Genomic DNA, 57671 nt, shown 5'->3' with positions numbered 1-57671 from the left:
CCGTGATGACGGCGAGGCCTTAACCCTAACCAACCCTCCCCTGAGCCGTATTGGCGTATCACTGCTACTACTGGCGTTTATTATCTTCAGCGTAACCGCCTGTTATGTGGTTTACGGTATACAGTCCATGATCAGCTATATGCTGTTAATACCATTAGTCTTTTCTTCCATGGTTCTGGTTCTGCTCTTTATCGCCCTGACCTTTGGCACCCGCTCGAGCACCGCGACCCGGCACCAGCTGAATACCTCCTTTAAAGTCTTCGGCCTCACCTTGCATCGCCAGACTCTCCGCACCTCAGAGATTCTTTCTCTGGAAATCCACCGCGGCTACGGCATGAACAGTAAAAAATACTTTCAGCTGCTGGCACTTCCCCGCACAGGAAAAAACCTTGTATTGATTGCTGCCGACATTCCCAGTCAGCAACAGGCTGAGACCCTGAAAGGGAATGTGGAAAAGCAACTGGCCTGATGAGCATTGACAAAAAACGGCAATCCGCCAGTATCAAGGACACACTGGAGAGGAGCCGCACTATGCCAAAAACTGTGCCAAAAACCATACTGATAACCGGAGCCAACCGGGGGCTTGGGCTGGAATTAACCCGCCAATACCTGAACGACCAAAACCGGGTTATTGCAACCGCCCGCACACCTGCAAATGCAGAAAACCTGCAGCAACTACAGCAGAGCTTTCCGGATCAGCTAACGGTTTATCCTCTTGATGTGACAAAGCAAGAGAGCATCCATTCATTGTCTGCAAGCCTGCAAGGCCAACCTCTGGATATGCTGATTAACAATGCGGGTATCTATGGCCCACGGGAGATGACAGTCTCACCGGATAATCTGGATATGGCGACCTGGCAGGAGGTGCTGACCACCAACACCATCTCCCCTCTGCTGATCAGTGCTGCACTGCTCCCGAGCCTTAAAGCCGGTCAGGGTAAGACCATTATTTTCATCAGCAGCTTCTATGGCAGTATCGCATCCAACACCGCCACGACTGGCAGTTATTACTACGCAAGCTCCAAAGCTGCGATGAATATGACCGTAAAGAAGCTAAGCGATGAGCTGGCCAGTGAAGGTTTTATCTGCACCAGCATCAGTCCGGGATGGGTTCAAACCGATATGGGTGGGCCGGAAGCGGATCTGACCGTAGAGGAGTCCATTACCCGGGTCAGGTCTGTCATTGAAAAATTAAAATCCGCCGATAATGGCGGGTTTCTGAACAGTCTGGGTGAAACACTACCCTGGTAGTGTTTCACCCAGACTGATTTTACTATCAGGCTGCAGTCTGCTCGGCAGGAACATCAGTACGGATCAGGTAATCAAAAGCACTCAAAGCCGCAGTCGCGCCTGCACCCATGGCGATAATAATCTGCTTGTATGGTGAAGTGGTTACATCACCGGCTGCAAATACGCCAGGGATAGAGGTCTGACCGCGCTCATCGATAATGATCTCACCACGAGGGGTCAGATCCAGAGTACCTTTCAGCCATTCGGTGTTAGGTACCAGACCGATCTGAACAAAGATACCTTCCAACTCAACGGTATGGGCTTCATCTGTCGCACGATCTTTATAAACCAGACCGTTCACCTTCTCACCATTGCCGGTGACTTCAGTAGTCAGGGCATTCATGATGATTTCAACGTTTGGCAGTGAGCGCAGTTTGCGCTGCAGCACTTCGTCGGCACGCAGTTTGGTATCAAACTCAAACAGGGTCACATGAGCAACAATACCGGCCAGATCGATTGCAGCTTCCACACCGGAGTTACCGCCACCGATAACCGCCACACGCTTGCCTTTGAACAGAGGACCATCACAGTGAGGGCAGTAAGCCACACCACGGCCACGGTATTCCTGCTCTCCCGGTACATTCATCTCTCTCCAGCGGGCACCGGTGGAGATGACTACGGAACGGCTGGCCAGAGTCGCGCCATTTTCCAGCTCAATTTCCACCAGACCACCCGGCACAGATGGTGCTTTCAGTGACTTGGCTTTCTGGCCAGTCATCAGATCCACATCGTAATCACGAACGTGCTGTTCAAGGTTGGCAACCAGCTTCGGACCTTCGGTCTCTTTCACAGAGATAAAGTTCTCGATCGCCATGGTGTCCATAACCTGACCACCAAAACGCTCCGCAGCAATACCTGTACGAATACCTTTACGGGCAGCATAGATCGCGGCTGCAGCGCCGGAAGGACCACCACCAATCACCAGCGTATCGAAAGCTTCTTTCTTGGCGATCGCTTCGGCTTCACGGGCACCGGCATTCACATCCACTTTCTTGATGATATCTTTCAGGCTGATACGGCCCTGGGCAAAGCTTTCACCGTTCAGGAATACCGATGGCACCGCCATCACCTTGCGCTCATCCACTTCACTCTGGAACAGGGCACCATCGATCATGCTGTGGGAGACACGCGGGTTCAGCACCGCCATCAGGTTCAGAGCCTGAACAACTTCCGGGCAGTTCTGGCAAGACAGAGAGATATAAGTCTCGAACTTCAGCTCACCATCAATACCTTTGATCTGATCAATCAGTTCCTGCTCAATCTTAGGATCATGACCACCGGCTTGCAGCAACGCCAGAATGAGAGAGGTGAACTCGTGGCCCATTGGAATACCGGCAAAACGAACGCCAGCTTCAGAGCCCTGCCCACGAATGGCAATAGACGGCACACGCTCATTAGCGACATCACCGGCAATAGTGGTGATCTGACCACTAATTTCAGCCAGCTCAGCAGCCAGAGTGCCCAACTCTTTCGCTTTGGCAGAATCATCCAGGAAAGTAATGATTTCTACAGGCTTCTTGATGTTCTGAAAGTGAGCAGACAACTGTTTTTTGATATTTGCATCCAGCATGGGACTTTTACCTTTAATCTAAATTTCGAGCACTAAAAACCTGTGGCCGGATCAACAGCGATCCGCCGGAAACATCATCAATTGATTAAAATCTAACTGTCTTCTAAAAAGACCGTTTGAAAAACCGGTTAACAACACCAACCTTTCAATCGATCTCTTACTGCCTTGCCGTTACTCATAAAAAGCCTGCTGAGTAAGAGCGGGATGCAGAAGCAGAGCAGCTTCTGCATCCCTGTCGATCAATTAGATCTTACCGACCAGATCCAGAGAAGGAGCCAGAGTCTCTTCACCTGGCTGCCACGCTGCCGGGCAAACTTCGCCATCGTGCTCGGCAACGTACTGGGCAGCCTGGATCTTACGGATCAGTTCCTTGGCGGAACGACCGATACCCAGATCGTTGGTTTCTACAACCTTGATGATACCTTCAGGGTTCATTACGAAGGTGCCACGCAGAGCCAGACCATCTTCTTCGATCATAACTTCAAAGTTGCGGGTAATCTGGCCGGTTGGATCGCCGATCATTGGGAAGTTGATCTTGCCAATGGTTTCGGAAGAATCGTGCCACGCCTTGTGGGTGAAGTGGGTGTCGGTGGAAACGGAGTACACCTCAACGCCCATCTTCTGCAGCTGCTCGTAGTGATCAGCCAGATCGCCCAGCTCGGTAGGACATACGAAGGTGAAGTCCGCTGGGTAGAAGAAAACCACAGACCACTTACCCTTCAGGTCCTGCTCGGTCACAGGGACGAAATCACCCTTGTGGAACGCGGTAGCGGTAAATGGCTTGATTTCCTGGTTAACTAAAGACATTGCTTTTTCCTCTGTATCGACTGCGTTGCTTGCTGTTTACGAAGCAAATAATAATGCTCAAACCATCAATTCACAAAACAAATTAAATCTATTTAATTGATAGCCTATATCTATATTTGCATTATTTTTGGCCTTATACGTAAATCACGAAACCAGTGCATTATCCCACTCACGGCAGGCGAGATGACGGCACAAAAGCGAATAAATAATGATCGCTCAATGCCTCATATCCTCTGGGGCTCAGACCCAAAAAAAGGGCACCCGCTTAAGCGAATGCCCTTCCAAACAACCCTGCGGGTGCTGCAGGTTGCTTAAAGCCCGATCGATTAGATCTTGCCAACCAGGTCCAGGGAAGGAGCCAGAGTCTCTTCACCTGGCTGCCATGCTGCTGGGCAAACTTCGCCATCGTGCTCGGCAACGTACTGAGCCGCCTGGATCTTGCGAATCAGTTCCTTGGCGGAACGACCAATGCCCAGATCGTTGGTTTCAACAACCTTGATAACACCTTCCGGGTTCATTACGAAGGTACCACGCAGAGCCAGACCTTCTTCCTCGATCATCACTTCAAAGTTGCGGGTGATCTGGCCAGTTGGATCGCCGATCATTGGGAACTTGATCTTGCCGATGGTTTCGGAAGAATCGTGCCATGCTTTGTGAGTGAAGTGGGTATCAGTGGAAACAGCGTAAACTTCAACGCCCATTTCCTGCAGCTGTGCGTAATGGTCAGCCAGGTCGCCCAGTTCAGTAGGACATACAAACGTGAAGTCCGCTGGGTAGAAGAAGACAACAGACCACTTACCTTTCAGGTCCTGCTCAGTTACGGGTACGAAGTCACCGTTGTGAAAAGCAGTCGCGGAGAAAGGTTTGATTTCCTGATTTACCAGAGACATTGTTCTTCCTTATCAAATAGGAGTGCTGGGCAATTCAACGGCAATCTCAAAAACTGCAGAGATGCTGTACTTCATAAAAGCTGTGCCGTTCGTTAATGGCATGCAGTGTACCTACAACTTTTGACTCCCCGAAATAAATTAACTGTATTTGCTAAATAGATTTTCTTAATTATGAAAAAAGGCGCCCGAAGACGCCTTTTCATTCTCACTATAACCAGATGACCACGATATTACATCTGTGCGACAGTGGCTCCACAACGATTCTCAACCGGCAGAGAAGCACCTACGCTGGTCAACAGGGAACCGGTGCTCTGCAGCAGACGGTAATTATTGAACAGCAAATCAAAGCGGGCATTCAATTCACTCTGACGTGCCGAGAAGTATTCATTCTGGCTGTCCAGCAGATCCAGCAGAGTACGGTTACCAATCATAAACTGCTTGTTGTACAGCTCACGGGACAGGTCAGCCTGCTTCACATGCTCCGCCAGCGGGCGCAGACGCTTCTCACCATACTCCACAGCAATCCAGGCAAAACGAACCTCTTCTTCCACCTGGCGCAAAGCACGGTTACGCACTTCCACGGCCTCATTGATCAGGCGGCTGGTCTGGCTCTTACGGGCACTATCAGCACCACCGCTATACAGGTTATAGGTCATGTTGACCTTGGCAGTATGAGTGTAGGTGTCGTCTTTGCCACCGTTAGCGTCGGAGTTCCAGTCAGCCCCCACTTCCAGCTCAAAACGTGGCAGGAAGGAACTCTTGCTGGCTTCATACTGGGCTTCCGCCGCCTGAATATCAGCAGCCGCCAGCTTTAATACTGGGTGGTTGTCGATGGCCTGAGCCAGAGCTGCATCCAGACTAATCGGTGCACCCGCTGGCGCTGAAGGCAAGGTCAGAGACTGGGGCAGGTTACCCACAATGCGCTGATACTGCGTGCGCACATCTCGCAACACAGATTCAGCACTGATCAGGTTGGCCTGGGCAAGAACCATACGGCTCTCGGCCTGGGCAATATCCGCATCATTACTGCGCCCTTTGGCGCCCTGCTTGCGAATCAGTTCAACCAGACGCTCGTGCTCATCAACATTTTCGCGGGTCAGATCAACGAACGCCTGCTGACGCAGAATATTCAGATAGGCTTCGGTTGCAGAAAGAGCAACAGTTTCTGCAGCCGTGCACAGGTCCTGAGCAGCAGAAGACAGACGCGCCTTCTGGCGATCCACTTCACTCTCAACCGCACTGCCATCCCACAGCATCTGACGGGCAACGATAGATGCATCACGACGGGTGCGGTTTAGATCCTGATCAGATTCTTCACCCGCATTATAAAAGCCAATGGTCGTGCTATTACGGCTGTTCTCATAGCCGATACCAGCACGCAGATCGACAGATGGCAGATAACCTGCCTTGGCACCACGCACTTCAAAACGACGGGCGTCGACTTCTGAACTCCGGATTAAAATTTCCGGGTTAGTGGACAGCGCCTCGTTAACAGAATCCAGCAGTGTGCCAGCATAAGCAGTACTAGCAGAAGACGCCGTGATGGCCGCGAGTAATGAGACTTTGAGTGACTTCTTGAACATCCTGTTATTTCCTGTTTCTGATAATTGTTTTTAGAGTCTTTTTCGTTTGGTAATCGGGATAACGATCAGATAATGATCTGACCGTTATCAATCAATTGCTTAAGGACTTCTTCCGGGCTGACCACATCGTTGTCATTCAGGTCTGTCCACGCCACGTTCTCCAGAACGATCTCCAGATCCTGAGTGGCAGGGTTGTTATCCTGGAAGAGCAGCACAGTATCAGTGGAACCGTCGCCCACGGTTTTCACGGTGAAACCGTTATCCAGCAGCGTATCAACGCTGAGCTCTTCAGAACCCTGCAAGGCAATCAGCTTGGAAAGATCCAGAATATCTGCATTGCTGCCAGTGACATCGGCGTTACCCAGCTCGAAATCGGTGATGGTATCCAGCTGTACGGTTTGGCTTACCAGAAGATCGTCCGCTGAAAATACAAACGTATCCTGACCAGAGCCACCGCTAAGGGTGTCACTGCCAGATTCCCCCCAGAGCTCATCCTGCCCAAAACCACCATTCAGACTGTCGTTATCGGTACCACCAAAGAGGATGTCGCTCCCTAGACCACCATTTACCGCGTCGGCCCCAGCATCACCAAACAGCAGATCATTACCACCATTGCCATTAATCGTGTCATCACCATCATGGCCACGAACAAAGTCACGATCGGTATTACTGCCGTTATGGGTATCGGAGGCGTCTTCGACAATTACATTATCAACGCCCGTCGCTACAAACTGCTTGCTGGTGCGATACACACCATCTTCAGACGTTGCGATAACGTTAAAGACAAAGCTGTCGGCTTCACCCGCCGGAAGGGTGACAGATAGACGTGCCAGCTGAGCAGAAGTCAGACTGCTGATATCAACACGACCATCAGCACCAACGACCAGAGGACTAGACAGACCTTCGGCGGTGATCTCGGTACCCTGGGCAAGCCCCGTCAGTTCCAACTTGATATTGGACTTATCGGAATCATCAGTAGAGGCTGCGATATTCAGAAGAATGGATTCGCCATCCAGCTCTACAAAGTTGTATCCTGCCGTCTTCTGGCTGGCGTAAATGGAAGCGGCTTCAGCATCAGTCAGGACTTTATCGTAGATCTGGATATCATCGAGCTGGGCATCAAGATATCTGTGTCCATCAGTGGCCTCGACTCCATTCTCCCAACCAAATGTAATACCAATACCCGCAAGCTGATCAGATGCAATATACCCGTCCTCCATCTGTGATGAAGCCAGAATCACACCTTCTGCATCAAGAACACCATCAATGTAAACTTTTACACGACTGCTTCCCGCTGGGACTTCCACCGTAGCATCTTCATCTGAAACCACTTCACGTGTTACAACAACATGGTGCCACTGGTCATCATTAATCGCTGTATCACTTACAACACCAGTTTCATTCGCAATCCCTAGGCCGACCTTGCCATTTGAATCCAGCACCCCCCATTGAATGTCATCACCACCACCAAAGTTTTCGGTACCCAATACAGAGGGGTTATTCCAGTTCTTTGTCGTTGTATTACCGGAATCATTACCTGTTGCTGTCGTTTTAATCCAGTAGCTGAGCGTTGTCGTTGTTCCTGAACTCAACTGCGCGGTTGTTTCAGGATCAATACGAACTACACCTTTCCCGGTCGAAAAGTCCAGTGCGCTATCATCCTCAGCACCACTCTGACCGGCAACCCAACCAGGAATAGGATCACTATCAAGGCTGTCGAGATTACCAGGCTTATTCTCGTACTCGTTAGAAGTGCTGTTACCCTCACCCTCATCAAACGACCACTGCTCAATAGGCTTGGCAGAAAGGGTTGGCCAACCAGTTGTATCGTACGTAGAGATCTGGCCATCAAAACCCTGACCATCGGTGTACTCAACCGTGACCCGATACAAACTTCCCTCGGCAGCATCATCCGGAATGGTGTATTGCTGGCCTGTAGCGCCGCTCACCGTGGTCCAGTTAAGACCATCGGTAGAGACTTCCCAGAGATAACTCACATCGTCGGCAGTCGCAGGCTGACCATCAGGGTCAGTGATAACAGCTGTTAGCTGGGAACCAGTATTCAAACCATCGGAAGCATCCAGAATAACGCCAATACCATCATCAAACGGCGTTACGGTAATAGTGGTGTATGCCGGGTCACTCTTGTTTGCCCCATCATTGAGAACGACTTCAAACACACGATCATCGGTGCTGACATCATCTCTCAGATTGGTAAAGGTGACCGCACCAATAGCATCACGATACTCATCTATCGTGGAAAAACCTTTCAGAATCACAACATTATCTTTGATTTCTGCTGTAATACCGTCAGGAAGAGTACCAACCTCCAACAAATCACCACGCTTGGCATTGGTCAGGGTGATAACAACTTCACTCAATGTGGCACTGCCACCAATTTCCAAATCGGTATCAGCGAGAGAGACGCGAGGAGAATCGGCTTTATTGTCGACCTCAACGAAGTTGGCCTGATAACTCGTACCTTCTTCGTCCTTATCCAGATCCAGTGTTGGTTTGGAATTGTCGAAATTAACAGTCTGGGAATCTGTTGCTTTAACAGCATCCGCGCTATCTACAATACGAACCTGATAATCAACACTGCTACCATCGCTATGACCGGTTTTATCAACATAGGTCCACTGACCATCAGATATATTCCCGACTGGGATATCAATCCAGTTACCATCTCCCAGGTTAATCTGAAGCTTATCACCAGCCCCAAGATTCACCGTTCCGGAGATCTCCAAATCATCTAAATCTGAGGTGCGGAAGTCATCAGGAATCGCAGTGTCTTCAGAGATACCAGTAATCGCAACGCCATTCATCACAATAGTAGAAGCATCTGAAGCCGTGGCATTTTCACTGCCACCATCATTAACGGTCCAGGTGAGAGTACGATCATTGCTGTCATAATTGGTATCTGTTGTTGTAAATACCAGAGCAGCTAAGGCTGCTTCAAACATCTCCTTGGTTATGGTGTTGGAAACGTCTGCGGACAACACAAAGGTTCCAGACGGCCCCTCAGAGAGAGTCATGCCCTCAGGATCGTCTCCGGAAAAGGCTATTTCGTCACCACTGTTGTAATTGCCGGTAATCTCAATGGTGACACTATCAATATATCGACTATCGATATCGCTAATATCAACAGCTGGGGTCAGACTCTGAGCACCACTATTAACGACATAGGAGATTTCATCATTCTGGACATTGATGACCGGGGCATCATTGTTACCAGTAATTTCAATAGCGATCGTCGCAGGCTGTGAAAGCGCACTCCCATCCGTTACCTGATAGGAAACCGATCCACTGGCTACTGCACCTTCCGGAAGTGCATCGAGACTCTTCTGATCAATGGTGTAGCTGCCATCAGCATTGACGGTCAGCTGAACATTGACGATCTGAGTACGACCTTCAGCATCGGTATAAGTCAGTGGGACCGTAATTGCGTTGCCAACATTGCCTGCAAGACCGTTTACAGCGCCGATCGTCAAAGAGCTGTTGGCAGTTTCTGAATCTGTAGCTGTTGTTAACAGTGAGCCTGCACCGCCAGACAAATTACTGCCTTCAAGGCCGTTTTCGGTTCCTTCAATCAGCCCATTAGAAGTCTCGGGGGCAGTGTTTGTGTTATCGAAGGTAAGAGTAAGCTCATTACTTCCACCCTGATTACCGACGACATCTGTATAAACCTGACCGGACTGCTTGCTTACAGAAATAGTCGGAGTATCAGCCCCTTCCTGCGTGAAGGTCGCAGTCCACGTATCACCATCAACCTTGGTGAAGTTGCTGAGGCGACCACCTTTGACAGCGACGTCAGCAACGGTGAAGCCTCGTACTTCCTCACTGAATTGGAAGGTGATGGTGGTGCTTTCTCCGGCGCTCAGGCTGGTATCGACTGCGCTGATCTCAACAGTCGGGGCCGTGATGTCGGCGGTCAGGTCCAGGCTATCGCCACTGCCATCGTTACCGGCCAGATCGGTGTAGCTGTCATCAGCAATCGTGACACGCGGTGCGTCCGTCCCTTCCTGGGTAAAGGTCGCGGTCCAGGTATTGCCGTCCACTTTGGTGAAGTTGCTCAGGCTACCACCGGCGACGGTCACATCCACTTCCACAAAGTCCGCCACATCTTCGCTGAACTCAAAGGTGATGGTGGTGCTTTCTCCGGCGCTCAGGTGGGTATCGACTGCGCGGATCTCGACAGTCGGGGCCGTGATGTCGGCGGTCAGGTCCAGGCTATCGCCACTGCCATCGTTACCGGCCAGATCGGTGTAGCTGTCATCAGCAATCGTGACACGCGGTGCGTCCGTCCCTTCCTGGGTAAAGGTCGCAGTCCAGGTCTTGCCGTCCACTTTGATGAAGTTGCTCAGGCTACCACCGGCGACGGTCACATCCCCTTCCACAAAGTCCGCCACATCTTCGCTGAACTCAAAGGTGATGGTGGTGCTTTCTCCGGCGCTCAGGCTGGTATCGACTGCACTGATCTCGACAGTCGGGGCCGTGATGTCGGCGGTCAGGTCCAGGCTATCGCCGCTGCCATCATTACCGGCCAGATCGGTGTAGCTGTCATCAGCAATTGTGACACGCGGTGCGTCCGTCCCTTCCTGGGTAAAGGTCGCGGTCCAGGTCTTGCCGTCCACTTTGATGAAGTTGCTCAGGCTACCACCGGCGACGGTCACATCCCCTTCCACAAAGTCCGCCACATCTTCGCTGAACTCAAAGGTGATGGTGGTGCTTTCTCCGGCGCTCAGGCGGGTATCGACTGCGCTGATCTCGACAGTCGGGGCCGTGATGTCGGCGGTCAGGTCCAGGCTATCGCCGCTGCCATCATTACCGGCCAGATCGGTGTAGCTGTCATCAGCAATTGTGACACGCGGTGCGTCCGTCCCTTCCTGGGTAAAGGTCGCGGTCCAGGTCTTGCCGTCCACTTTGATGAAGTTGCTCAGGCTACCACCGGCGACCGTCACATCCCCTTCCACAAAGTCCGCAACATCTTCGCTGAACTCAAAGGTGATGGTGGTGCTTTCTCCGGCGCTCAGGCGGGTATCGACTGCGCTGATCTCAACAGTCGGGGCCGTGATGTCGGCGGTCAGGTCCAGGCTATCGCCACTGCCATCGTTACCGGCCAGATCGGTGTAGCTGTCATCAGCAATCGTGACACGCGGTGCGTCCGTCCCTTCCTGGGTAAAGGTCGCGGTCCAGGTATTGCCGTCCACTTTGATGAAGTTGCTCAGGCTACCACCGGCGACGGTCACATCCCCTTCCACAAAGTCCGCCACATCTTCGCTGAACTCAAAGGTGATGGTGGTGCTTTCTCCGGCGCTCAGGTGGGTATCGACTGCGCGGATCTCGACAGTCGGGGCCGTGATGTCGGCGGTCAGGTCCAGGCTATCGCCACTGCCATCGTTACCGGCCAGATCGGTGTAGCTGTCATCAGCAATCGTGACACGCGGTGCGTCCGTCCCTTCCTGGGTAAAGGTCGCGGTCCAGGTATTGCCGTCCACTTTGGTGAAGTTGCTCAGGCTACCACCGGCGACGGTCACATCCCCTTCCACAAAGTCCGCAACATCTTCGCTGAACTCAAAGGTGATGGTGGTGCTTTCTCCGGCGCTCAGGCGGGTATCGACTGCACTGATCTCGACAGTCGGCTTGCCAGTTGCAAGCGTCACATTATCAGATGTTAATTTTGTGTTACCTGCCTCATCGGTAACTTCCGCACTGATACTAACATTACCATCCACCAGGACGCTAAGATCCGAATCAGATACCCAGCTTCCATCAGACTGTTTAGTCGCTTCAGCCGTTACTTTATTACCATCTTTATCAGTGAACGTAACATTAACGGTTGCAACATCTTCATCAACGCCACCCAGGGTCAGACCGACACTCAAAGCTTCTTTCGCATTGATAGTTTTGTCGCTGCCCACAACTCTAATGCCAAAGTTATTATCACTATCCGCCGTAGTATCAAGATCCAGGGTATCGGTCACGGTCTTGGTATTATCGGCATCATCCGTCACTTCGGCACTAATCGTGACATCACCATCCACTAAACCACTCAGATCAGCATCAGGCACCGTCCAGCTTCCATTTGGCAACTGGGTGGCATCAGTCGTAACAGTCTTTCCATCCTTATCGGTAAACGTAACCTTTACAGTGACAGCATCCTCATCAACGCCATTCAGAGTCAGAGAAACATTCGGTGCCTCAGCGGCATTGGTAATCTTGTCACTGGCGGCAACGGTTACACCAAAGTTGTTGTCACTATCAGCCGTAGTATCAAGATCCAGAGTATCGGTCACGGTCTTGGTATTACCGGCATCATCCGTCACTTCAGCACTGACCGTGACATCACCATCTACCAGATCACTCAGATCGGTATCCGACACCGTCCAGCTACCATCTTGCAGAGTGGCTTCTGTAGTAACCGTGTTGCCGTCTTTGTCCGTGAAAGTCACATCGACACGTTCAGCGTCCTCATCGACACCATTCAGGGTCAGAGAAACATCCGGTGCCTCGGCGGCATTAGTGACCTTATCGCTGGCCACCACATTCAGGCCAAAGTTGTTATCGCTATCTGCAGTGGTATCTAGATCCAGAGTATCCGTCACAGTCTTGGTATTACCGGCATCATCCGTCACTTCGGCACTGACCGTGACATCACCATCCACCAGATCACTCAGATCGGTATCCGAGACGGTCCAGCTGCCATCTGGCTGCCGTGTGGCTTCCGCGGTAACTGTGTTGCCGTCTTTATCTGTGAAAGTCACATCGACACGTTCGGCATCGGCATCGACACCATTCAGGGTCAGAGAAACATCCGGTGCCTCGGCGGCATTGGTGACCTTATCGCTGGCCACCACATTCAGACCAAAGTTGTTATCGCTGTCTGCGGTGGTATCAAGATCCAGAGTATCCGTCACGGTCTTGGTATTGCCGGCGTCGTCCGTCACTTCGGCACTAACCGTGACATCACCATCCACAAGATCACTCAGATCGGTATCCGAGACTGTCCAGCTGCCATCCGGCTGCTGGGTAGCTTCTGCTGTAACGGTATTGCCATTCTGATCAATAAAAGTCACTTCAACACTGGCAGCATCGGTATCGACACCACTTAAAGTCAGGGTGACATCAGCAGCTTCTTCTGCATTAGTTACCTTGTCACTGGCCGCAACTGTGATGCCAAAGTTGTTGTCGGCATCTGCGGTCGTATCAAGGGTGAACGACAGAGATGTGGATTCAGAAGTATTACCGGCCGTATCGGTCTGCCTTACAAAAACAGTGTTGTCGCCCTCAACTGGAGAGAACGTTGTTGTCCAGTTAGTACCATCAGTGCTGTATTCAACTGTGGCACCTTCTTCAACACCGGACACGGAAAGAAAGCCGCTATTTGTCAGGCGATCACTGCCACTGTTACCCGAGTCACTGACCAAAGTGACAACAGGGCTGGCGGGAGGAACCGTATCGACAAACGGGATACCGCCGGAGGGAATAGCTTGAAGGCCGACCACTTCCTGCTCATCAGCCTGCTGAGTTCCGGTAGCGAATCCGGCCTCAGGGTTTCCACGCAGACCACTCAAAGCGGATATTTCCTGTCCAGAGAAGCCGGTATTTTGCAGTGGTGCTGCTGGGCTTATACCCGCTGCCGGTGGTGGCAATTCTTCCGGAACCACATCACCAGCACCATTTTCACTACTTTGCTCACCGGCCGCGTCATTATCACTTGCTTCCTTAACGGCAAGCTGAATAGCCTCAATATCGAGTGCAGGGTTAGCGCCCGCTTCAACAGCTCCGCCATCATCGGGAATCACAAACTGTTCATTGGCGGCCAGCTCAACAATCTGGCCAGAGGCGAATTCAATACGGACACTGCTATTATCTCCCGCAACAATGATGTCTCCTGGTCGGGCTACATCGCCATTCCCTAATGGCTGCTTATTGCCATTTGGAGATTCGATTGTTGCCTGACCGATCAGTGAAGCTACCTTAGTGTCCATATTGTCCCACCCTCTCATTTCCTTCTGGTTCACCCCATATTGCAGAGGTGCCGTTGGAAGTCCGTGTTTTTGTTTTTAAGTGTTAAAAATCAGCGTTCTGAAAAGGCCAACTGCTTGGCCCGCAATACCGGTTTCATCAGGTATTGCATCAATGTCTTTTTCCCGGTGAGGATATCGACGGTCGTAACCATGCCGGCAATAATCGGCCGGCTGCCTTCGTTATCACCGAGATAACTGGTATCTGTTTTTATACGGGCAAGGTAAAAACTCTCGCCCTCTTCATCCTGAATGGTGTCTGCACTGAGATGAACCAGCTCACCTTTCATGCCGCCATAGACCGTAAAGTCATAAGCGGTAAAACGAACCGTGGCCTTTTGGCCAGGGTGCAAAAAAGCCACATCCTCCGGACGAATCCTCACCTCGACATCGAGAGTGTCGTCCACCGGAATCAGCTCCATCATCTTCATACCCGGCTGAACCACGCCGCCCTCGGTATTGACCAGAATCTGTTTCACCACGCCTTTCAAAGGCGCCCGCACCCGGGTTCGATCGACCTGATCTTCCACCGCCAGTTCTTTCGCCATCAGTTCGTCCAGCTGGGCTAGCACTTCGTTCATCTCCGCGCGGGCTTTATTGGTAAAGGCCAGCTCCGCCTCACGAATGCGCTGCTTCATCTCCTGCTGTTCGGCCTGGATACGCTCAATACCTTCCTGAGCGACCTGCCGCTCCCCACGAGTGTCACTCACCTGTCGTTCAAGCCGAAGGACCTCAACCCGGGAAACTGCGCCTTCGGCAGCCAGTTCGCTGGATAACTTGAACTCTTCCTCCAAAAGCACCAGACGACGCTGTAACAGTTGTTCCTGTGCCTGTGACTCTTCCAGTTGTTGAGTACGCTGCAAAAGCTGCTGCTGAATCACGCCCAATCTGCTGGCGAGCTCCTGCTGACGACTCTCAAAAAGTTCCAGCTCACGTTTTGCCAGTTCCGGAACACTTTTTGTCACTTCATCGCTCATGACCGGCACTGCACTTGTATCAGCACCTGCACCTTCAACTTCCGCCGTTAATCTCGACAGCTTTGCCTGCAGTGCAAACCGGTTAGCCTGCTGACCATCCCGGGTGGTTGAGAAACGGGTATCATCCATCACCATTAAGACCTGTCCCTGCTCAACAAGCTCGCCTTCCCTGACCAGAATTTCTCGAACAATGCCACCTTCCAGGTTCTGCACATCCTGTATCTGGCTGGAAGGTACAACCTTGCCCTCACCGCGGGTGATTTCATCTACCTCAGCCCAACTGGCCCAAACGATAAAGAGAACCAGCGTCAGCAGAACCACAAGTATCAGTGGACGACCGCCCTTGCTGATCCCGTTAATTTCCTCTTCGGTAGCACCATGCCAATGGCTGGAGACTTTTGCCTGTTCACTCATCAGTTCACTGCCTCCTCAACCGCTGGCTGCGATCGGCCAGCAGAAGACATCTGACTCATAATATCTCTGGCACTGCCCTGTACTTTGATTGCGCCTTGATCGAGCACGACGATCTTGTCCATGGCACCCAGCAGTGACATTTTGTGGGTAACAACAACGACAGTGACATCATCCAGTTCACCCAACAGCTGAATAAACCGGGCTTCAGCATGGCTATCCATGGCACTGGTCGGTTCATCCAGAAGCAAAGCTTTCGGACGTGTAACCAATGCTCGAGCCAGGCTCACCGCCTGCGCCTGACCACCTGACAGATGACGCCCATTCTCTCCGACCTGAAAATCCAGCCCTGCACTTCCGGTTTGCACAATTCCTGCCAAGCCCGACTTCTCCAATGCCCATAGAACATCATTGTCGTCCAGTTCAGCACGCCCCATGGTGATATTTTCGCGAAGGGTTGTGTTAAACAGTTCACTCTTTTGCGGAACATAGCCAACATACGATCTCAACCATGAAGGCTCAATCTGTCGCATATCCAGATAGTTCAGAGAAATATTTCCCGACACCGGCTCCCACAAACCGGAAAGAAGTTGCAGCAAAGTGGTTTTGCCTGACCCTATACGGCCAAGAACCGCCACTTTTTGTCCATGTTCGATTGTCAGGTTGATATTGCTTAGGGAAGGTGAACTGTCCGGATAATTGAATGACACCTGATTGATCTGCCAATGCCCCTGAAACACTTCAGGCTTCAGCAACTGGCGATCATCAGGAGATTCCTGGGGAAGATTCATAATATTGCCGGCATGCTCCAGAGCATGAACGGCCTTCTCATATTGATTCAACAAACCAATAACTTGAGCAACCGGTGCAGCACACCGACCGGAGATCATCATCATGGCAATCAATCCACCCATGGAGAGATCACCAGAACTGATCAAATAAACACCAACAACCACCAGTAAAACGGTATTCAACTGCATAAACAGAGTCGTGCTCTGAGACGAAATCATCTGCAGAGCGCGAATCTTTAAACCAAGATCAGCGGTTGTTTGATTCAACTCACTCCACTTCACCTGGTTCTGCTGCTGAGTATTGCTGGTTTTGACGGATACCAGCGAGAACAGCATCTCCATCAGATAGTTTTGGCGTTGTGCCGAGGCATCCTGCTGCTCAAAAATGACTTTCTGCATGGGCGTATTCAGCACCCAGGCCACCAGCAGCGACAACACAATACAGCCAAGAGGGATCAAGACCATCCAGCCACCAACCCAGAGAATCAGGGCAAGAAAGAGCAGAACAAACGGAAGATCAATAATCGCCAGAACAGAGGACGAGGTTATAAAACTGCGAATACTGTCGAACTCCGCCACACTGTTCATCAGTGTTCCGGTGCCGCCAGGGCGTGAAGAAAGCTTCAAGCCCAGCAGTCGATCAATCAAACGGGAAGAGAGGGTGAGATCAATCTGCCGGCCTGCCAGATCTGTGTATCGGGTACGCATCAGCCGGATTACAAATTCCAGCACAAAGGCCAGAATCACACCGGCCGTCAGCATCCAGAGGGTCTCAAACGCCTGATTAGGAACCACACGGTCGTAGACATTCATAACAAACAATGGAGAGACAAGCGCGAAGATGTTGATCAGCAGACTGGCCAACAATACATCACGATAGACCCGCCAATAGGGCTTTACTGCCTCCCAGAACCAGGAGAATTTTTGTTTTTCCTGCCCTTGCACTACAGCTCCCCAACAATCACACCACTGACTTTTGAAGATGTGACCCTGTTGTCATTTTTAGTTATTCACGACACACATCGTGCAATGTAAGATTTAGATGCGTGTCGTCTATATTAAAATAACAGCAGCTCAATGGGAAAAACTGACGAATACTGACGTCTAGTGTTTTTGTTGTGTCGTATAGATCGATATTAATGCATAACTACATAAAGATGCTTTTTGTGATCAAACCTGCTCCACAGGCACCAGAAGCTGATAGCCAATTCCCCTTGCAGCCTTGATCACCTCCATCTCAGGGTAACTCTCACGCAACTTTTTCCGCAGCCGGCTGATAATAGCTTCAAGCCTGCGCTCATCATAATGCATATAATCCTGCCCCAGCGCCTCTGAGATGCTTCTGCGGCTGACCGTTTCCATGCCGTACCCAGACAGAACCTTAATTACCACACCTTCGGAACGAGTCAGTGATACCGTATTACCATCGGGTAAAAACAGTCTACGTCCAGAGCTGTCGATAGAGAACTGATCCGCGACTCCGGCCGGCTGGTTGACTCCACGCTCAACCCGAACACGGCGGGTGACACTTTCAATCACCGCAATCAGCTCCATCACATTTACAGGCTTGGTCAGATAGGCATCAGCACCACTCTCCAATCCATCCACCCGATCTTTCAAATGACCGCGGGCAGTAAGCATAATCACTACCATCCCGGGAATGCCTTTAATTTTTCTGGCCACCGATAAGCCATCTTCATCCGGGAGTCCAAGATCCAGCAATACCACATCAATACCACCATCAGCAGCATTAAGGCACCGATAGAAGTCAGCGGCCGTTGAAACAGCAGTGACCGTATAACCGGAATGTGTGAGCAGATATTCCAGCTCAGTTCTCAAATCTGGGTTATCTTCAACAATCGCAATATGCATTACCCCTCCCCTGCTTTAAACGCGCACCGAAAGCAGGCTCCACCCCAGCGGGACGCCATCAGCTCCACCCGACCACCATGCCGCTCAATAATCTGTCTGGCGATATATAATCCCAATCCCAGACCCGGCTTTCCGGTGACTTCAGACGCGCGATAGAACTTCTCGAATATTTGTTTTCTTTGACTTTGCGGTACACCAGGTCCGCGATCCTCTACCTGCCAGAAGACCTCACCCTGCTCGCGACCGACGGTAATCAATACCGGATCATCATGACTTGAGTATTTCAGGGCATTTTCCAGCAAATTAAAAAAGACCATTTTCAATGCTGCGGTATTCCCCACGATCGGTAGAAGGTCATCTGGCAGATTCGATTGAATACGTACCTGCTCATCAGCCGGCATTTCACTGACGACCGTGTCGCTGATTTCATCCAGATACACGACATCATCAGGCTGCCAGATCTCTGAGCTGAAACCATCTTTCTTAAGCCCAAGTTCTAACAGCGTAGCCATGCGCTGCACAGAGCTTTGAATACGGCTATAACGCTGGGAACGGAATACCTCAGGCTCCCGCTCATAAACCTTGAGCGACTGAATAGCCATATCAATCACAGCCAGTGGCGTTCTTATCTCATGGGTGATCATACTGAGAAAACGACTCTGCTCTTCCCTGATCTTCCTTTCCCTGGCGACCTCTTCGGAAACCCGCCGGGCTTCCGCAACAGCGTTATTGCGTTCATCCAGAAGATCACGCATACGAAATAACAGCGCAATCTGGATCAGAACAATCTGGAGCAAACCACCCTGGGTTTGCCCAAACACTGTTAGCGGACTGGGCTCCAGCCACCCTCCGACATAGAGCTGATTGATCCCTAAAAAGAAGGCCATGGGAAAAAAGGAACCACCCTGAAAACGCTCCCCACCACTGCGGCCATAACGGAGCTTGCGCCAGGAAGGAATCAATGTCAGCAGACAAACGACAATACCAACCGGGGGAATCCACTCTGCAATATAGCTGTAGGCCATACCGCCCATGAGCCCACAGAACGCAGCCATTAGCGCCAGAGTAAACAGCAGATAGTAAAACGGATAAATCCAGCGATCTTTTTCCCTGTCCAGCAGCAGGTTCATAAAGAACAGAAAACCAAACAGCCAGCTGAACCCAACCCCTACACTCAAAACCCTCACGGTTTCCGGGTAACTGTCCACCAGCAAAAATCGGCTTAACATGCCGGAACCATCAAGCAGCGAAATCAACCCAAACCCAACATAACCGGCAAAGTAACCATACAAATTAATTTGCGTACTCAGCCAGAAGCCAAAATTAACGATAAACAACAGCAGCAGAATACCGCCAACAATCCCCATCTTCAGAACATTAGCCTGACTGATTTGCGCAAAAGCTTCTGGCGGATAGAGCACAGGCATAGCCGCCAGCGTTGTTCCGGTCTGGATGCGCATATAGAGCCAGAACCGTCCCTCAGGAAGAGTCAGCGTGGTCTGCAAAAGTGGCTCATGGGATTGGCGGCTAAGATCTTTATCAAATCGCCCAATGGGTTCGCCGGATACAATCCGGCCATCCTGAACAATCCAGACATGGAAATGCTCCAGATAGCTGGGTGTCACACTGATCACCCAATCATCCGGCACACTTTCATCACGGGCAAGAGGGATGCGCAGCCACAGACTGTCCCGGGTAAACCCCTGCGCAAGAAAGCGATGACTCTCTTCAAAGCCGGGATCTTTCGCCAGAATATCCTGCAGAGTTATACGACCGGTCGGGTCAGTATAAAACGCCAGTTTTTTATCGAGAGGAATAGGATTTCCGGGTAAAACAGGCAGAACATCAGCCTTGGCCAAAGGCACAAACAGCAGGATAAACATTATCCCAATCAGCAATTTCAGGGGAGTACGCCCCATAACAACCCTGTAAGTTATTAATATTATTGCGCCTACGTTTAACACAACGCAGGCTTTTTGACGAGGGACTTTACCTTATGCTCAACATTGATCAGTGCTCAAGCTTGATCCAGGCAAGCGCTGTGGTAATGGCATCACCACGGGCCGTATGCCGCTCTAGAATGGGAATATCCAAGTCTCGACAGAGTGTATCAAAGCGCAGATCACCCACCTTGTCCGGCTGAGTATTCAACTTACGACGATAATAGCGCTGGGATAATTCCAGCACCCGATTAGGCAGAGGAAACCCCAGATACTGCTGACAGTAGCGGCTGAGGATCAGCTGATCGAAACGGATGTTGTAGCCAATAATCGGTCTGCGCCCTACAAACGTCAGCAGCTCGATAATCGCTTCCAGTGGAGCCACTCCCTGCTCAAGATCCTTCTCACGAATCTGATGCACAGGGACAGAGTCCGGGTGTAGCTGCCCTGTGGGTTTTACTTTCAGGATCAAAGCTTCGCCGGGATAGACTTTATTGCCGCGCACAGGAACCGCAGCAATCTCCAAAATTTCTGCCGTCTTTGTATCCAGACTGCTGGTTTCCAGATCCAGACTTATATATTCCCCAGCAGGCGCAGGAGGAAAGTAACGGCCGAATTGCTCCCCCTTTCTGCGTTCCAGCCAACGGTACTTCAGGCCGTCCAGCCACTGCTCTCCAATCATTGACGTCTAACCCACATGAAAATGACGCTGCAGAAACTGATGAAACTTTTTCACCGTATGCAGGCAATGGCGCAGCATATCCCGGCGGCGGTAGTCCAGAGCGTCAAGATCCAAAGCATTGCCATCGCAGACACCCGAGACCTGCTGCTCCAGACGCAACCGATTCAATACCAGAAAGGCCTCTTCAAGCTTGGAAGCCAGTTCTGCATCAATCTTGCCCTTCGCTTTCAAAGCAGAGAGCCGCTCTACGGTAGATAACTCCCGTAGCCGATGCTCTAAAGCCAACGTCCGCACACCATGAACCACCGGGAAGATTCCGGCTTTCTTGATATCCATGCGATGATCCTTGCCGGCCTTGATACGACCAAAGAAGGTTAAGCGGGTATCGAAGCCCAGCGCCGGGGCGACAAACGTGGATAAAAACGCTTCACGACGTCCAAGACTCTCATCAAGTACACGATGAAAATCATCCAGCAACTCTGCATTGCCCGCCACGCACCGCGCATCGACCATCATCGCCATTTCCATCATCGCCTGCGGGGTTGATTGATCCATCCAGCGTTGAATACGACCGTGCCAGCCTGACTGCGACTGAACCCAGTGTGGATTACACACCATCACCTCACCCTCACAGCGAGGCCAGCCACACTGGATCAACAACTGGGTAAAACTATCCAGCAGACTTTGCGGAGGTAGTGAACTGCCGTCTTTCACAATCAGAGCGTTGTCCTGATCTGTTTTAATAACCTGCTCACCACGGCCTTCACTACCCAGGGCCAGCAGACAGAGCTGGGCGTGCCACTCTTTTGGAAAGTGCAGCTCGAACAGTCGGCGCAACAGTTTGTCATTCAATGTCGAAACCAGCTTCATCACAAAGCCGGTACGCACGCCATTTTCAAACAGAGAGCGTGCCTGCTTTTCGATATCCGGTGAAAGTGCAATCAACTCCGGTAGAGTCTCTGCCCGGGCAATACGCATCGCCAGCAAGTGTGAGTGACTGGAAGCCAGTGACAGAATACGGTTCAGGCTCAACAAGCCCACCAATTCACCTGATGATGGTTTATAAATCACCACCCGTTCGATATGGCGCTCTGTCATTGTTAACAGGGCATCAAACAGATAATCCCCCTGATTCATATGAATCAAGGGCTTGACCGCAATAAGCCCAACGCCAGTATTCAGCGGCATTTGCTCCAGCGCGACAGCCCGCAGCAAATCAGTGCGGGTCACCATCCCAAGGCCGGATATATCGCCATCATCCAACCCCTCAACCAGCAAAGCATCAAGGTTTTGGTTTTCCAGCATTCGTGCCGCATCCGTCAGGCCGGTATGGGCGGGAATGATATGGACAGGATCACAATGCTCTGGACCAATGACACCCAACATAAATTCCGCCATGGCAGGACGCAGCGAACCGTCTCCCACTCCGAGATTGTCGTACTTCTCCCCAAGACCGGCTTTTAGCCCCTGCTCAAACTGTGGATTGTCCTGGCAGAAAACACGAAACAGCTCTGCGGGAATCTCCTGAATCAGCGCCTCTTCCAAACAGATATATTCGTGCCTGGCCTGCTGTTCCAAAACCCCACGCACATCAAACAGATCATCCTCGGCATAGTGGGCATAGATGGCTTGATGATTAGCCGCATCCCGCTCCTCGATCACTCCACGCTGAACCACCATCAACGACAATGGCTCACTGCCGGCCTGAATCAGCTTTTCACCGGGACGGTACCAGCACAGGCTGGTGCGACGGATCAGCTGGCGACGCTGGTCTTCAGTCAGTCGATCAAAGGGCGGCTGATGAAACCTGGCTTCATAATCCGTGCTTCGGGTTTCTGTTGCTATCATCACCATCATCCATGCGTTTGCACAAACAAACCGTAAAAAAGGGCTCCGAAGAGCCCTTTCTAGTCATTCCACATCTGTGAGATGCCTATCAGGAGGCGTTGGCGGTTTGGCCACCCGCGACTTCAACACTGGCTCCAGCGGCACCAGCACTGCTAGGCACACGAATATCTTCCACCAGATCCTGAATCTCCTGCGGAGGAGGCGCAGTCAGCTGGCATACAACAAACGACACCGCAAAGTTCAGCAGCATACCTAGGGTACCGATACCTTCCGGTGATACACCGAAGAACCAGTTATCTGCCGTGTTGGCACCTGGATTAATGAACTTGAAGTACACGATGTAGCTGAAGGTAAATACCAGACCAACAATCATGCCGGTCACCGCGCCTTCCTTGTTCATGCGCTTGTAGAAGATACCCATCAGAATGGCCGGGAAGAACGAGGCCGCCGCCAGACCGAAGGCAAATGCCACCACCTGAGCCACAAAGGCCGGTGGGTAGATACCAAACAGACCGGCAATCACAATCGCCACACCCGCTGCTGCACGGGCCGCCAGCAGTTCCTGCTTATCGGAGATATTTGGCATCAGGTTACGCTTGAGCAGGTCATGGGAGACCGAGGTCGAGATTACCAGCAACAAGCCCGCAGCAGTCGACAATGCCGCAGCCAGACCACCCGCGGCGATCAAGGCGACAACCCATCCTGGCAGCTGAGCAATCTCTGGATTCGCCAGAACCATAATGTCACGGTCAACATAGAGTTCATTGCCGTTATCCGTTGCGGTATTGGACACCAGACGTTCACCACTCTCACCACGCTCATCGGTAAAGCTAGGCTTGCCTGCCATAGCCGCACCAGCAGTGTATTGGATCTTGCCGTCTTCGTTCTTGTCCATCCAGGCGATCAGGCCAGAATTTTCCCAGTTGGAGAACCACTCTGGCAGCTCTTCATAGGAGGCTTCACTCACCGTGTTCAGTAGGTTAATACGGGCGAATGCCGCAACCGCTGGCGCAGTGGTGTAGAGGATGGCAATAAAGAGCAGCGCGTAACCGGCCGATTTCCGGGCATCACGCACCGTCGGGGTGGTAAAGAAACGCACGATAACGTGTGGCAGACCAGCAGTACCCACCATCAGCGCCATAGTGATAAAGAACACGTCGATGGTCGACTTGGAGCCATCGGTATAGGTGTTAAACCCGAGTTCTTCTGAGAGCCCATTGAGTTTCTGCAACACCGAAACCTCTTCACCCGCCACATTGGAGCCGAAGCCCAGCTGAGGGATCGGGTTACCGGTAATCATCATGGAAATGAAGATCGCAGGCACCATAAAGGCAAAGATCATTACGCAGTATTGGGCCACCTGAGTGTAGGTAATCCCTTTCATACCGCCGAGAACCGCATAGAAGAACACGATGGCCATGCCGATCATCACGCCGACATTAATATCCACTTCCAGATAACGGGAGAAGACAATACCGACGCCACGCATCTGACCCGCTACATAGGTGAACGAGATAAAGATTACGCAGATAACGGCCACAACCCGGGCCAGCTGGGAGTAATACCGCTCACCAACAAAGTCAGGCACAGTAAACTTGCCGAACTTACGCAGGTAAGGTGCAAGACACATCGCCAGAAGAACATAGCCACCGGTCCATCCCATCAAGTAGACAGCACCATCCCGGCCGACAAACGAGATAATCCCCGCCATGGAGATAAACGACGCTGCTGACATCCAGTCAGCACCGGTAGCCATACCATTGGCAATCGGGTGAACACCCTTACCGGCTACATAGTATTCGCCGGTGGAACCGGCGCGAGAGCGAATAGCTATGTAGATATAAAGCGCGAAGGAGAGACCGATAAAGAGGTAGGTCAGCATTTGAGTATCCATGCTTACATCTCCTTCTCGTCAAGATTGTATTTCTTGTCCAGACGATTCATCTGCCAGACATAGGCAAAGATCAGGACAATAAAGGTATAGATGGAACCCTGCTGAGCAAACCAGAAGCCAAGGGGAAAACCACCAATTGAGAATTGATCCAGCTCATCAACAAAGAGAATGCCGCAACCAAACGACACTGCGAACCAGATACAGAGAAGCGTGAGCAGAACACGCAGATTCTCTTTCCAGTAAGCGGCCGCCGCCGCTTTACCATCTTTCATAGGAGCGATCTCCTTTCTTATTATTATCTGTTGTTATTTTTATGATTGCGGGAGTTACAGTAGCAACCGTCCTGACTTTCGTCTCTTAGACTTTAGGCTAATGGGCTATTGCCACCGACAGATATGCAGTTCGTATTGCGCGCAAGAATCGGATATTTTGAAAGCTGCTCTGCCACTATCCTGCCAAAACCAATAACAACCAGTGGAGTCAACGTGACAGCCTCAATCACGCCAACCATGAACGCCAAAGCCTGGGCATTTCTGATTGTACTTTCCCTGTTGTGGGGTGGGTCGTTCTTTTTCAACGGCGTCGCGGTTCGGGAGCTGCCACCGCTTTCCATCGTCACATTAAGAGTCAGCCTGGCCGCTGTAGCCCTATGGGCTTTTGTGATCGCCATTGGGTTACGCCCACCTTTCAGTCTTAAGATCTGGGGCGCATTTCTGGGGATGGGGCTACTGAATAATGTTTTCCCCTTCGCTTTGATTGTCTGGGGACAAACCCAGATAGCCTCCGGGCTGGCTGCCATACTCAATGCTGCCACTCCGATCTTTGCTGTGATTGTGGCTGGCCTGTTATTACCCGACGAGCGCCCGACACCACTAAAACTGCTCGGAGTGTTTATTGGCTTTATTGGTGTGGTCGTCATGATTGGCGTACCGGCACTGGATGACAGCGGCACTCTGCTGGCCCAGCTGGCCGTTGTCTGCGCCACCATCTTTTATGCGTTTGCCGGCGTTTATGGCCGACGCTTTAAGACGCTGGGTATTAATCCATTGATTACCGCCGCCGGGCAGGTAACAGCTTCTGCCGTGGTCTTGATACCCGTAGCGCTGTTGATTGATGGCCCCGAGGCTGTGCAGACAACCAGCGTTGATCTTTGGATCGCTCTGACCGGGCTGGCAATTCTATCGACCGCTTTGGCTTACGTGCTCTATTTCAAGATTCTGGAACTGGCCGGTGCTACCAATGTTTTGCTGGTCACTCTGCTGGTGCCGGTTTCAGCAGTTATTTTGGGCATTCTGTTTCTGGACGAAACTCTAGAAGGTGTACACCTGCTGGGAATCCTGATGATTGCCCTGGGTCTGTCCGTTATCGACGGACGGCTTTGGCAGCATTTGAGAGCCAGAAAAACCTGAAGTTTTTCAACACAACAAGACAACGCTTGTTGTTTGACTCAATAGCAAATCGCTGGCAAGTTGGAACAGAGAACAACAACAATACCGGCCGCCATGAATTACCGGATTATTATCACTGAAGATCATCCTCTGTTCCGTTCCGCTCTGGTGAATGCTCTGGAACAAGCCCTGTCTGAAATAACCATTTCAGAAGCCAGCAGTCTGGATGAACTCACCCAGACTCTGGAACAGGAAGAAAGTGTAGATCTGGTTCTGCTGGATCTGCTGATTCCCGGAGCCCAGGGCTTTTCGGCACTCCTGACCTTAAGAAACCAATACCCCGAGATCCCGGTCGTGGTAATTTCCGCCCGGGAAGAAGCGACGGTGATACATAAGGCGATTGAGTATGGCGCCAGCGGCTTTATCCCCAAATCCTCACCTCTGGATGTACTGACTTCCGCTGTCAGCCAGGTTCTGGACGGGGACATCTGGCTACCGGAGAACCTTGAGCCGGTTGCGGAAGAGGACTCGACAGATAATGCCATGCTGGAAAAGATCGCTACGCTCACCCCGCAACAGTTTCGGGTACTGACCATGCTGCGGGATGGATTGCGTAACAAACAGATCGCCTGGGAACTGGACGTTTCAGAAGCCTGTATCAAGGCTCATGCCACCGCCATCTTTCGCAAGCTGGGGGTCAATAACCGCACCCAGGCGGTTATTGAACTGCAGAACCTTGAGCTGGATACCATTCAGGATGGCGTTGAAAGCTAGAACAACTGTGCCAGCTTAAACCGCAACATGACCATCAAAGGCCCTGACAATCGGAGCATCCCCCAGACTACCAATCATGAAGCCATTACGTCCCTGGTCCTTCACCTGATACAGCCTTTGATCGGCCTCTTCAAAAGCCTGATTGAACAACGCGGTATCGTTATGAATCTCAGAGCAATAAGTCGCTCCTACAGACAATGTCACACGGTCACTGCACTGGGATAGCGGATGCACCAGATTCAGTGCCTTAATTGTGCTCTTGAGACTTTTCAGCTTGCGGCGCACATGCGTCAGCTTGGAACCTTTGGAAATCACCAGCAGCTCATCACCACCGTAACGGAACACATAATCCCCCTCGTCACCAAAAGTCACTTTGATGGTATTGGCAACCGCCACCAGCGCCTGATCACCTGCATAATGACCAAGGTGATCGTTATAACCCTTGTAGTAGTCGATATCGATCAGGATAACCGTCACCGGCTGCTGATCACTGGCAGCGGTATTAACCACTTGTCGTACGACTGTTTTCAAATGATGGCGATTGAAGAGCTGGGTCAGTGGATCGGTTCGGGACACATGCTCCAGACGAGCATAGTTCTTCTGCAGTTCTTCTTTCTGGCGAAGGTTTTTCAGGGCAATCGCAATCAGACTGGCTAGTCGTTCAAACAGCTGCCGGTGGTGCTGTTGGTACTGATCCTGCTCAATAGCCTGCACGGAAAGAATGCCCAGCACCTCGTTCCCCAGACGCACAGGCGTTAACAGCATGGACTGAGTTTCCTGCGGGCCAAAGTTTTTGGCTTCATAGTGGAACGGGCTCTGCTGCAAATCTGCAAACTTTCGGTAATAACCCTGCATCACTTCGGCACTGACATTGCTCAGGTGCACAGTCTGCCCGGTATTAATCACATAGGATCCAAAGTTCACCACCTTGTCACACTGCACGGTTATCGCCGGCATAAAACCATCACGGGTGATGAAGTAGCGGTAATCCAGCTCCTGAGTGCTGGCATCATAAAGGCCAATCCCGAACTCATGGGTGGGAAAGATCAGTCCAACTTTATCCAGTACCTTGGTCATGACACTGCCAAGGTTGTCTGCTGTCGAGATCAACTGACCAATTTCGGTAATAGCATCCAGGTTATTGTGTACCTGCATGGAGATCAGGTCAGCCTGATACTCCTCCAGCTTGCTGACCTGACGGATCAACAGATCCCCTTCCCGCTTGCAGCTGGCATCATATTCACATTCAAGGCTTGCCAGATATCGATCCAGTGCCTCCAGCAACAGTCGGCTCTGATTTTCCCGTCGCAACAGAGCAATTTCGATTTTAATCAGCCGATGATCCAACTCGACACTACCGAAACCGACAACCAGACGATTCAGGTCGTCCCACATATCCTTCACTTCTGATGCACGGTTATTCTTGAGCAGAAAATCCGCATAGCGCAGCAGGTTGTCCAGGCTGTCGTAGTTGCTGGTCATGGAAGCCATCAGCTCCACAGCCTTTTGATAGTGAAACTCTGTCTGGTGAATCTGGTCAGGACGATGCATGGCCAGCACCATGGCATTATAGCTGTGGGTTAGACCCAGAAAGCGATCCAGCTGGTGTGTTTCTGCAGCCGTCAAAGCACGCTTCACCATGATGTAACCTTCTTCGGTATTACCAAGGTGAGCCAATGCCAGACCGGTGTTGATCAAACCAATCACCAGGCCATAGTGAGACTGAAGCTCCGTGGATATGGTGATGGCCTGACGACCAAATCGAACCACATCTTCATAGCGGCGAAGGCCAAGAAACAGATGTGAGAGATTCACATAAAGGGAAGCCAGAGGTGCAGGGTCCAGCTCTGAACTGTGTTCAAGCACCTGACTGAAATGGTGATAAGCCTTGAAGTTATCACCAAGCTCGCCGTAGATGGCTCCCAGCATGATATGGGCATGCAGACCCAGACGTTTCTCCTCACCAGTGCACAGGCGTGTGCAGATCAGGAAATGTTCGGCTGCACGGGACAGCGTACCGGCCCGGTCATCCCGAAGCCCATCCATAAAGGCGACAATTGCGGGAGAGAGAGAATAATCATAACGGGCGGCCATCTCCCCAATCCGGGTTTCCACAAACTGGAATCCGTCCATGGCAGGGTATTCCGCACAATGGGAAAGGAGACTGATAATTTCCCGCTGGGCTATAGAATGAGACACAATTTCCAGCCTTAGCTCACTGCAAGTACGTGTGAAGAACGGGCTGGTAATTCCGTGAATCTATTCAATGCCCCGGCTTTCTGCCTGTGCCGCACATTTCAAAACAACAAGACCATCAGCGCCTATACCATAAATATTCTAAGAAAAAGAACCAGATATGATGTGATACGCATCAAGACTTTTTACAATCACTGGTAGCTACAGGTGTAAATACTAGCTAATCAGGGCATATCCACGATCACAGCCAGTCGATTCAGCATGGCCCGCAACGCGGCCGGCTTCACCGGTTTGGTCAGAAAACCAATCTCTTCTGCCCTTAATCTGGCCTTTAACGCCGGTGTGGCATCAGCAGTTACCACCAGCGCAGGGATATCCCGCTCAAGGGCTTCCCGTATCCGGTAAATCACATCAACACCGAAACAGCCATTATCAAGATGATAATCAGCAAGAATGATATCCGGTGAACAATACTCCAACTGTTGAACCGCACCTTCTTCATCAACCGCGGTGACAACCTCACATCCCCATCGACCGAGCAAAGCCTGCAAGCCCTCAAGGATCATTGGGTCATTATCAATACACAACACCTGCAGTCCATTGAGACGGTCCTGCGGTACAGGCCTTGCTTTGCGTAGCGGTGTTTCTGTTTTTTCTCCCACAGGCACGGTTATTGAGAATACCGCCCCTCGCCCTTCTTCCGAACGCAGACCAAGATCATGCTCCAGCACCCGGGCGATACCTCGGGAAATAGCCAATCCCAGACCAAGCCCCTGGGTATCCCGGGAGTCCAGCCGCTGAAAGGCTTTAAACACCTGTTTCTGTTTTTCCTGTGGAATTCCCGGTCCGTTATCCCGCACTTCAATCCGCAACCCGTTGCGGTCTCGACGACAGGCCAACAACACCCGGCTGCCTCCCCCATGGCCGGCATAACGGAAAGCATTCGCGAGAAAGTTCTGGAGAATACGCCGAAGCAGAAGCCGATCACTGGCAATCACCGCCTTGCTGTCCAGCAGACGAAAATCAACCTGATACTGTTCCGCCATCACACCATATTCACTAGCCAGTGGTTCAAGCAAATCATGGATAGGAAAGGATTCAAGGTGCTTGCTGACCTTACCGGTTTCCAGTCGTGAGAGTTCCTGCAGATCTTTTAACAGGCCCTCGGCCGATTGCAGGGCACTGTCCAGTTGCTGCCCCAACTCGCCAACCCGACCATCCTGATACTCATCCACCAGCGTTGACGTGAACAAACGGGCGGCATGCATGGGCTGCATCAGATCATGACTGATGGCGGCATAAAAACGACGCCGTGCGCTATTCGCCTGCTCAGCCTGTCGTTTTGCTTCCAGAAGATCCTGGTTAAGGGTTTCCAGCTCACGGGTCCGCTGCTGTACCCGCACCTCAAGCTGTTCATTGACTCCCTTGAGCTGGTTTTCTACCCGCCGGAACTCGGTGATATCAGTAAAGCTCATAACAAACCCACCGCCCGGCATGGGATTTCCGAGAATCTGGATAACCGTGCCATTGGCATAGGTTCGCTCTGAGCGATGGGCCGTGCCCTTCTGCATCCAGCCCAATCGTTTACGCACATGCTCTTGCGGGCTGCCCGGACCACAACGGCCCTGCTCGGCGTTGTAACGAATCAATTCAGAGATATGCCGTCCGACCCGCACCATGCCTTCCGGGTAGTGAAAGATATCCAGATAGTGCTGATTCCAGGCCACCAGCCGCAGGTCGCGATCTACAACACTAAGCCCCTGGCTGATATTTTCGATAGAGCTTTGCAGCAGTTCGCGGTTGAACTCCAGAACAGAAGAGGCCTCCCCGACAATATTTTCTACATCGTGGAATTCAACACTGGAGCCCTTGATCAGGCTCTTCATCACCAGCCGTGCCGAAGAGGCGCCCAGAACACTGGCCAGCAGTCGTTCATTCATCACCATCAGTTCCGGGGATGCACGACGCTGACGGAATAACCAGCTTTGCTCACCCTCGGCATAGGTTTCAAACAGCTGCCGAACCTTCTCTTCACCGACAAAGCGGGAGACCAGCTGCTCCAGCTCATCCACCCGTATATTCATCCCCGGAAACTCATTTTCACCGGGAACCTGAACATCCAGGAAACGTCCGGCCTGATGCCGCTCCTGCAGGCGCGGCAAAAACAAAAGGGAACCCGCCAGATAAAACACCAGATTCACCAGCAGGCTGACCAGCATACCGGCCGCATTTACACTTTCGGGAAAGTAACCGGCCAACGTATCAACCGGGCCGAGTGTTATGCCAACGGCAGGCAATACCACATAAATAAGCCAGCAAAAACCGCCGCCCAGTATCCCAGCCACCACGCCATAACTGTTGCTGTTGCGCCACAGCAAGCCGCCAATCAACCCCGGAGCCAACTGAGCCAGTGCGGTAAACGACAGGAAGCCCAAACCAGCCAGAGACTGCCCTTCAATCATTCGGGCAAAAGCCCAGGACAACAGCAGAACGACAACAATCAACCCGCGGCGGATATTAAGAAGAACCCCACGCATTTCCCGGTGGGACCCCTTATCCAGCCGGCGACCTCGCAACAGCAGAGGAATCACCACTTCATTGCCCAACATGATGGCCAGAGCAATGACTGAGACTACTACCATGCCAATCGCAGCTGACATACCACCGATATAAGCCAGCAAAGCCAGAGACTGATTGCCCAATCCCAAAGGCAGGCTGATCACAAACGTATCGGGAATCACGCCGGGCATCAGCAGCTGTTTACCCAGGATGGCAATCAAAGGCACAAACAGGGCAATCAAAATCAGGTAAATGGGAAAGACCCGGCGCGCCACCCGGAAGTGCTGAATATCGGCATTCTCTACAACTGTCGTATGGAACTGTCGTGGCAGGCAGAAAAAAGCAGCCATGGAGATTAACGACAGAGCCATCAGATTAAACCAGTCATCACCGCTTGGAGGTGGTAGCTGTACCAACTCCTGCTCCCATCCTGTGGGCGCATTCCAGACCACAAAGATGCCCACTGCCAGAAATGCAAACAACTTGAGTAACGACTCTGCAGCAACTGCCAGCATCACTCCATGATGATGCTCAGTCGCATCAAGGTTCCGGGTGCCAAATAAAATACTGAAACCAGCCAGCACCAGTGCCACCAGCAAAATATTATCCGACGCATCGGGAAGAGAGGTCGCCATACCGGTCAGGTAATACTCACTGTCAGACAGCAGGGTATATCCCATAACAATCGCCTTCAGCTGCAGGGCGATATAGGGAACCACACCCAAGACTGCGACCAGCGTCGCCATTACAGCAACCAGACGGGAGCGCCCGTAGCGCGCCGCCAGAAAGTCCGCAATCGAGGTAATGTTCTCCTGTTTACCCAGCGCAATCATTCGCGCCTGAATACGCCAGAACAGGGTCATAATTAACAGCGGGGCAATATAAATAGGCAGGAACAGCCAGACATTACTGGCGGCCTGACCGACAGCACCGAAGAAGGACCAGGAGGTGAAATAGACAGCCAGAGTGAGGCTGTAAACCAGCGGCTGCCAGCGAGGGCTGCGAAAGCGATGGGAACGATCCCCATACCAGGCAACGGCGAACAGGCCACCGGCATACATCAGGGAGACAAGGGCAATCAACCAGCCATTCATGGGTATTCGTTCTTGTTGTTCTTTTGGAAAATAGTCACCAATTTGCACGATCATGGCAAGGGCGACAGTCATACTGACTATTGTTTGCACCCATCGGTGCAGTCTCTGTCCAACACCCATTCCACATTGCAGAAAGCCCCCAGGACAGAACTATGGCCACCGCCCTCTCCAAACCAAAATCCAACCCAAATCGCCCTACGCGACCAGGTAGCAGCTACGGACTAAGGCAAGGCAGCGCCGGAGGAAGAATGGGTAGATCAACCGTGACCCGTCCCATGACAGCCGCTGTAGGCTTATCGGTCCGAAATATTGAAAACAACCAGGTCACCCTGCCTCAAGATCACCTGAGCCGGTGCCCGGATAACTACACGGATATGGAATATCGGCGTGTGGATAATCTGCTAGCGATTGAGCAGAAGCTGAAAAGACGACAGACCTCGGTGGACGAGCAGAGCCGCTTAAAGAGAAAAAACCGTAACACCGTTGCCTGCTTTCATGGCATATCATCACGCGCAGAACGTAATCAACTGGTCGTAACTCATACCGACGACGAGAAAAAGACCAGAGTTTTACTGGGAAAAAATGTGGCCTGCGCCAGCTTAAAAGGGGCTCGCGACTACCAGGAAGACACCTGTACGGCTGCTCGTTTCACTTTACCGGTCAAGCGTGTCGAGAAACAGTTTCTGTACCATGCCTTGTTTGATGGTCATGGTGGCAAAGACTGCTCGCAATTCCTGAAAAGCCGCATGCTGACTTTGTTCAAAACACGCCTGGAACAATATATCAAGCACTATGGTGGTGACCTGCGCCCGGCCATGTTCAACGCTTTTAAAATCGCATTTACCGATGCTCATTTTGAAGCCATCAAGTCTGGAGAAGGCACCTCGTGTGGCAGCACTGCCACCGTAGCTGTCGTTATCAACCACGGGCCATCCAAAGATCGAGAACTCTGGGTTGCCGCAACGGGTGACAGCCCGGCCATGCTGGTCACACCGTACCGCAAAGTCATTCCCTTAAGCGAGGATGCCTCTCTGGATAACCCTCTCTATATGGAATCAGCTGAGAAAAGGGGCTTGTTCAGGATGGAAGCGGACTGTCGTTACCTATCCAGTCTGGATTCAGAAGAAGGCATCAATATGACCCGCTCACTTGGTGATGGGGATTGTGCAGCCGCCATTTCTGCACGCCCAAAGGTGGTACGTATGATGCTGCCTCAGGAGTCCTCCCAGAAGCACCTTCTGGTACAAGGCTCTGATGGCCTGTTCGAGTTAATCCGCCGTTACGATATGGGTCTGCTGGCCCACAAGCTGTTCACCCAGGCTCGCAACCCTTCTGCGCTGGATATTGCTTCCACACTCGTAGATGTTTCCGATGAAACCACTCTGCAGCATCTGAAAATAACGGGCGAACCAGACCAGCGGGATAATAAAACGGCACTGGTCAGCATTCTGTAATCGCAACAAAGCGCGGTACACTGGCTGTTAGACCAAGGTCTAATGGCCTAATATGCCCAACAAACGTGACAATCCCATTCGTTACGTCATCATTGAAAAACGAAAAATAATAAAAATACATAATCAAAAAAAATAATAAAAAGGAGTGTCTATGCTTACCTCGGATAAGAACGAGCAGACTGCACCCGAAAAAACCAACCCCGAGAATTCAAAACCAATGCTGTTTCCCGTAAGCCCCAAACTGGCTGCCGAAGCGATGGTTGATGATGAAAAATACCGGCAGATGTACCAGCAATCCATCGTCAATCCACAAGGATTCTGGCGTGAGCATGGTCAACGGATCGACTGGTTTACCCCTTTCACCAAAGTTAAAAACGTCTCCTTTGATGACCACCATGTGGATATCAAATGGTTTAAAGACGGCACCACCAACGTCTCCCATAACTGCCTGGACCGCCATCTGGAAACCAAGGGTGATCAGGTTGCGATCTACTGGGAAGGTGATGAGCCCGGCGAGCAGCGGGAAATCACCTACCGGGAGCTGCACGAAGAGGTGTCCCGCTTTGCCAACGCCCTGAAATCCCAAGGCGTACGACAAGGTGATGTCGTCGCCATCTATATGCCGATGGTGATTGAGGCTGCAGTCGCCATGCTGGCCTGTACCCGGATTGGTGCGATTCACTCTATTGTGTTTGCCGGCTTCTCTCCGGAAGCACTGGCCGGCCGGATTATCGACAGTAATGCCAAGATCGTAATTACTGCCGATGAAGGTGTTCGTGGTGGTCGGACAACCGCACTCAAAGCCAATGTGGATGAGGCTCTGACCCATCCTGACATTCGCACTATTGAGAAGGTCATTGTTTATCGCCGTACCGGAGCCGATATCCCGTGGCACAATCATCGCGATGTCTGGTGGCATGAGCTGCAGCAGCTTTCATCTCCACACTGCCAGGCCCGGGAAATGGGTGCGGAAGATCCGCTGTTTATCCTTTACACCTCAGGCTCAACCGGCAAACCAAAAGGCGTTCTGCACACCACCGGCGGCTATCTGGTTTATGCCTCCATGACTCACGAGTATCTGTTCGATTACCGTGATGGGGAAGTGTTCTGGTGTAATGCCGATGTGGGCTGGATCACCGGTCATACCTATGTGGTTTATGGTCCACTGTGTAATGGTGCCACCATTGTGATGCATGAAGGTGTACCGAATTATCCCAGCGTGAACCGGGTGTCCCAGATTGTTGATAAATACAACGTCAACATTCTCTATATCGCCCCAACGGCTATTCGTGCACTGATGGCCCATGACAAGCAAGCCGTAGAAGGCACCAGCCGTAAGAGTCTGCGTTTGCTCGGCACTGTCGGTGAGCCAATCAACCCGCAGGCCTGGCACTGGTATCACCAGACTGTTGGCGAAGGTCGCTGCCCAATCGTGGATACCTGGTGGCAGACAGAAACCGGTGCCGCGATGATTACCCCACTGCCGGGTGCTACCGCTCTGAAACCGGGTTCAGCCACCCGCCCGTTCTTCGGTGTGATGCCGGCGCTGGTCGATAATATGGGCAATATTATTGATGGTCCGGGTGAAGGCAATCTGGTGATTCTGGACAGCTGGCCAGGTCAGGCTCGTACCGTTTACGGTGACCATGAACGTTTCGTTCAGACCTACTTCACCAGCTTCAAGGGTATGTATACCACCGGTGATGGTGCCCGCCGCGATGAAGACGGTTACTACTGGATCACCGGCCGGGTTGATGATGTGATCAATGTCTCCGGTCACCGTATGGGTACTGCCGAGATTGAGAGTGCGATGGTCGCTCACCATCAGGTCGCGGAAGCTGCGGTGGTGGGCTATCCACACGATATTAAAGGTCAGGGCATCTATGTGTATGTCACCCTGAACAGTGGTGTGGATTACTCGTTTGATCTGGCAGCCGATCTCAAGAAGTGGGTACGTCAGGAGATTGGACCGATTGCTACACCGGACATCATCCAGAATGCTCCGGGCCTGCCAAAAACCCGCTCCGGTAAAATCATGCGTCGTATCCTGCGCAAAATTGCTGCAGGCGAGTGTGACAGTCTGGGAGATACCTCAACACTGGCTGATCCCAGCGTTGTTGATCAGCTGATTGCTGATCGGGTAGAGGTTAGTGCCTGATAAAAGTCAGAGTCACTGACTCTCCAAAGGCCCGGTGGGGTGATTGATAAAATCAACGCCTTCCGGGCTTTTTCCTTATACGGCGCTCATCACGATCATAAGGCTTATGACGCTGATCTCGTTTTAATGCCCGCCTTCTGTCTGCCAGTACCCCTTTGGCCCAATGCTCATCGGAGCGCCATTCCTGACAGCGTCCTTTCTGGCGTAATTTTCGATCGGGATCTGCGGCATTAGCCAGTTCAAAATACAGACTCTGCTCATCGAGAAGGTCATCATAGGTTTCGTCATCCAGCACCAGCTCGGCTTTCAAACCGAGAATATGGGCACGCTGGGACAAGGCCTTATGGTTATAACTCAGTCGAATACTGTCTTTGCAAAGGGCGTCTGCCCAACTCAACATAACCTGCAATCGCTTTACAAACTCTTCGGACATTCTGCCTTTGTTGTATTTCACATCCCGAAACGCCAGATTATGCAGAGCCATTGCCTTGTAAAAACAAAACTCTGCCTGATCCTCAATACTGGCACCCGGCTCTAGCTGAAAGGCGATTAGCTTTTGGTACTGACGGCTGTTAAACAACGCATCAATTATTTTCTTCCAGCCTTGCGGGAGCCCCTTTGCTCTTTGCTGAGCGGTAGAAACGTCTCCTGAAATCGCCAAAAGCTGGATTTTTAGAATCTGGATATAGTGACTTTTTTGGTTGGGGTCATTCAAAAGCGGACTCTGTCGTAAAACCTGAGCACAGACCTCAGAGCCACACCCTTTGGCAGACTTAATCAGGCCAAATTCGACATCCCGCAACATCGCATCAGAAAGAGGTTGAGATTTTAATGCCTGAAAACATTGCTAGGCATCCTGAAAATACCTCTGGTGAATTAATGAGAACCCACGACAGCATTCACTTTCCGGACAGGGCCTGACGCGCTCTAAGAGTCTCAGGGTCAGGTTATGATCGCCTTCAGCCTGCACGACTCTGGCCGCCATCAAGTGCATCTGCTCAGGCCAGATGGTCTGACCACTATTGACGACAGTTTCAATGGCTTTATGGAGAATACCTCGGGCATCGGCCGTTTTTTTATCACGCAGGGCCCGATCCAGCTCCATATGCATAAGATCAATATCCAGATCGAGAGTTTTCTTCTCTAGCTCCACACTGGCGATACTGAAGCTCATCTGGGACTCTGTCGGCGATAAAGGCTCACTCTCCCCCTCACCAAAGCCGGAGTCATCATCATGATCAGGGGGATTATCTGCTTCACTGATAACCGAGCAACCGGATATCTGCTGGGTCAGAACGGGAATCTCAGCCGGCACACTCATAAGTGGCAATGACAGCGTCTGGGTCTCTGGGGTCTTGATAAAGAACGCGGTCAGGCATTCTTTATCGCTGGCAGAGCAGTCCGACATATCGACAGTCTTTCCGCCCATCTGGAAAACCGGGAATTTCAGCACTGGACACTCCTTATCCAATGGCTCTTCTAAAACAACTCGGACAGTATTACTGACCGACAGTTCCTTAATTTCCTGCAAAATAAAACGGGATGCTCGAAAGCATCCCGTTTTGTATAGCCTGCCTAACGGCGACGTTAGAGCAGCTTACGTCCTTTCTGGGCGGCAATCCGCATCCGCAGAGCGTTCAGTTTAATAAAGCCAGCTGCGTCTTTCTGATCGTAGGCACCGGCATCATCCTCAAAGGTGGCCACGCTTTCATCAAACAGGGTCAGATCCGACTCCCGCCCCACAACAGTCACATTGCCTTTGTACAGCTTCAGGCGAACACAGCCGCTGACATAGGTCTGGGAGGTATCAATCATGGCCTGCAGCATTTCCCGCTCCGGGGACCACCAGTAGCCGTTGTAAATCAGCTTGGCATAGCGCGGCATCAGCTCATCCTTAAGATGGGCAGCTTCCCGGTCCAGGGTGATCGATTCAATAGCCCGATGCGCTTTGAGCATAATCGTGCCCCCCGGGGTTTCGTAGCAGCCCCGGGCCTTCATGCCGACATAACGGTTCTCAACAATATCCACCCGGCCAATACCGTTGGCACCGCCGACCTTATTCAGATGAGCCAGCACGGTAGCTGGGGACATCTCTACGCCATCAATGGCGACGATATCACCGGACTTGTAGGTGAGTTCGATATAGGTGGGCTCATCCGGGGCGTTTTCCGGGGATACCGACCACAACCACATATCTTCTTCCGGCTCATTCCATGGGTCTTCCAGCAGATCACCTTCATAGGAAATATGCAGCAGGTTGGCATCCATGGAATAAGGTGACTTTCCTTTCTTCTTCTGAATCTCAATGCCGTGCCGATCACAGTAAGCCAGCAACTTGGCCCGGGAGTTCAGATCCCATTCCCGCCAGGGAGCAATCACCTGAATACCCGGCTTGAGCGCATAAGCTCCCAACTCGAAACGAACCTGGTCATTGCCCTTGCCGGTCGCACCATGGGAGATGGCATCGGCTCCGGTCTCACTGGCAATCTCCACCAGCCGCTTGGCAATCAAAGGACGGGCAATAGAGGTACCCAGCAGGTACTCACCTTCATAGATGGTATTGGCACGGAACATCGGGAACACAAAGTCACGGACAAACTCTTCCCGCAGATCTTCGATATAGATCTCTTTAATACCCAGTGCTTCTGCCTTGGCACGGGCCGGCTCGACCTCCTCTCCCTGACCAAGATCAGCAGTAAAGGTCACCACTTCACAGAGGTAGGTGTCTTCCAGCCATTTGGCGATCACTGACGTATCCAGACCACCGGAGTAAGCCAACACGACTTTATTAATTTCTTTCATAAGACAAGCGACTCCGTTGTCCGATCCCGGCTCTTTACAGTGGCGTTAACTGCCCCCTGACGCATTCCCCAAAGAATAAACCGGCTTCATCATTATTATTTAGAGGATAATTGTAGCGAGCGTATCAAACAGCTCCACTTAATTTTTTTTAATCTTTATTAGGATTCCTACACACTGTCGTGCGCCCTGCAAAATTTACCAAATACCCATAACAACACTGACAGCCGAACTGACAATTATACCCCTGCGATTTAATGTTCAAGAGCAGAGCCTGTCGAATATTTTCGGATATTTCTCTCTAGGGAAGGTTATGGCCGCTGCAGCCTCTGATAGCTCAAAAAGACGCTCTCTCTCCAGCTTGCTGGGGATAGGGAAGACTACCGCCGGGGAAGAATCCGGGGGGCGGTTTCATCGTTTTACGGTCAAGACGAAAGCCAGGGATGTAGAACTCTATCTTCACTCCGCTCCCGATACCGAGCAGATCAAAAACGGTATTCAGGCCTTAATCCGTACCCATACCCTAACCGAGTGTTACTCCCCTCACCCCTCTGAGATCCCCCACACCACCATTCAGGGAAAGTCGGCATCACAGTATACAACGGTGAGAGGTGTAGCTGGCGGCAGGTTCTCAGGGTTAATCCACTGTCAGCGTCACGAAAACGGAGATCGCTGTGGGGAGGCCATGCTGAAATTTGGCACGTCGCCACCTGATGTTCAGGTAACCGAGGGAGCAGACAAGCGTTCTCTGGAGAATGAAATTGCCATACTCGGTAAACTTGAGCACCCCAATATTATCGCCATGCTGGGTTATATTCCCGACCAGGGGAACTTCCCCTTGCCAACACTGGTTATGCCTTTCTGCCCTTACAAACTGGCGTTGGCCCGGGATGCCTCCCTGCCGTATGCCAAACAAAAAACGGCCGAGCTTTTTCATGGGCTGGATTACCTGAAACAGCAGCAGATCGTTCATCGGGATATCAAGCCGGATAATTTGCTGGTCAATGCCGGAGGGTGCCTGGTCATTACTGACTTCGGTTTTGCCCGTACGCTTGATGAACAGGGCGAACACAGATCACCTCAGGTTGGTACGCCTTACTATATGGCACCCGAGGCGCAATACCCGACTCACCAACAGCTTTTTGTTTACAGTGACAAAAGCGATTGTTATGCCGCCCAGCTGGTAGCCGCTCAGATCTTTGGATTAGTGGATAACCGGGAACAGCTGCCCGCCTATAAAGTTCCACCAAAATACGTGAGCTGGCATCAACCAGAGGCCTGGCTGTCCAGGCCTGGTCAAATGGGCATGAATATTCAGATGGCTTTACTGCAAACCAGTTTCACCCTATCAAAATGGATGCACAGCAACGTAGCACCCCATGAACAGGGAGAAACAAGATTACTGGCCCACGCCCCAGATAAAAAACCTTATCTGGCGCTGTTAATCGCTGCGGGGATAAGACGGGAGCCAGAAAATAGGCTGGATGCACAGCAGGTTCTGAAAAGTCTTGAGGTGATATCCGAGCCTCAGACATAAAAAAACCCGGCTTTATTCGCCGGGTTTTCAAGGGTCTGCAGAACAGCGTGTGTTTACACGGTAAAGCTCATACCACAGCCACAGGTAGTAGCGGCATTCGGGTTGGTCACGGTAAAGCGAGAACCTTCCAGACCTTCCACATAATCCACAATAGCGCCAACCAGATACTGGAAGCTCATGGAGTCAACCACCATCCGGACACCGCTTTTTTCAATCACGGTATCGTCTTCGGCCAGGGACTCATCGAAGTTGAAGCCGTACTGAAAGCCGGAACAGCCACCTCCCGTGACATAAACACGCAGCATAAGATTGCCATTGCCCTCTTCCTCAACCAGGGATTTCACCTTGGCAGCAGCGCTATCGCTGAAAATAATGGGCTCCGGAACAAAAGTTTCGGCGGCAGACATTCGACCTCCAGACCTTACAACATATTCGGATATTCCCTCATATCCGAGTAAATGAGTCAATTATTACAACTATCTATCTGACAGTTTAGTCAGCGACAACCGCTTCTTCAGCTTCGACCACTTTCTCCCGTGACTGTTCACGGGATGCTTCACGAGATGGCGCGGCAATCGCCTTTGGCTCTTCCTGAACCACGCTGCAGTGCTCCAGGCTGCCATTAACCTGGGCGCCCATAACCATTTCGATCAGGTTGTAATACACATTGCCGGTAATCACGGCCTGGCTGGCCAGTTCCAGCTTTTCGGTGGCGTAAACATCACCTTTCACGGTGCCGTTGATAATGACGTGAGGTGCCTTGATATCACCTTCAACAACGCCACCATCGACCAGACGGAAAGTGCCTTCAGTCGCCCAGATATCGCCTTCAATCTTGCCTTCCACATGCATCACGCCACGGAAGCGGATATCGCCGTGAATTTCAGTGCCGTCAGCAATCAGCGTGGTTGTGTCACTATTGGCTGATGCCATCTTGACCTGATCTTTCTTACCCCACATACCCTAGTCAGACTCCTCAACAAACCATTCAAACGTTTTTTTAATGACCTTCCGTGACGGGCTGGTCAACTGAATCGACACTTCCATCGCCTCCGGTTCAAAACCTTCCGGCAACTCCAGAGTGCCCCAGGCACTGTCTCCGGGGAGACGCTGGAAGTACTGGAAGCCAAGGCTCTGACCGTTCTTTCCTTTCATCCCGGACAACTGCCCGAGGGTGTACGAAACCTTTTTGCCGTCTTGAAAGCCATCAATGCGGGTCTGCAAAGTTCCGCGCTGCTGCTTGTGTTCCTTGGCATTCTGCACCACCACAATCTTCCACTGGAATTTGCGTGGCACCGGCGTCGCCAGCAGCTCAAAGCTCTGTACGCTGACACCCTGATCGGACTTCGGCTCCATAATCCCGCGATAGAAACGCAGATCGCGGGACAGAATGCTTTTCTCTTCCCTCAGTTTGACCAGCTCAAGGCGGATCTCTTCAGCGGCTTCCCGGCTGACCCAGGCTCCGCGCTCCAGAATGGCCACCTTGCGCTGCAGCTGATCAAGCTCCTGCAGATGCGTGCCGTTTTCCGCCTTTGTGCTGGCCAGCTCGGAACGCAGGATGGTCAGCTCTTTGGTAGCAAAGGTAATACCCAGGTAAAAACAGGTAATAGCGGCACCGACAAACAGCAGCCCGACCAGCAGTTTGATACGTAGCTGATGGGACGGATCATGGTGCACCACCAACAATCGCTTGCCACCGTTGGCAGCCGATGCAGTTTGCTTCGAGCCCCCACGAAACCAGTTTTTCAATTCACCTATCCTCTAAGGCGTGTTGAGCTTCAAGGAAGTAAAGCCACCTGACCCAGCCCCTCACTTTCAGGATGGTCAAACATAATATTCATATTCTGTACGGCCTGACCGGCAGCACCCTTGACCAGATTGTCGATCACCGAAAGGACAACAACAGTATCATTATTGCCGGGACGATAAACCGCGATCCGACAGTGGTTTGCCCCACGAACGCTGCGGGTCTCCGGCAAGCTGCCTTCCGGCATAACATCAACAAAAGGCTCATTGGCGTAGGCCTGTTCATACAGGGCCTGAATATCCGCCAAAGAGTGTGATTCCGGGTTATTTAAGCGTCCGTATAGTGTCGCATGAATGCCACGAATCATCGGCAGCAGATGAGGAACAAACGTGAGCTGGTTCACGCCACCGGCAGACATCATCGACAACCCCTGTTCAATCTCGGGCTGATGCCGGTGCCCACTCACTCCATAGGCATGAAAGGAATCCCCGGCTTCGCAAAGCAGGGTACCAACATTGGCACCACGGCCCGCGCCACTGGCACCGGATTTACAGTCAGCAACCAGGCTCTCTTCCTGCAACAGCCCTGCATCCAGCAAAGGCTTAAAGCCCAACTGAACCGCAGTGGGGTAACAACCAGGATTGGCGACCAGACGGGCCTGACGAATAGCGTCCCGGTTCACTTCCGGCAAACCGTACACGGCTTCGCCCAGCAGTTCCGGACAGGCATGCTGCATTTTGTACCACTGCTCCCAGACACCGACTTCACGGATACGAAAATCCGCCGCCAGATCAATAACCCGCACTCCACGCTCCAGCAGCGCAGGCACCTGCTTCATGGCAACGCCATTGGGTGTCGCGAAGAACACCACATCGCAGGCCGCCAGGGTCTCAACGTCCGGTTCGGTAAATGGCAGATCCAGATGCCCGCGCAGATTGGGAAACAGTTCACTGACCTGCTTGCCGGCCTCGCTTCGGGAGGTGATCGCCTGCAACTGGACAGCGGGATGCTGAACCAACAGTCTCAGCAGCTCAATTCCTGTGTACCCTGTACCACCGACGATGCCAGCCTTAATCACGTTCCCTCACCTGTTATCACTGTTCGAGTGTGCGCCATTATAAACAGTGGCACCCCGGTATTGCAGTAGTCATATCGCAGGAATCCCGGTTGCGTCCGCATGATTCCCACACTTTTCATGGTAGAATTGAAACCTTCACCCATTGACTCTCTCACTGATTGCGAAGCATTCATGCTCCCATCCCCACCCGATCTCAATCGTTTTCGGCATAAACTGGCGACTCTCGAAGCCCTGCCTCAACTCGCTCTTCTTGGTTTAATTGCCGGCATTGTCACCGCGTTGGTGATTGCGCTGTTTCGGGAATTAATTACCCTGCTGACGGCACTCTTTATCAATGACCCCACCGGCCTGGCGTTTGAAAAGCTCCCCTGGCAGGTACGCCTGCTTCTGCCCCTCGGTGGTGCTGTGCTGATTATCGGGATTGCCCAGTTCAGCCACCGCAAATATCACCGGGTCGGCGTTGTTCATGTGATTGAGCGTCTGGACTGGCACCAGGGCCGGCTATTAATGGGCAATTTTCTTAATCAGTTTTTTGCCGGTGCTGTGGCCATCTCGACCGGACATTCTATTGGTCGGGAAGGACCAGCCGTGCATCTTGGGGGTGCCTCGGCCAGCCTGATGGGTCAATGCCTGCGCCTGCCCAATAACAGTCTGCGGCTGCTGGTCTCCTGCGGCGCAGCGGCTGCTATCTCGGCTGCCTTTAATACTCCGGTAGCCGGTGTCATCTTTGCTTTGGAAATCCTGCTACTGGAGTTTTCGGTCACAACACTGTTGCCGATTATGCTCGCTTCCGCTTGTGCCGCGACCCTAAGCCAATGGTTTTATGGAGCTCAGCAGGGTTTTCAGGTTCCCCCGATGACCGTGAATCCTATTGATGAACTTCCGCTGGTGATTATGCTGGGCATTGCCATGGGACTGCTGGGAACACTGTTCTGTCGGTTGATCACCTTCAGTAATAAAAAGACTCTTCATCTTTCTCCAAAGGTTCGACTGCTTCTGGCTGCCGCAGTAACCGGCATTCTGGCGGTACCTGCTCCTGCCATTATGGGCGTGGGTTATGACACGATTAACCTGTTGATGCAGGAATCACAGCTGCCGTTTTTTCTGGCTGTCGTACTGGGCTGCAAACTTGCAGCAACGGCATTCAGCGTTGGCCTTGGCGTACCCGGCGGATTAATTGGCCCGACCCTGTTTATCGGTGGTATTGGCGGTGCACTGGTGGCAACGCTCACCTCTCAGGCTTTTGGCCTAAAAACCGGTAATGAAGGTTTTCATGTCATGCTCGGCATGAGCGCGATGATGGGTGCCGTTATGCAGGCTCCGTTAACGGCACTCGTAACCGTGGTGGAACTCACCCGAAACCCGGAGCTGTTATTCCCTTCACTGGTCGCCATCGTTATTGCCACCCTGATTGCCAGTCTGCTGATGAACCACAAGGGTGTGTTTGAACAAATCCTCGACTCCTGGGGTTTTGATCGGGTGAAAGATCCGCTGCGTCAGGCTCTGGGAAAAGAAGGTGTGGTGAGCATGATGGAGGCGCGGGTTTTGCCTTTGGACCGTTACCAACCGTTCAGCACACTCAAGGATAAACTGATCGATTCCACAGAATGGCTGCTTATTTACGATGATATGCGCCCGAAAGCGATTATGGCCTGCAGTGAAGCTCTGCGATTGCTGGAGCAGCCCGATGAAGATTTATTAATTGATGCGGCGCTGAATCAAAAGACCGGCCAGCTCGATCTGATGCGGATACCTGCACACAGAATGGAAACCGGTGCTATTTCCCCGCGTTCAACAGCACTGCAGGCGCTGGAGCTGATGACCTCACGGCAAATCGACAGTCTGTACGTGTGTGCAGATAAAAATAATAAAACCAATCCGCAGCCCCTAGGCATTATCACCAGAGAGAGTCTGCAGCAGCATTATCGGTTATAGTAGGCAGCAATAAGAACACGACAGGGGGAGCTTTATGATCCTTTGGGTGAAAGCCTTTCACATTATCGCAATGGTCTGCTGGTTTGCCGGACTGTTTTATCTGCCGCGGCTGTTTGTCTATCACGCCGAGACCACTGATGAGGCAGGACGTGAGCGATTCAAGATTATGGAGCGCAAACTCTACCGGGGCATTATGCTGCCATCCATGCTGGCAACAATCATTCTCGGAAGCTGGTTACTACACCTGGTACCGGGTTATATGGAGCAGGGCTGGATGCATGCCAAGCTGACGCTGGTTGTACTTCTGATTGGTTATCACCATATGTGTGGCGCCTACATGAAGAAGTTTGCCCAGGATGCCAATACCAAGTCCCATAAATTTTTCCGGTACTTCAATGAGGTTCCGGTGCTGTTTTTGCTGGCGATAATTATTCTGGTGGTAGTCAAACCATTCTGAATGCCCGGAGCTGTTGATGCTTTGAGATAACCGATCACAAAGCATCAACGGCCTCTGAAAGATTTACGCCTTCGCGCTTATTTACCCAACTTCCCCAAATTACTGAACCAGTTGACGAGCCTGATGCCAAAGCCTTCCTGAGCCGGCTGTCGCGGTTGGTACATATGCAGTTGTCGCATACCCTCTTCTATTCCCTGTACAGCTCCTGCACCTGATACAGGAGGGGCGACTATAACCGGTCTCACAGCTTGCTGCTGCAATGCCATGTGTTGCTCTAACTGGAGCTGCTCCTGCCGCGCCTGTTCAATATCCAGCTCTTTTTGCTGTTCCTCTGCTTCCATAAGTTCACCCAGATCCTCAGGACCACCAACATCTCTCATCATCTGAACCAAAGGTTGTTTGGTAATCGGATCAGTGTCACCTCCCTGCAGCAAACGTTCACTGCAGGCGCGGCAGTAGATTTTCGACAGTTCACCATTACCCAGCAGAAAACGCATGGCATTACGGCTGCGATCCTGACTGGTAAACGTCTGGAAGCAAACGTTACAAGCTCCCCCAACATTGAGAGGATCAATATGTTTGACCGCACTCGTAGCGGAAGAGCTGACTGGAGGCGTGACCACATTTATTGCTGGAGCTGGCTGTAGCGGCATGGCAATAAATGGTAAAGGGGCCGGTTGCACAAACAACCCCCGAAACTCAGTCAGCTGATTCCGGATATACGGCAGATCAATTTCACCAGCCTGAAGGAGAAGCACAGCAAAAGAGAGCAGCTTTCTTTTGAGCCAGTCTTCGGTTGTCAGAGCAACCGGCTGCGGTCTTGCTTCCTCTTCACCACGCTCTCCACCAGCATCATCATCCAGCTCTGGGTTTTCCTGTGGAGCTATTGCGTTCTGCGCAGCATCAATAGCCTGAGAGAAGTAAGGAAATGACTTCTCCAGTACCAGCTCGGCAATGAATCGGCCAAACGCCATCGTATCCATCTGCACAGCGCTCACAGCCTGAGGGTACATATCCTCCGGAGAGAACAGGAAGTGAGCAAAAGGCATATGGCTGGCGGTGATACGCGCGGCCATCAATGAAGTACAAACAGCTGCCCCCACCTCATTAATACGAATATTGGCAGGCAATAGCGCTGTTTTTACGGTGGCATTATCGATATGACTCAGGACAATATCTTTTCCATGCAGCCACTCAAGGGCAGCAGCCGTCTGAATCAAGACTTCCAGCTTTTGTCGAACCGGCAAATCGGTTCCTGGCTGAAAAGCCTCCGCCATGGACGAGGAAACCTGCGGCAAGACCAGACCAGCAAGATCACCATCAAACTCATCGCCGGAATGAAGCAATACGCGATCAACAGCAGGAATAAATTTCGGCCGGGCCAGTGATGAACTCAGCCGATCAAGAGCCTGATAGAACGCCAGCTCATTCTGCCGAGCTTCGAGTGTAATATCCTCTCGCCACAACTTCAGGCTTTTAGGAACCGTATGCCCCGGAAGAGTAGCAGTGTGATAAAGAGAGAAGTCATCCTGACTGTTCACATGCCTATCAGGTTCTACCTTTTGAAAGTAAACACTCTGGTAAGGATAACCTCTGGGAATAGAAACCAATGTGGCTTCCTGAGCCTGCATCTCTTCCCACCAGGTTGAAAGCTGTTCACTGGTTTGCCTGACTTGATCCCGGCTGGGCAGACGCGCAGGGTAATGATGGCCATAGGCCGAGTTCAGTACCTCGTATGACAGCTCCCCCGCCTGCCGCATTCTTTCGGTCACGGCCATCAGCCAGTGGTTATGTGACATTTTTCCTGAGTCACTGTTACTGACAAAGCGGTAGGTTCTATAAACCGACTGCATATAGCTTTTGATAGAACTGCCATCCCGGCTCGTGACGCCCACAAGCAGATCATAAATATCATAACGGCCAATAAAATTTTGCGGTGGGCTTTTTAGATCAAGAACGGTCAGACGATCAACAAACTGTTTCAAAAGTGGCTCAGGCAGTGCAGATCCTCTAATCGAGCTGGCGTACCCTTTCATAATATGAGCCATAGCGCCTTTCACGAGATTTTTGGGCATCCCCGCCAGAATTTTTAGCATCCTATCCACTTCCGGCGATTCACTGGGGTGCTGTGTGGGATTCCCCCGCCAATACTCCGATAGCTCTTGCAGCTGATTCCAGGGAACACCGGCAAGATAAGCCCAATAGAAAACGTCACGCAGCTCCAACTGCCAGGTCAGCTTTTTGTATTCTTGGTAAGCCGACTCGTTATAAGACTCTGCTTTTTCTGGGAATGGCAAACCTTCGGCTCCTGAGGAGGTCACTAGCGTTTGCGTCTTTCTTTCAAGCCTCCGATAAAAAGCAACGAGCATTTCCAGATCGGGATTACGAATATCATCCGAACTATGAAACTCTTCGGTGAGAGACTGAAGTCTGGTTTCGTCTATCGGATAAACCGGTGGGTCTTCACTTTTATCGTAAACATTGTAATACGGGGTAAAGAGAGGCTCGGGAAGTGTTTGACTGGCCTCTAGGGTTTTACTTGCCGAGGGTTGTGGTTTAAACAGCAGCCAGCGTATGTCGGAATCATCAGAATCCGTTTCTGTCTCAATCAACAGATCGCGCCAGATCCGTGTACTCTCGTCATGACCAGCAGCAACGACAAAGGGCTGCTTCCGGTTCAACTTGTACCAGCTGCGTCCATCGCCTTTATCATCTTTACGTTTTTGCTCTTCAGGTATTGCTGTGAGAGTGGCTGATACTCTGGCAAGCGGGGCGGTGAAACTGATCTCATCAACAGAATCATGGAACACCTGAAAAGATTGGGCACTGTCTACGTCAGGAAGCGTATCCGTCACACCTCCCAGAAAACCGGCCTCTGTTAATCTTTGCTGGATAACCTCAGTCAGAGGATGTCCATCGGGCAATCTGACGGAAAGGCCAAAAGGCCCCTTCAAAATCAACAGCGTTGAAATCCCAGCAGACGAAAGCTGAGATGTCACCAATAGCAATAGAGGTATAAGCAGTGTTGTTAAAATCCCCCTGCAAACTGCCAGCGGCCTAGGCGTCATTGTGTCTGCCCTGCTTTTCACATTGTCTGGGAAGACGTGCAGGTATAGTTGTAATTATTCAGACCGACAACAATGGTTTTGGCCTAAAGAGGCCGCCGTTTGGCAGCCCCTTTAAAAGTAATCAGACTTCTCTGATCTCATAGTCGTGAGTAATCTCTACGCCAGCCTTGCCCAGCATAATCGAGGCAGAGCAGTATTTGTCGGCAGACATTTCAACCGCACGCTTTACGTGAGTCTCTTTCAAATCACGACCGGTCACCACAAAGTGCAGATGAATCTTGCTGAACACGGCAGGAACCGCATCAACCCGCTCAGCTTCCAGATCAACAACGCAGTCGATCACATCCTGACGGGCTTTCTTGAGAATACTGATCACATCAACAGATGAACAGCCACCAACAGCCAGAAGAATCATCTCCATTGGACTTGGAGCAGATTCCGTACCGCCAATCTTGGCAGTGGTGTCCATCATAATGGAATGACCACTGGCAGAACGGCCGGCGAATCGCATACCGTCAACCCACTTTACTTGCGCTTTCATAACCTGTCTCTGGATCGTTTTCCGTCAGTAACTGATTAAAAATTGTACGACGTTTAATTTTAGACAACGATGTTCCGATAACTGGTAAGTCATAGTTTGTTATCGGCAACCGGTGTGTTTTACCATAGTTTCCATAATAACAGCTATGAGATGGAAATCTCATTTAGCGCTATTTTTCGGGACAGGGACTCGACATGAATATTCAACACGATAAAGTGTTACCTACTCGAAGAATAAGCACTAAACGAGGGTATGGGCTCAGTCATTAAGTGCGAGCTCTCAAACCAAATATAAGAAGCAATGTGGGATCTGCCTTGATGGTGAGAAAACCACGGCATGACCGGAATGTCTTTAAATGGTAGTACGTACGCGACATATACCCCCAGAAAGTAAGGAGCGCCTTGAGCGGTTCCTTAATCACTGCCATATCCACCACTATCGGTCACGCTGCAACATCATCAGTGCTGGCGATCCGGCTGATACTCTCTACTACATACTGGACGGCTCCGTCACAGTCTTCGTAGAAGACGACGATGGTCGTGAAATCATCATCACTTATCTCAACCGTGGCGACTTCTTCGGTGAGCTGGGTCTGTTCCTCAGCGAACTGGATACCACCCGCTCAGCCTGGATCCGCGCCCGCACTCACTGCGATATCGCTGAGATCAGTTACTCTCGAGCACGGGAGCTGGCCAGAGAATTCCCGGATATTCTTTTTGAGATCAGCAGCCAGATTGCCAAGCGCCTGCAGATTACCACCCGTAAGGTCAGTGATCTGGCATTCCTGGATGTGACCGGCCGTGTGGCCCGCACTCTGCTTGATCTATGTGAGCAACCCGACGCCATGACCCATCCCGATGGCATGCAGATTCGCGTGACCCGTCAGGAGATCGGCCGGATTGTTGGCTGTTCCCGCGAGATGGTGGGCCGGGTTCTGAAAAACCTTGAAGATGAAGGCATGGTCTCCGTCAAAGGGAAAACCATGGTAGTTTTTGGGACCCGATAGACGTATCATCCGTCGCCTTTTCAAGGATTGCTGAACAGGTGACGGTTGCCGCGATGAGCTCCCACGACAACAGCGCCGGTCTCTCCGCCGGTGCCACTCTTCCCGAACAATACGATTCTCTGCTGGCGAACAAGGTTGAAAAGCTGCAGCAGCTGATGGCTGACTTTCAGCCACCTGCGCCAGAGGTCTTTGCTTCCGCCCCTGAACATTTCCGTATGCGTGCCGAATTCCGCATCTGGCACGAAGGCGACAAGGCCAACTACATCATGTTCGATCAGGCCACCCGTGAGCGGATTGCCCTGACGCAATTCCCGGTTGGTTCCACCCGTATTAATGAACTGATGCAGCCGCTGCTAGAAGCCGTCTGCGAACATGACACTCTCCGCCGGAAGCTGTTCCAGATTGAATTCCTCACCACCCAGACCGGCGAAGCACTGGTTTCCCTGCTCTACCATCGTCAGCTGGATGAGGCCTGGAAAGAAGCCGCTCGCCCGCTGCGGGAAAAATTTGGTGTCGATATTATTGGTCGTGCCCGCAAGCAGAAGCTGCTGCTGGACAAAGACTGGGTCACCGAAGAACTGACTGTTGATGGTGAAACCTGGCGTTACAATCAGGTGGAAAACAGTTTCACTCAGCCAAACGCAGGCATTAATGAAAAGATGCTGGGCTGGGCCAAGGATGTGACCACCGGTTGTTCCGGTGATCTGGTTGAACTCTACTGCGGCAACGGTAACTTTACCTGTGTGCTGTCCCGCAATTTCGACCGGGTTCTGGCGACCGAGATTTCCAAGTCTTCTGTTCACTCGGCACAGATCAACTTTGAAATGAACAATGTTGAGAACGTGACTATCGCACGGATGTCCAGCAAGGAGTTCACTCAGGCTCTGAATAAGGAACGTGAGTTCCGCCGCCTGAGTGATGTGGATCTGGACAGCTACAACCTGAGCACCATTCTGGTTGATCCACCGCGGGCCGGTCTGGACCCAGCCACGGAAGCTCTGGTGCAGCGGTTTGAGACAATCGTTTATATCTCCTGCAATCCGTTAACTCTGCAGGACAACCTGAAAACACTGACTCAGACCCATAAGATCGAACGTCTGGCTCTGTTCGATCAGTTCCCTTACACCGACCATATGGAAACCGGTGTACTACTGACCCGCAAACCGGTGACCGAGTAACACTCCGACTGCTAGACTGGAGCAAAAGCATAAATAAGAATGCCCATGCTCCAGTCTTCTTCCAGCTCCATCTCCAGCACCATGCCCGATACCTTTTGGTGGGTAATGCCACTGATCGTGGTTTTCTGCGCCCTCTACCTGAGTGGGTGTGCATCTAATCCAACCCAGAAAAAGAATTCATCATCCAAAGCAGCACCGATTGATGTGCTGTTTGTGGCTTATGACAATGGCGATGGGCGTGCCTTTCTGCGAGCACTGCCAGAGCTGGCAGCCAAAAATATTAAGGCACAAGTCATCACCTTTGGGCCTGCAGCAGGGCTGTTTGCTGACAACAACAATATTACCCAGTTGCATGAACAACTTTCTCCGGAAGAGCAACAGCAACTGTTTGAAAGCCGCACCGCCCTTCTCCCCGAAAGCCTACGCAGCACGCTGGTAAAACAGTTCCAGCCGAAAGTTGTGATCACCGGTATGGCACATATTGGACAGGCCCAGATCGCCCGCGACTTCTGGAATACCGGTGTCTGGACCATTGCCTTTTATGACAATCTGGAATCACCCGAAGGGCAGCAATGGGTTCAACCCTGGCTGGAGCTGACCCGACCGGTTGCAGAAGAGTTACTGGTCACCACTGTTTTGTTGAAAAACAGCTTCCCGGAAGACTACACCCATAAGCACAGAACCAGCGTTGTTCGCCATCCGGCTCTGAATGAGTGGCAGGAAAGCTTTGCCAACAATACCAAAGCTTCCCTTAAGCAAGGTCTGAATCTGGATGAAAGACCGGTGATTCTGGTGGCCGGTGGTTATGGTGAGGATTTTCAGCGCAGCCTCGCTGTGATTGAAGAAGCCGCTGCCCTGCGTTCTGATCTGCAATGGTTGATGACTCCTCACCCGCGCACGGTCAATACCCGGGGAGAATCGACAACACCCCAACCGGAGAATCTTCGCTTGATTACCGAAGTGCCTACCGTGACGCTGGGAGCAACGGCTGATCTGGTGATTACCCACCGCTCCACTGTTGGCTGGCTGGCTTCGCAAATGGGCTTGCCAGTTATCTTTGTACGCCCGGAAAGCACCACAGACCATCTGATGGGCGGCCGTATTCAAATGGTGAATAACCCCGCCTCTTTGCTGAATGCTCTGCATCGTCAGCTGGATACCAGTTACTCTCCAGCACCTATGAATGATACCGCCGGACAGCCAAGTCTGGTGGATATTATTGAGCAGCGGCTGCAGCCCCCGGAAAGCAAACAGCCCCAGATGGAAGTGATTGAAAATCGCTGACTTTACTCCGACCCTCCGGGGAAGGTAGTCTTTACCAAAATACGCACCCGGACGCGCTTCAACCTGTATGCTCAAATGGCTCAACAGCGGAAGAGTTCTGGCTTTAGCGGCCCTCGCTGCTGTTGCCTTGCTGCTGATCATTTCTCTCTGCAATCTTTTGATCACCCGCACGGCCAAGCCTTATCTCTACTCTGATATCAATCGTATTCCAGCCCACAAGGTTGCGGTGGTGCTTGGCACCAGCCGCTATACCAGCGACGGTGACTTTAACTGGCACTACCGCCGCCGCATGGAAGCCGCAGCAGCGCTGATCAAGGAAGAGAAGATCGGTTATGTGCTGGTCAGCGGCGATAACGGTACACGCTGGTACGATGAACCGACCCGCATGAAGCGGGATCTGATCACCCTTGGCGTACCTGCCGAGCGCATCTATCGGGACTATGCCGGCTTTCGAACTCTGGACTCCATCATTCGGGCCAAAGAGGTGTTTGGTCTGGATACCTTTATCATTATCTCCCAGCAGTTCCAGAATGAACGGGCGCTCTACATTGCCCGAAAGAACAATATTGATGCGATCGCCTACAACGCCCGAGGCATCCTGATTCCCGAGGATTACAGTAACCGTATTCGTGAAGCGCTGGCCCGGGTGCTCGCTGTGATTGAAACCCATATCCTGGGTACCGGCCCCCGCGTGCTCGGCCCGGATATTATTATTGGGGAAACTCCACCCACATAGCCTTATCCACGCCTATCCTGTGGGTATGCCAAAATCATCACTGTTTTATTCTTCTCCCCTGTTGGGAGCCACCATGATTGTGGCCGGCACGACGATAGGTGCCGGCATGCTGGCACTGCCGATCATCTCTTACGGACTGGGCTTCCCGCTGCTGATTGCCCTGCTCCTGCTGTGCTGGGTATTTATGGCGTTTGCCGCCACCCTGACTCTCGATGTCAACCTTGCCACCGGCACGGGCAACAGCCTGTTTGTTATGGCCCGGAAAACTCTGGGGCGCCCGGGGCGGTTTATCTGCCTGCTGGCCACCTCATTTCTTTTTTATGCCTTGCTGGCTGCTTACATCGCTGGCGGTGGTGAGCAGATCGCTGCTTACATAAGTGCCTACTCTTACACTGCAAATCACTCGCCGGGATTTTTCAGCACGTCCGGCTGGGCCATGTGTCTGTTTGTGCTTATCTTCGGCACCATTGCCTCCATTGGTGCTCACAATGTCGATGCCTGCAATCGCCTGCTGTTTTTCTGCATGCTGGCCACCTTTCTGATCTCACTGGTGCTATTGGCGCCGGATGTTCAGCTCAGCAACCTTTATGGTGGTGCTCTTAATAAGGGCAATCCTTATGAGGGCAGTGCTGAAGACCACACACTAGTGGCAGCACTGGCAGTGCTCCCGGTTATTTTTACCTCCTTTGGCTATCACGGCAGCATTCCCAGCCTGATTGCCTATGCAAACGCCAACCGTCCCCAACTGCAGAAGGTCTTTATCTTTGGCAGCCTGCTTCCTTTAGTGCTGTATCTGCTGTGGCTTGGAGTCACTCTTGGCCAGCTGGATAACGAGACATTGGCCATAATCGCCAGAGAGGGCTCGGTTGCCAGCCTGATTGAACAGCTGGTCAACCTTCAGCCGAACGATACTCTTCCCATCTCATCGGTGATTCATATTTTCACCAATCTGGCACTGGTCACTTCGTTTCTGGGTGTTGGGCTGGGCTTCTTTGATTTTATCCACTCGGTCATAGGCTCTCACTCACGCGCGCTCACTGCCGTGGCAGTCTTTACTCCACCACTGCTGATTGCACTTTATCTGCCAGGTGCTTTTGTTACCGCACTGAGTTTCGCCGCGCTGGCTCTGGCCGTTCTGGCCATTCTTTTACCAGCCGCGATGGCTTTGAAACTGAGAAAGGAAGGGAAAATAAAAGCGCTGCCAGCCGGCCTCTGGTTCTGGCCGACTGTCAGCTTTGGGATATTGATTGTGGTATTGAGCCTGATTTATTCCTGAAACATTAACGGCGCTTCTTCTTGCGCTTTTTTCCACCCCGCTTTTGGGGAATCTGCAAGGCTTGATCTGTCAACCGCACCTGACCATCGTCGGAAACACGAATAAAACGCTCCAAATCTGTTTCAATATGATCAGGGATAATACTGAAGTCTTTGTCCCGGCCTGGATGATAATCCCAGAACAACTCTTCTTCCGGTTCAATATCCCTTAGAGAAATCGCCACAACCCGCTGGTTTTCAGTCACAAACATTTCCAGATTGGGTTCGTCATTACTATTGGCATAGCGCATCAGATTACCAGACACCGAACCATCAATGCCTGACTCTATTTCCGGGTAATCGCCCATCCAGGGCTGATCATCTTCCTCATCATCCACCAGCCAGAGAATGTAGGTGTCCTTATCGAGAAAATGAGGCTGGCCCTGAGCATCCCGCTGCCACATCACATAACGACCTGTAGCAGGCACCAGTAACCGAAAAGACTCCGTGCCGGTGTATTCCCCTACTACACGACCGGAAGGAATAAAGGTTTTGGCAAACAGACCACTACCGGCACCTTCCAGACGGCTCTGCCCTTCTGCGAGTTCAAATTCATAATTGGCCAGACGGGCTTTTAATTCGGCGATCTGACTTTGTAACTGGGAAAGTCTTTCTTCTACAGCAGATTCTGATTGTGGCTGACTGAGTTCTGAATGACTCATGACTGATCTATCCATCCCTGATAAGTTAATAAGTCACCACTTACTCCTTGTGGTTGTCATTCCAGCTTACCAGCTTGTCAGATGAATGAAAGTTTGAGGGAGGTAAGTTCAGGCAGAGCTGGGTAGAAGGAGTAGAGGGATTGGCCCATGAGCCCTGAATCAAGAATCAACAGCGCCACGCGAGAACAATTGGTCCAGGATTATCTCCAGCATACGGGTGATTATTCCATTAAATCCCATGCTCGCTTTGGTCATTATCTGGAAACCCGTACCGGGCAGGTGGTGTTATGGCAAGGTAATACCGTGCGCACGGTTTCTCCTTCCCAATACCTTTCAATCACCGGGGCGGAATTTGATAAAGGCAATTACACCCAGTACGAAAATAATCAGGCGCTACTGAACGATCTCGAAAAAGCACTGGAAGAACGTGAAGTGTCTTCCATGGATACAGAAGGCCCAAAATGTTTTTCTGAGCCTGAAGAGCAGTGGCTGCGCTTCTACAGCCGCGAAGGTATCTGCAATGAACAGTGTCCGTTCAGTTATGACCAGATCATGGCGATGGATGAACAGGATCTGGTCAATCACCATCAATATATTCAGCTGCTGTTTCCCAATCCGCATACCAGCAAATACAATCCGCACGCTCCAACACTGACCCGGCCAATGATTGAAGAGATCAACCACGATCCGGATATTCAGGACAATATCAGTGATGCTATGGATCTGATGCTGGAACACTGGGGCATTGAGCGCTCCGGTCGTCATTTTGCGCTGACAGAGAACGCCCCCCACAGGCTTCAGCGCTGGCTGACCGCCAATAATACGGATGATCAGCTTCGGATAAGTCGGGTCTTAACCTTCTTCTATCTGTGCGGCGCCCCTAAGTTCGCCACTGAACTCTGTCTGTTTTTGCAGGATGCCCGACGTGCTGAAGGCATAGACCCAAACCCTTACTGGTTTGATGCCATTGAATATCAAAAGTCACCGGACGATTCGGAACAACCAGCCCCCGAGACGTCCGACTCCCCACTTCCGGAACCACCATCGGGCCCACTGCCAGCTTTCCAGATAAAAAACCGTGCGCACTATCAACCCTGCCAGCCTTGTGAATACTCTATTCCTATACAGGACACAGCAGGCAAACTGTGTATGACGACAGTGACCACCGGCAACTATGACCGAGTGGCCCAGCATCTGGCACTGTATGAGAGTCATGAATCACTCTCCGCCAACATTGATAACAAGGCCACCGGTTCGGCCTGGGGAGCGGTACGTTTTTATGATCAGGAACTCGACCAGAGGCTGCAGCAGAATAACTACTACCTGACCAATACCTATATTCACCGGGACAAACAGGATGACCCAGTCTGTTTTACGGTCAACGGCCGCGCCTACCCCAGCGTTGAACATTATTTCCAGTGCATGAAGTTTCTCGCCTCACCCGCCAAAGGCGTCACACCAGAGCAAACCGAAGAGGTCGTGCAACATATCCTAAGCGCTCCACGCGGGAGCCTGGCAAAAGATATAGCCAGAGACAGGAAGTACCGGGACCTGATAGATCTCAAGCACTGGGAATCAATCAAGCAACAGATCATGATCGATGGCATCTATGCCAAATTCAGCCAGCTGGCGGAATTAAAACAGCGCCTGCTGAATACCTTTCCGAATATCCTGATTGAGCACACGCCGAAAGAAGGGAAAAAGGGTTATGACCCTTACTGGGGTAATTCCGGTGATGATAGTGGCCATAATATGACGGGGCAGATGCTGGGCGTGGTTCGACAGGTTCTGGGGCAGGAACAGAGTCATTAAACAGTCTGTTTACAGGCCCATAATTATCGTAACTAAACAGCACTGTTTTTCACGAGGCCTATGGTAGAATGCGGAATTAACCCTCTATCCCAACTGTCTTTCCGGGGGCCGCCTTTCGCATGATCACCGCCTATCAGCTCCAGAACAACCGCATCAAAATCACTCAACTTGGCCTCAATGATGTGCTGCCAAGTGATACGGTGTGGCTGGATGTTGTGGAACCCTCGGAGGCAGAGCGATCATGGCTGGATAATTATTATGTCGAGGAGGTCCCCGACAGTGATGACCTCTACGAGATTGAGGCCTCTTCCC

The 57671-nt window shown here is 51.6% G+C and carries 41 protein-coding genes (2 of these 41 cut by a window edge); 16 read left to right on the top strand and 25 right to left on the bottom strand.

Going from position 1 to position 57671, the window contains the following annotated elements; all coding sequences use genetic code 11:
- Both EHSB41UT_RS19220 and EHSB41UT_RS19215 read left to right on the top strand, forming a co-directional pair.
- Window positions 1-469, top strand: the 3' portion of a protein-coding gene (locus EHSB41UT_RS19220) for a hypothetical protein (protein WP_087112486.1). 137 nt of this gene lie to the left of the window's left edge; only the last 469 of its 606 coding nucleotides appear in the window; its start codon lies off the left edge, out of view; the stop codon is at window positions 467-469.
- 62 nt (window positions 470-531) lie between these two features.
- Window positions 532-1251, top strand: coding sequence for an SDR family oxidoreductase (locus EHSB41UT_RS19215; protein ID WP_165767340.1), 720 nt, complete (start codon window positions 532-534; stop codon window positions 1249-1251).
- A 25-nt stretch (window positions 1252-1276) separates the two neighbouring features.
- Here EHSB41UT_RS19215 and ahpF read toward each other — a convergent pair whose 3' ends face one another.
- The 13 genes from ahpF to EHSB41UT_RS19150 form a co-directional block, all read right to left on the bottom strand.
- A complete protein-coding gene (ahpF, locus tag EHSB41UT_RS19210; RefSeq protein ID WP_087112484.1) occupies window positions 1277-2860 on the bottom strand; it encodes an alkyl hydroperoxide reductase subunit F in 1584 nt (527 codons plus the stop codon).
- A gap of 243 nt (window positions 2861-3103) precedes the next feature.
- On the bottom strand, window positions 3104-3667 hold the full coding sequence (gene ahpC, locus EHSB41UT_RS19205) for an alkyl hydroperoxide reductase subunit C (protein ID WP_087112483.1): 564 nt from the start codon (window positions 3665-3667) through the stop codon (window positions 3104-3106).
- A 326-nt stretch (window positions 3668-3993) separates the two neighbouring features.
- Window positions 3994-4551 (bottom strand): alkyl hydroperoxide reductase subunit C, encoded by a 558-nt coding sequence (gene ahpC, locus EHSB41UT_RS19200; RefSeq protein WP_462938292.1) that lies wholly within the window; start codon window positions 4549-4551, stop codon window positions 3994-3996.
- Between the two features lie 236 nt (window positions 4552-4787).
- Window positions 4788-6140: a TolC family outer membrane protein gene (locus EHSB41UT_RS19195; RefSeq protein WP_087112481.1), complete on the bottom strand. Its 1353-nt coding sequence runs from the start codon at window positions 6138-6140 to the stop codon at window positions 4788-4790.
- A gap of 65 nt (window positions 6141-6205) precedes the next feature.
- Complete coding sequence (locus EHSB41UT_RS19190; protein ID WP_087112480.1) at window positions 6206-14131, bottom strand: Ig-like domain-containing protein; 7926 nt, start codon at window positions 14129-14131, stop codon at window positions 6206-6208.
- Between the two features lie 89 nt (window positions 14132-14220).
- Window positions 14221-15558 (bottom strand): HlyD family type I secretion periplasmic adaptor subunit, encoded by a 1338-nt coding sequence (locus tag EHSB41UT_RS19185; RefSeq protein WP_087112479.1) that lies wholly within the window; start codon window positions 15556-15558, stop codon window positions 14221-14223.
- Entirely contained in the window at window positions 15558-17291 is a 1734-nt protein-coding gene (locus EHSB41UT_RS19180) for a type I secretion system permease/ATPase (RefSeq protein ID WP_165767339.1), read from the bottom strand. The genes EHSB41UT_RS19185 and EHSB41UT_RS19180 overlap by 1 nt, the downstream gene beginning before the upstream one ends.
- A gap of 225 nt (window positions 17292-17516) precedes the next feature.
- Complete coding sequence (locus EHSB41UT_RS19175) at window positions 17517-18218, bottom strand: response regulator transcription factor (RefSeq protein ID WP_087112477.1); 702 nt, start codon at window positions 18216-18218, stop codon at window positions 17517-17519.
- Window positions 18218-20137, bottom strand: a complete 1920-nt coding sequence (locus EHSB41UT_RS19170) for a sensor histidine kinase (protein WP_087112476.1) — start codon at window positions 20135-20137, stop codon at window positions 18218-18220. Before EHSB41UT_RS19170 ends, EHSB41UT_RS19175 begins: the two co-directional genes overlap by 1 nt.
- 91 nt (window positions 20138-20228) lie before the next feature.
- A complete protein-coding gene (locus EHSB41UT_RS19165; RefSeq protein ID WP_087112475.1) occupies window positions 20229-20840 on the bottom strand; it encodes a 3'-5' exonuclease in 612 nt (203 codons plus the stop codon).
- Between the two features lie 6 nt (window positions 20841-20846).
- Window positions 20847-22688 carry a DUF294 nucleotidyltransferase-like domain-containing protein gene (locus tag EHSB41UT_RS19160; protein ID WP_165767338.1) on the bottom strand — a complete coding sequence of 614 codons (1842 nt, stop codon included), beginning with the start codon at window positions 22686-22688 and terminating at the stop codon, window positions 20847-20849.
- An 88-nt stretch (window positions 22689-22776) separates the two neighbouring features.
- On the bottom strand, window positions 22777-24582 hold the full coding sequence (locus EHSB41UT_RS19155) for a sodium:solute symporter family protein (RefSeq protein WP_087112473.1): 1806 nt from the start codon (window positions 24580-24582) through the stop codon (window positions 22777-22779).
- 2 nt (window positions 24583-24584) lie between these two features.
- A complete protein-coding gene (locus EHSB41UT_RS19150) occupies window positions 24585-24854 on the bottom strand; it encodes a DUF4212 domain-containing protein (RefSeq protein WP_087112472.1) in 270 nt (89 codons plus the stop codon).
- Window positions 24855-25067: 213 nt separating this feature from the next.
- Here EHSB41UT_RS19150 and EHSB41UT_RS19145 point away from each other — a divergent pair, with 213 nt between their 5' ends.
- Window positions 25068-25991 carry a DMT family transporter gene (locus EHSB41UT_RS19145; RefSeq protein WP_087112471.1) on the top strand — a complete coding sequence of 308 codons (924 nt, stop codon included), beginning with the start codon at window positions 25068-25070 and terminating at the stop codon, window positions 25989-25991.
- A gap of 93 nt (window positions 25992-26084) precedes the next feature.
- Entirely contained in the window at window positions 26085-26744 is a 660-nt protein-coding gene (locus EHSB41UT_RS19140) for a response regulator transcription factor (RefSeq protein ID WP_087112470.1), read from the top strand.
- Between the two features lie 15 nt (window positions 26745-26759).
- On the opposite strand, the gene EHSB41UT_RS19135 is transcribed toward EHSB41UT_RS19140, so the two are convergent.
- Complete coding sequence (locus tag EHSB41UT_RS19135; RefSeq protein ID WP_133060582.1) at window positions 26760-28943, bottom strand: sensor domain-containing diguanylate cyclase; 2184 nt, start codon at window positions 28941-28943, stop codon at window positions 26760-26762.
- Window positions 28944-29164: 221 nt separating this feature from the next.
- On the bottom strand, window positions 29165-32665 hold the full coding sequence (locus EHSB41UT_RS19130; protein WP_207626707.1) for a PAS domain-containing hybrid sensor histidine kinase/response regulator: 3501 nt from the start codon (window positions 32663-32665) through the stop codon (window positions 29165-29167).
- Window positions 32666-32841: 176 nt separating this feature from the next.
- Here EHSB41UT_RS19130 and EHSB41UT_RS19125 point away from each other — a divergent pair, with 176 nt between their 5' ends.
- A complete protein-coding gene (locus tag EHSB41UT_RS19125) occupies window positions 32842-34047 on the top strand; it encodes a PP2C family serine/threonine-protein phosphatase (RefSeq protein ID WP_165767337.1) in 1206 nt (401 codons plus the stop codon).
- Window positions 34048-34264: 217 nt separating this feature from the next.
- The gene (gene acs / locus EHSB41UT_RS19120) at window positions 34265-36205 is read left to right on the top strand and encodes an acetate--CoA ligase (RefSeq protein WP_087112581.1); all 1941 of its coding nucleotides are present in this window, start codon (window positions 34265-34267) and stop codon (window positions 36203-36205) included.
- A gap of 52 nt (window positions 36206-36257) precedes the next feature.
- On the opposite strand, the gene EHSB41UT_RS19115 is transcribed toward acs, so the two are convergent.
- The 3 genes from EHSB41UT_RS19115 to EHSB41UT_RS19105 all read right to left on the bottom strand — a co-directional run bounded on the left by EHSB41UT_RS19115 (window position 36258) and on the right by EHSB41UT_RS19105 (window position 39007).
- Window positions 36258-36920 (bottom strand): hypothetical protein, encoded by a 663-nt coding sequence (locus EHSB41UT_RS19115; RefSeq protein WP_133060581.1) that lies wholly within the window; start codon window positions 36918-36920, stop codon window positions 36258-36260.
- Window positions 36921-37052: 132 nt separating this feature from the next.
- A complete protein-coding gene (locus EHSB41UT_RS19110; RefSeq protein ID WP_087112466.1) occupies window positions 37053-37658 on the bottom strand; it encodes a hypothetical protein in 606 nt (201 codons plus the stop codon).
- A gap of 134 nt (window positions 37659-37792) precedes the next feature.
- Window positions 37793-39007, bottom strand: coding sequence for an argininosuccinate synthase (locus tag EHSB41UT_RS19105; RefSeq protein ID WP_087112465.1), 1215 nt, complete (start codon window positions 39005-39007; stop codon window positions 37793-37795).
- Between the two features lie 310 nt (window positions 39008-39317).
- On the opposite strand from EHSB41UT_RS19105, the gene EHSB41UT_RS19100 reads away from it, so the two are divergent.
- A complete protein-coding gene (locus EHSB41UT_RS19100; RefSeq protein ID WP_087112464.1) occupies window positions 39318-40541 on the top strand; it encodes a protein kinase domain-containing protein in 1224 nt (407 codons plus the stop codon).
- A gap of 53 nt (window positions 40542-40594) precedes the next feature.
- On the opposite strand, the gene erpA is transcribed toward EHSB41UT_RS19100, so the two are convergent.
- The 4 genes from erpA to argC form a co-directional block, all read right to left on the bottom strand.
- The gene (erpA, locus tag EHSB41UT_RS19095; protein WP_087112463.1) at window positions 40595-40948 is read right to left on the bottom strand and encodes an iron-sulfur cluster insertion protein ErpA; all 354 of its coding nucleotides are present in this window, start codon (window positions 40946-40948) and stop codon (window positions 40595-40597) included.
- Window positions 40949-41033: 85 nt separating this feature from the next.
- A complete protein-coding gene (locus EHSB41UT_RS19090; protein WP_242667362.1) occupies window positions 41034-41501 on the bottom strand; it encodes a bactofilin family protein in 468 nt (155 codons plus the stop codon).
- 3 nt (window positions 41502-41504) lie between these two features.
- On the bottom strand, window positions 41505-42290 hold the full coding sequence (locus tag EHSB41UT_RS19085) for a DUF6776 family protein (protein ID WP_087112462.1): 786 nt from the start codon (window positions 42288-42290) through the stop codon (window positions 41505-41507).
- A 29-nt stretch (window positions 42291-42319) separates the two neighbouring features.
- A complete protein-coding gene (argC, locus tag EHSB41UT_RS19080; protein ID WP_087112461.1) occupies window positions 42320-43366 on the bottom strand; it encodes an N-acetyl-gamma-glutamyl-phosphate reductase in 1047 nt (348 codons plus the stop codon).
- Window positions 43367-43537: 171 nt separating this feature from the next.
- On the opposite strand from argC, the gene EHSB41UT_RS19075 reads away from it, so the two are divergent.
- Both EHSB41UT_RS19075 and hemJ read left to right on the top strand, forming a co-directional pair.
- Window positions 43538-45301, top strand: coding sequence for a chloride channel protein (locus EHSB41UT_RS19075; RefSeq protein ID WP_165767336.1), 1764 nt, complete (start codon window positions 43538-43540; stop codon window positions 45299-45301).
- A gap of 37 nt (window positions 45302-45338) precedes the next feature.
- A complete protein-coding gene (hemJ, locus tag EHSB41UT_RS19070; protein ID WP_242667370.1) occupies window positions 45339-45758 on the top strand; it encodes a protoporphyrinogen oxidase HemJ in 420 nt (139 codons plus the stop codon).
- 77 nt (window positions 45759-45835) lie between these two features.
- On the opposite strand, the gene EHSB41UT_RS19065 is transcribed toward hemJ, so the two are convergent.
- Both EHSB41UT_RS19065 and EHSB41UT_RS19060 read right to left on the bottom strand, forming a co-directional pair.
- Window positions 45836-48712 carry a serine/threonine protein kinase gene (locus EHSB41UT_RS19065; protein ID WP_133060580.1) on the bottom strand — a complete coding sequence of 959 codons (2877 nt, stop codon included), beginning with the start codon at window positions 48710-48712 and terminating at the stop codon, window positions 45836-45838.
- A 235-nt stretch (window positions 48713-48947) separates the two neighbouring features.
- A complete protein-coding gene (locus tag EHSB41UT_RS19060; RefSeq protein ID WP_087112457.1) occupies window positions 48948-49367 on the bottom strand; it encodes an OsmC family protein in 420 nt (139 codons plus the stop codon).
- Window positions 49368-49722: 355 nt separating this feature from the next.
- Here EHSB41UT_RS19060 and crp point away from each other — a divergent pair, with 355 nt between their 5' ends.
- The 5 genes from crp to EHSB41UT_RS19035 all read left to right on the top strand — a co-directional run bounded on the left by crp (window position 49723) and on the right by EHSB41UT_RS19035 (window position 54847).
- Complete coding sequence (gene crp / locus EHSB41UT_RS19055) at window positions 49723-50373, top strand: cAMP-activated global transcriptional regulator CRP (RefSeq protein ID WP_087112456.1); 651 nt, start codon at window positions 49723-49725, stop codon at window positions 50371-50373.
- A 38-nt stretch (window positions 50374-50411) separates the two neighbouring features.
- Window positions 50412-51551: a tRNA (uridine(54)-C5)-methyltransferase TrmA gene (gene trmA / locus EHSB41UT_RS19050; RefSeq protein WP_278248165.1), complete on the top strand. Its 1140-nt coding sequence runs from the start codon at window positions 50412-50414 to the stop codon at window positions 51549-51551.
- Window positions 51552-51590: 39 nt separating this feature from the next.
- A complete protein-coding gene (locus EHSB41UT_RS19045) occupies window positions 51591-52835 on the top strand; it encodes a hypothetical protein (protein WP_165767335.1) in 1245 nt (414 codons plus the stop codon).
- A 67-nt stretch (window positions 52836-52902) separates the two neighbouring features.
- Window positions 52903-53571, top strand: a complete 669-nt coding sequence (locus EHSB41UT_RS19040; RefSeq protein WP_087112453.1) for a SanA/YdcF family protein — start codon at window positions 52903-52905, stop codon at window positions 53569-53571.
- Complete coding sequence (locus EHSB41UT_RS19035; protein ID WP_133060579.1) at window positions 53549-54847, top strand: amino acid permease; 1299 nt, start codon at window positions 53549-53551, stop codon at window positions 54845-54847. The genes EHSB41UT_RS19040 and EHSB41UT_RS19035 overlap by 23 nt, the downstream gene beginning before the upstream one ends.
- A 4-nt stretch (window positions 54848-54851) precedes the next feature.
- On the opposite strand, the gene EHSB41UT_RS19030 is transcribed toward EHSB41UT_RS19035, so the two are convergent.
- The gene (locus tag EHSB41UT_RS19030; protein WP_165767334.1) at window positions 54852-55547 is read right to left on the bottom strand and encodes an SET domain-containing protein; all 696 of its coding nucleotides are present in this window, start codon (window positions 55545-55547) and stop codon (window positions 54852-54854) included.
- Window positions 55548-55694: 147 nt separating this feature from the next.
- Between EHSB41UT_RS19030 and EHSB41UT_RS19025 the strand changes: the two genes are divergently transcribed.
- Together EHSB41UT_RS19025 and corA are read left to right on the top strand one after the other, a co-directional pair.
- Window positions 55695-57359 (top strand): NADAR domain-containing protein, encoded by a 1665-nt coding sequence (locus tag EHSB41UT_RS19025; RefSeq protein ID WP_087112450.1) that lies wholly within the window; start codon window positions 55695-55697, stop codon window positions 57357-57359.
- Window positions 57360-57478: 119 nt separating this feature from the next.
- On the top strand, window positions 57479-57671 hold the 5' portion of the coding sequence (gene corA, locus EHSB41UT_RS19020; protein ID WP_087112449.1) for a magnesium/cobalt transporter CorA. The gene runs 767 nt beyond the window's last position; the window shows 193 of its 960 coding nt (coding positions 1-193); the start codon lies at window positions 57479-57481; the stop codon falls past the right edge of the window.

The organism is Parendozoicomonas haliclonae, from assembly GCF_900174585.1.
Taxonomy (GTDB): domain Bacteria; phylum Pseudomonadota; class Gammaproteobacteria; order Pseudomonadales; family Endozoicomonadaceae; genus Sansalvadorimonas; species Sansalvadorimonas haliclonae.
The sequence above is the reverse complement of the archived record's forward strand: the minus strand, read 5'-3'. Positions and strand labels throughout refer to the sequence as shown.

Bases quoted from the DNA above. Each gene is read 5' to 3' on its own strand.
- EHSB41UT_RS19140 (WP_087112470.1), top strand. From the start codon at position 26,085: ATGAATTACCGGATTATTATCACTGAAGATCATCCTCTGTTCCGTTCC.
- ahpF (WP_087112484.1), bottom strand. From the start codon at position 2,860: ATGCTGGATGCAAATATCAAAAAACAGTTGTCTGCTCACTTTCAGAAC.
- EHSB41UT_RS19025 (WP_087112450.1), top strand. From the start codon at position 55,695: ATGAGCCCTGAATCAAGAATCAACAGCGCCACGCGAGAACAATTGGTC.
- EHSB41UT_RS19215 (WP_165767340.1), top strand. From the start codon at position 532: ATGCCAAAAACTGTGCCAAAAACCATACTGATAACCGGAGCCAACCGG.
- ahpC (WP_087112483.1), bottom strand. From the start codon at position 3,667: ATGTCTTTAGTTAACCAGGAAATCAAGCCATTTACCGCTACCGCGTTC.
- EHSB41UT_RS19195 (WP_087112481.1), bottom strand. From the start codon at position 6,140: ATGTTCAAGAAGTCACTCAAAGTCTCATTACTCGCGGCCATCACGGCG.
- crp (WP_087112456.1), top strand. From the start codon at position 49,723: ATGGTAGTACGTACGCGACATATACCCCCAGAAAGTAAGGAGCGCCTT.
- EHSB41UT_RS19175 (WP_087112477.1), bottom strand. From the start codon at position 18,218: ATGCATATTGCGATTGTTGAAGATAACCCAGATTTGAGAACTGAGCTG.
- EHSB41UT_RS19155 (WP_087112473.1), bottom strand. From the start codon at position 24,582: ATGGATACTCAAATGCTGACCTACCTCTTTATCGGTCTCTCCTTCGCG.
- EHSB41UT_RS19150 (WP_087112472.1), bottom strand. From the start codon at position 24,854: ATGAAAGATGGTAAAGCGGCGGCGGCCGCTTACTGGAAAGAGAATCTG.
- erpA (WP_087112463.1), bottom strand. From the start codon at position 40,948: ATGTCTGCCGCCGAAACTTTTGTTCCGGAGCCCATTATTTTCAGCGAT.
- EHSB41UT_RS19165 (WP_087112475.1), bottom strand. From the start codon at position 20,840: ATGATTGGAGAGCAGTGGCTGGACGGCCTGAAGTACCGTTGGCTGGAA.
- EHSB41UT_RS19040 (WP_087112453.1), top strand. From the start codon at position 52,903: ATGCTCAAATGGCTCAACAGCGGAAGAGTTCTGGCTTTAGCGGCCCTC.
- EHSB41UT_RS19125 (WP_165767337.1), top strand. From the start codon at position 32,842: ATGGGTAGATCAACCGTGACCCGTCCCATGACAGCCGCTGTAGGCTTA.
- EHSB41UT_RS19060 (WP_087112457.1), bottom strand. From the start codon at position 49,367: ATGAAAGCGCAAGTAAAGTGGGTTGACGGTATGCGATTCGCCGGCCGT.
- EHSB41UT_RS19160 (WP_165767338.1), bottom strand. From the start codon at position 22,688: ATGATAGCAACAGAAACCCGAAGCACGGATTATGAAGCCAGGTTTCAT.
- acs (WP_087112581.1), top strand. From the start codon at position 34,265: ATGCTGTTTCCCGTAAGCCCCAAACTGGCTGCCGAAGCGATGGTTGAT.
- EHSB41UT_RS19105 (WP_087112465.1), bottom strand. From the start codon at position 39,007: ATGAAAGAAATTAATAAAGTCGTGTTGGCTTACTCCGGTGGTCTGGAT.
- EHSB41UT_RS19045 (WP_165767335.1), top strand. From the start codon at position 51,591: ATGCCCATGCTCCAGTCTTCTTCCAGCTCCATCTCCAGCACCATGCCC.
- EHSB41UT_RS19075 (WP_165767336.1), top strand. From the start codon at position 43,538: ATGCTCCCATCCCCACCCGATCTCAATCGTTTTCGGCATAAACTGGCG.
- EHSB41UT_RS19170 (WP_087112476.1), bottom strand. From the start codon at position 20,137: ATGGGGCGTACTCCCCTGAAATTGCTGATTGGGATAATGTTTATCCTG.
- EHSB41UT_RS19190 (WP_087112480.1), bottom strand. From the start codon at position 14,131: ATGGACACTAAGGTAGCTTCACTGATCGGTCAGGCAACAATCGAATCT.
- EHSB41UT_RS19030 (WP_165767334.1), bottom strand. From the start codon at position 55,547: ATGAGTCATTCAGAACTCAGTCAGCCACAATCAGAATCTGCTGTAGAA.
- EHSB41UT_RS19100 (WP_087112464.1), top strand. From the start codon at position 39,318: ATGGCCGCTGCAGCCTCTGATAGCTCAAAAAGACGCTCTCTCTCCAGC.
- EHSB41UT_RS19185 (WP_087112479.1), bottom strand. From the start codon at position 15,558: ATGAGTGAACAGGCAAAAGTCTCCAGCCATTGGCATGGTGCTACCGAA.
- EHSB41UT_RS19090 (WP_242667362.1), bottom strand. From the start codon at position 41,501: ATGTGGGGTAAGAAAGATCAGGTCAAGATGGCATCAGCCAATAGTGAC.
- EHSB41UT_RS19130 (WP_207626707.1), bottom strand. From the start codon at position 32,665: ATGACTGTCGCCCTTGCCATGATCGTGCAAATTGGTGACTATTTTCCA.